Origin of the sequence: Nocardiopsis salina YIM 90010, assembly GCF_000341025.1 — a bacterium.
Lineage (GTDB): Bacteria > Actinomycetota > Actinomycetes > Streptosporangiales > Streptosporangiaceae > Nocardiopsis > Nocardiopsis salina.
Genome location: NZ_ANBF01000169.1, coordinates 62,252 through 115,866 on the forward strand (window position 1 = coordinate 62,252; position 53,615 = coordinate 115,866).

Consider the following 53,615-nt stretch of genomic DNA (forward strand, 5'->3'; position numbering starts at 1 on the left):
GCGGGGTCGGACTCCACCGGCGGCATCTCGATGAAGGGGTCGGCGGCGTAGCGGTGGTCGGTTCCGAGCAGGTCGATCTGGCTGCGCGTGATCTGCTCGGCCAACCGTGCGTACAGCGGGTCGGCGGGGGAGAGCACCTCGGTGACGAAGCTGTGCCAGGTGCGCGGAGTGGTGCGTTCGGGCGCGAGCTTCGGGGGCACGTGCCCGGTGAAGGAGGGCAGAACCGGGCGCATGCCGAACGCGCGCTGGCGTTCGAGGATGCGACGGCCCAGTTCCAGGTGGGCGTCGATCCAGTCCGACGGCAGCGGCCCCGCGAACCCGTCCAGGTTGCCCATGTACTGCCAGGGCAGGTACGAAGGCCCGCCCAGGAAGGCGCGCACAGTCTCGTCGTCCAGCCCCAACCGGGTGTAGGCCTCCCACAGCACCGCCTCGTGGCCGACCAGTGACAGGGGAGCGGTGACTCCGTGCAGGGCCATCCAGTCGATCTCCCGTTCCCAGTCGGCCCAGCCCCAGAACGTGCTCGTGTAACCGTAGGTGCAGAAGTTCAGGTAGTAGGTCTGCTCGATCGACGCGTTCCCGCGGGTGAGGGACGCGTCGGGGAAATACGCGGTCCCCAGAGGCAGCGGGGTGTCCCAGCCGACCGAGCACGAGCAGACCCGGCCCAGGTAGGTGTGCAGCCCGACCGCGGCCGCCACTCCGTCGGTGGCCCGCACGGTCAGGGCGCCGTCCTGGCACCGGTACTCGAAGGAGCGCCGCGCAGCCTCCAGGGTCTCCCACTCGACCGGGGGCCGCCCCTCGCCGAGTACCCGGTCGGCCAGCTCGGACGCGGTCCGCGCCCAGTCCGGCCGTGCTGCGTCCGCCGCCATCGCTCCCCCTGGGGTGTTGCCCGTGTCACACCGAGTTCCGTACAGTACTCACCCGACTCGAACAGCGGCAAGAGCAGCGGGAACGGGGGCGGACACCGGGCCGCCCGGCGCCCCGGGCCCCGGACACACGCGCGGTGCCGCCGCGGTCGAGGGGCCCCGCCATCACCGGCAGGCCCCACTGCAGGGAGAGAGTATTGCCCACCACACCGGGGAGAGGCCGCGCCGCTGCGGGGGCGGCCGGCGTGCCCGTGCTCGGCTCGTGCGCGGTGCCGTCGACGAGTGCGCGCCAGGACGACACACTCGCGCCCGTCTCCACGGCCGTACCCGGCGGACTCGCCGCCCTCCGGCCCGCCTTCCCCGACGACCCGCCCGTCCAGGCCCTGGTGGACGGCTTCGGCTTCCCCGAAATCCAGGGGTTGGCGTCCGGAACCACGAGCGGGGAGGTATTCCTCCGCACGCTCCAGGAGGAATGGGACGAGCACCATGAATGAGGGAGTCACCACCGCACGCCGCTCCGGACGCCGGCGCAATGAACGTGGAGCGCTCAACCAGGGCGGGCGCGGTGCCTGGCTGTACCTGCTGCCGGCCGTCGTGGTCTACGTCGGTTTCCTCGTCTACCCGGCCGTCAGCACCCTGCAGTTCTCGTTCCTGGACTGGGACGGGATCGCACCACCCGAGTGGGCCGGGATCGGCAACTTCGTGCTGGCCCTCACCGACCCGCTCCTGGCGAGGGCGATCGGCAACGGGCTCCTGCTCATCGTCTTCTTCACGGTGGTCCCGATCGCCGTGGGCCTGCTCATGACCGCACTGCTCATCGGGCGGATCCGACACGGGACCACCTTCTTCAGGGTCGTGTTCTTCCTCCCGCAGGTGCTGCCCCTGGTGGCCGTGGGTACCACCTGGCGCTGGGTCTACAGCGAGGACGGCATGGTCAACCAGTTCCTGGACCTGGTCGGGCTGGGCCACCTCGGCCGCGCGTGGCTGGGCGACGAACAGTTCGCCCTCGTCGCCCTGGGCCTCATCGGGACCTGGGTCATGAGCGGGCTGTGCATGATGCTCTTCATGAGCGGCGCTCAGAAGGTCGACACCTCCCTGCACGAGGCCGCGGCCATCGACGGCGCCGGCCCGGTACGGCAGTTCCTGAGCGTCACCCTCCCCGGGCTGCGCAAGGAGATCAGCATCGCCGGCGTCATCACCACCATCGCCGCCCTGGCCAGCTTCGACCTGGTCTTCGTCACCACCAACGGCGGCCCGGCCGGGGCCACCAACGTGCCCGCCCTGCTCGTGTACCGGTTGGCCTTCAACGAGGGTGACATCGGGGCCGCCAGCGCACTCGCGGTGGTCCTGACCGTGCTCGTCGTCGTGCTCGTCGGAGCGATCCGCTACCTGGCCAGGGAGGACTCATGAGACACGGCACCCTGGGTACGGCCCTGAGCTACGGGCTCCTGAGCCTCATGGCCCTGCTCGTGCTCCTGCCCTTCGTCGGGATCGTCCTGGCCGCGCTGCACCCGTCCGGGAGTCAGGTCGCCGGGGTGGGCCTGCCCGAGCAATGGTCCTGGGAGAACTTCCGCCTGGCGTGGGAGGCCGGGGGGTTCGACGACCTCATGCGCTCCAGCCTGATCATCAGCGGGGCAGTGGTGCCGCTGACCGTGCTGTTCGCGACCATGGCGGGGTTCGCCCTGTCGATCCTGCGGGTGTGGGGCGGTCGCTACCTCTCCCTCGGGTTCGTGCTCGGCCTGACGGTGCCGGTGGAACTGCTGGTCATTGCGCTCTACTACAACCTGCGCGAGGTCGGCCTCACCGATGCCTACCTCGGGGTGGTCCTGGCCGAGGTCGCCCTCTTCCTGCCCTTCGGCGTCTACTGGATGCAGTCGCACTTCTCCGGGGTGCCGCGCGAACTCGTGGAGGCCGCCCGCATGGACGGCGCCCGCAATCGCACCGTCCTCTGGCGGGTGCTCATGCCCATCTCCTGGCCCGCCGTGACCACACTGACCGTGCTGGTGTTCATGTGGTCGTGGAACCAGTTCCTGCTCGTGCTCGTGATGATGCAGGACCCGTCGATGCGCACCGCACCCACCGGACTGGGTTTGTTCGTGGGTCAGTACGGAACCGACATCCCGCTGTTGGCCGCCGCGAGCCTCATCGTCATCGCGCCGATCGTCGTGGTGTACCTGGTCTTCCAACGCAGCTTCGTCAACGGCATCACCCGGGGCGCGGTCAAGGGGTGAAAGAGCGCCCGGGGCCGCGGGCACGGCCCCGGGGCGGGACTTCAGTGCGCCCATTCCTCACGGCGCCAGGCGGCGTCCCAGAACATCCATTCGTAGGTCGTGGCCCGTGAGAACGCCTCGCGCATGCGCGCCACGGTCGCTGCGTCCGCTGCGGTGGCCTGCCGGTCGGCGATGGCCTTCGCCTGCTCGGTGGCCTCGGCGAAGTCCTCGTCGGCGTAGGTCGCGATCCATTCGCCGTAGGGGTGCTCGGACAGCGGACCGGCCTTGGCCATGAGGCGCTCGCCCACGTCGGCGTAGACCCAGAAACACGGCAGCACCGCGGCCACCAGTTCCGCGTACCCCTGTGTGTGCGCAACCGACAGCACGTACGAGGTGTAGGCGTTGCAGGTCGGTGACGGCTCGGCCTCGTCGGCCACCCGGCCCACTTGGCCCTCGTGCAGGGAACCCTCGACCACGATCGCGTCATGGGCGGCCTTGGCGAAGAACGCGATCTCCTCGCCGTTGGGTGCCTTGGCCGCCGCGGAGGCCAGGGCGCGCGCGAACCCGCGCAGATAGAGTGCGTCCTGGGTCATGTAATGGGCGAACCGGTCGCGGTCCAGGGAACCGTCCGCGAGTCCCCGTACGAACGGGAGCGAGTCGATCGCGTCGCGCGTCCCCGAGGTCGCCGCCCACACATCAGTACAGAATCCAGCCATCAGGCGATCCCTTCGCTAGTCCTAGCCAGAGCAGGTTCGACGGGTCTCATCTCAGCGCCTTGCGGAGGGCGCACCCCGTGCCTGTGCGGGACCCTACAGGCGGCCCCCGCGGCGTGACAGCCCGGGTCCGCGGCCGTGGAAGGCCTCGGGGCGTGTCAGGAACAGGGTCCCTGACGGCCGTGGTCAGGGCCGGGACCGGGTCGTCACGGCCCCCATCGGCACCGGATGAAACGCGCCCGCACGCCGCGTGTGACCTGTTTCATGCAGAAGTTGCATCAAAACGTTGTGTTCGGGTCGTTACGAACGTCAGAATGTGGGCAGGAACTCCACCCGATCTCTCGTCGGGGCCGAGCGCCGATACATCAAACAAGCGGTACACCCCGGCCGGCGCCCGCCCCGGGACGATGCCGCTTCAAAGCAGTCCACGTCAGGACATCGCATCCTGACCTCAGGTGCACGAGCCCAACGATGGTCCCCGACCCCGGGCCGTGCCTTCGTGGCAAGAGGGAGTCACGTATGGACACCACGAGAGAGTTTCAGCGCCCCACGATCGGCAACCCGCTGCGCGCGGTGTGGGGCTTCGTCAAGGAGATGAATCGGATCGCCGACGCGACCGGATCCACCGGTATGGACTGCGTCCGCTCCGCCGCACAGCCCCGCCGCCCCGAGACCGAGATCTTCGAACGGGGAACGGACATGGTCGTCCGGTGCGACCTCGCCGGTGTGCGCGCCGCAGAGGTCAACGTGCGGTGCTCCGAGGGCGGTCTCACGGTCTCCGGACGGTGCAGCACCGAAGGTGAGTTCCGCCGACAGTTCTCCCTGCCTGCGGGTATCGGCCCCGAGCAGATCAGCGCCGACCTCGACGGGGGCACCCTGGAGGTCACGCTCGAGGGCGCTGCGCTGCCCGCTGTCGACGTGGGCATCCCCGTGAACGGCCTCGCGCACGTTCCCGCCCCGAGGGAACCCGCGACCACGGCCGTGGCCCCGGGCGTTCCCCAGGAGGCCTGAGCCTCCTACCCACGCCTCCGAGCGCCCTCCGGCAGAGCCGGAGGGCGCTCGACGTGTCCGGGGCCCTTCCGGGGACGCCGGCGCAGTTGTCCACAGCTTCGAGCCGGACCCTTGCGAAGGCCAGGACGGGACCACAGGATGGATCCACTGCAGCGGGTCCGACCCCACGGGCCGTGCCGACGGGAAGGGCAGGTGCCATGTCCGCAGCGATGGACTCGACGGCCTCCATGACGTCGATGACCTCGAGTCGGGTCGACGACCTCCTGCGCCGCAGTGCCGCGCGCACACCGCAGCGCACCGCCCTGGAATTCGCCGACCGCACCTGGACCTACGCCGAGCTCGACTCCGCCGTCACGCGTGCCGCGGCCCGGCTGCTCGGCGAGGAGGCGGTGCACGGCGACCGCGTCGCCGCCTACGGCCGCAACTCCGACGCCTATCTGATCGCCTTCCTCGCGTGCGCACGCGCAGGGCTGGTGCACGTCCCGGTCAACTACGCGCTCGGCGGTGAGGAACTCACCTACCTCCTCGAACAGTCCGGCAGCACCCTCGTGCTCACCGATCCCGCACTCCGCCCCGCCGTCGAGGAGGTCGTCGACGGCACCGGAGTGCGCCGGATCCTGGATCTGCGCGACAGCCCGGGATCACTGTTGGAAGGGGCCGCCGAGGGGCCGCTCCCCGAGGTCGATGTGCAGGTGACAGAGACCGACCTCGTCCAGCTGCTCTACACGTCCGGGACCACCTCCCGGCCCAAGGGCGCCATGATGACCCACCGTGCGCTCGTGCACGAGTACGTGTCCTGCCTCGTGGGCCTGGACCTCGAGGCAGGCGACCGGCCCCTGCACGCCATGCCCCTCTACCACAGCGCCCAGATGCACGTCTTTCTCATGCCCTGGCTGGCGGTGGGCGCCACCAACACCCTCGTGGAGGCGCCCGACCCCGCCGACCTGCTCCGCCGTATCGAGACCGATCGCCACGGCGCCTTCTTCGCGGCCCCCACGCTGTGGGTCGCGCTGGCCAACCACCCGGAGTTCGGTGACCGCGACCTCACCAGCCTGCGCAAGGCGTACTACGGCGCATCCGTCATGCCCGGTCCCGTCCTCGCCACTCTCCAGGAGACCTTGCCCGAACTGGGCTTCTACAACTGTTTCGGCCAGAGCGAGATCGGTCCCCTGGCGACGGTCCTGCGGCCGGAGGAACACACCGACCGGCCGGCCTCCGCAGGCCGGGCCGCCCTCTTCGTCGAACTCCGTGTCGTCGACGGCGACGGCCACGACGTCGCCCCCGGTGAGCTCGGCGAGGTCGTCTACAGGTCGCCACAACTGTGCCAGGGATACTGGGACAAACCCGAGGAGACCGATGAGGCCTTCCGCGGCGGCTGGTTCCACTCCGGTGACCTCGTACGTGCCGACGCCCAGGGCTACATCGAGGTCGTCGACCGCATCAAGGACGTCATCAACACCGGAGGTGTGCTCGTGGCCTCCCGCGAGATCGAGGACGTGCTCTTCGCTCACCCCGGCGTAGCCGAGGCCGCGGTCGTCGGTGTTCCCGACACCCGGTGGATCGAGGCGGTCACCGCCTATGTCGTGCCCGCCCCCGGCGCTGGGCACGGCGCCCTGCCCGGTCTGCTCACCGACCACGTCAAGGAACACCTCGCGCCCTTCAAGGTGCCCAAGGCCGTGCACCTCGTCGAGGAGCTCCCGCGCAACGCCTCCGGCAAGATCCTGAAACGCACCCTGAGAGACGGCCGGGACTGAGACCTCAGGAACCACGGTTCCCGGCCGTGCAGAGCACGCACTTCGGTCCACCCGATTCTCCTGGCTCTCGCACGGCAAATGGGGCCAACAACGCATAACGCCTCCGACCTGCGCCGATCACCGGAGAGAGGGTTTCTCTGCGCACGCCCTCCGGGTACTCGCCGTCACGGACCGCGCACCCGGCAAGGAAGGCGGCGCACAGTGCACCGCACCAGAAGAGACCACGTCCGGCACGCATCCCCCGCACGCGCTCGGGGGGACGGAACATGAGTGACGTTCCCCCGGGGCCGGGCAGCGGCTGTCCCACCGAGACCGCCGTACGCGGATCCCTGGTCTGGTTCTCCGACGACCCCTTCCTCACCTCCAGCGAGCACGCGCTGGAGTACATCGAGGACGGGCTGGTCGTCGTCCGGGACGGCCGGATCCACGCGATCGGCCCCTACACCGAGCTCGCCGACTCCTTGGCCACGGGCACCACTGTCGTGCACCACCGGGACAAGCTCGTGCTCCCCGGGTTCGTGGACCCGCACGTGCACTACGTGCAGACCCGCATCATCGGCGCCTACGGAGACCAGCTCCTCGACTGGCTGCAGAACCACGTCTACCCCGAGGAGGTGCGCTTCGCCGACCCCTCCTACGCACGCCGCCACGCGCATGTCTTCTGCGACCAGCTCCTGCGCAACGGCACCACCACGGCCCTCGTCAACTGCGCGACCTTCCCCGACTCCGTCGACGCGCTCCTCGAGGAGACCACGCGCCGTGGCATGCGTGTGGCCGCAGGCAAGGTCCTCATGGACCGCAACGCCCGCCCCGACCTTCTCGACCCCGACCCGCAGCAGGCCTACGAGGAGTCGGCCGCCCTCATACGGCGCTGGCACGGTGTGGGACGCAGTCTCTACGCCATCACCCCCAGGTTCGCCGTGGCCTGTACCGACGAGATGCTGCACCTGGCCGGCAAGCTCTGGGCGGAGAACCCCGGGACCCTGGTCCAGACCCACCTGGCGGAGAACACCGACGAGATCGAGGAGGTCCGGCGGCTCTTCCCGGACCGCGAGGACTACGTCGACGTCTACGAACACCACGGGCTTCTCGGACGCGGAGCGGTCTTCGCTCACGCGGTCCACATGGACGAACGCCAGTGGGGACGCCTTGCGGCAACCGGAAGCGGGGTCGCCCACTGCCCCACCTCGAACCTGTTCCTCGGCAGCGGCCTGTTCGCGGTGCATGAGGCCAAACGGCACCGGCGGCCCGTCCGCACCGGGCTCGGTACCGACGTCGGTGCGGGTACGAGCCTGTCCCTCCCGCAGACCATGAACGAGGCCTACAAGGTCGGACAGCTCGGCCACCATCCGATGGACGGAACCAAGCTCTTCCACCTGGCGACGCTGGGCGGGGCGGAGGCCATGGCCCTGGAGGGCCGGGTCGGCTCACTCGCGCCCGGGCACGAGGCCGACCTCGTGGTGCTGGACCCGACCGCCACCCAGTTGCTCTCAGCCCGCACGGCCGAGAGCGAGAGCATCGACGACGTGCTCTTCGCCCTGGCCCAACTGGGCGACGACCGGGCGGTGGCCGCCACCTACGTCGAGGGACGCCTCGCCCACGAGCGCAGCCCCTGTCCGGACCCCAAACCCGGGCGCGCCGAACACGATCGGTGACCCACCGCGCAAGCAGTACCCACCCGGGTCTCCCACCCGGAACGACGAAGGACACCTCCATGGCCGACCGTGTGGTCTTCCACCTCAACGGCGACAAGATCGAACTCGACCGACCCTCTCCGGGCCTGCTGCTCATCGACTACCTCCGCTCGGCGGAGGTCGGGCTCACCGGGACCAAGAAGAGCTGCGCTCAGGGCGGCTGCGGTGCCTGCACCGTGGTCCTTTCCCAGTGGAACCCCGAGAGCTCAGAACCCGAACACAGGGCCGCCAACTCCTGCCTGCGCCCCCTCTGTTCCCTCGACGGCATGGCCGTCACCACCATCGAAGGCACCGGTGAGGTTCGCCGTCCGGTCCCCGAGAGCCTCAGCCACCAGACGTTGAACTCCCGGGCCGCCGCCCCGCCCGACTACACCCTCCCGGCCGTCGCCGAAGCGGCGGAGGCAGCCGCCCGGATCGCGGAGGACCAGGGCCCCGAGGGCGGGGCCGGAGAGGGGGACGAGGACACGACCGACGACGGCACCGGTCCCGGATGCCGCACCATGAACCCCGTGGCCCACCGGTTGGCCGCCAACAACGGAACCCAGTGCGGCTTCTGCACCCCGGGCTTCGTCATGAACATGACCGAGTACCTGGTCAACCACCCCAGGGCGACCAAGGCCGACATCGAGCACGCCCTCGACGGCAACCTCTGCCGCTGCACGGGGTACCGGTCGATCCTCACCGGGTTGAAGACCTTCGCTCGGGACTGGTCGTCCGCGGACGAGTCCAACCGCATGCCGTGCATCCCGGAACCGGTGGGCAACCCTCCGGCGCCCGGTGCACGACCCAGCCTGGGCTTCCCCGAAGGGGCCCGCACGGAGCCGCGCCCGCTCACCGTCGAGTCGGACGGGCGAGTGTGGCACACGGTCACCAGCCTGGCGGGCCTCAAGGCCGCAATGGAAACCACCGCCCCCTCGGGGCGCCGACTGATCTGCGCCAACACTTCCTACGGCGTCTACCCCCAGGAGGTCGCTGACGCGCTCGACCTGGTCGACATCCGCAGGATCCCGGAGCTCCACGGTGTCTCGGTCTCGGGCGGGGAGCTGCACGTCGGGGCCGCCACCACCTACACCGACCTCATCGCCGCACTGGACCCGGCCGTCGACCCGCGGGGCAGCGACGGCACCGCCGTCCTCGAGACGCTGCGTTACATGGCTCGCCGTACGGCCGGCACCGTGCTGCGCAACACCGCCACCGTGGGCGGCAACACCATGATGGTGCTCCGGCACATCCTCACCGGCGCGGTCTTCCCCTCCGACCTGTTCACGGCACTGGTCGCGCTCGGTGCCCGGATCACCTACTGGAGGGCCTCGACACAGCAGCGCACGACGGTGGACGCCGGCGAGCTGGTGACTCTCGTGGGGGAGGGGACCACCGACCTGGACGACCTGGTCCTCCTGCACTACACCGTGCCCCTAGGCACGTCGGACACGGAGGCGGTCGCGCACAAGACCGCGTTGCGCGAGGTCAACGCGCACGCCCTCGTCAACGCCGCGGTCAGGCTGGAGGTCGACCCCGCCCGGAGCTCGCCAGGGGAGAACGGGTCGCTGTGGATCACCGGCGCCGACGTCGTCCTCGGCGGGGTGGACACCGGACCTTGGAGGGCCGAAGGCGTCGTGGTCGACCTCACCGAGTCGGCCCTGACCGTCAACAGCATCGACCCCCTGGTCACCAAGCTGCGTGTGGAGGTCGAGGCCGTCCTCGCGATGTCGGCCGAACGCCGCCGCGCAGCACCTGCTGAAGGCATCACGGACGCCTACCTCGCCGACCTGGCCGCCGGGTTCCTGCGCAAGTCGCTCATCGGGGCGCTCCACAACCGGGGCGTGGAGGTGCCCCCGCGCGAGCGCTCGGCGGGGGAGACCACCTGGGGCAACCGACCGGTCAGCGACGGGGTACAGAAGTGGACGTCGCAGAGTTGGCGCCAACCCGTCTCCTCGCCCCAGGTCAAGCGCCTGTCGATGTACCAGGCCTCGGGGCAGCTGCACTACACCCAGGACGTGCCGGTCGACCCCACCACCGCGCACGCTGCGCTCGCGGTCAGCCGCCGGGCCCTGGCCTCGTTCGCCTTCGCAGACCCCGAGACCGCCGGGGCGACCGGCCCCGATGCCCTGCGCAGGCACTTGGCCGAGGAGTTCCCGTCCTCGTTCCTCGGGCTGGTCGCCCACGACGACGTACCCGCCACCGGCATCAACACCCACGGCATGGGTTCGGACCAACCGCTCTTCGCCGTGGACCGGGTCGGCTACGTCGGCCAGTGCCTGGCCCTCGTGGCCGCGCGGACCGAGCACGAGGCCCGGAAGATAGCCGAGTACGTCTCCGAGCACTGCGTGATCTACGGAGAGGTCGACTGGTCCGAGGCCTGGAAGAAACCGATCCTGTCCCTGGACGAGGCGATCGACCGCAACAGTGTCTTCCCCGACTGCCCCCGCAGCGCGTCCTTCGTCTCCCACATCTGGAAGGTCACCCGCCCGGGGAGCCGCTTCGACTGGGCCGAACGCGAGGAAGGCCGGCACCGCGAACCCGCTGTGCGCACGGCCGATGTCGACGGGCGCCCCTGCACGGTGGTGGAGAACGCGCAGAGTGCCGGCGGGCAGGCCCACTTCTACATGGAGACGCACACCTGCCTGGTCGAGCCCCTCGACGGTGACCGCTGGCTGGTCCGCCCGGCCAGCCAGAGCCCCATGGAGATGCACCAGACCGTCGCCATGGCCCTGGGCGTCGAGCACCACCGTGTCCAGGTCGAGGTCAACCAGCTCGGCGGGGGATACGGGGGCAAGACCGAGGCGGCCCGGTTCGTCACCGGCCCCACCGCCGTGGCCGCCCACGCCCTGCGGCGTCCCGTGCGCCTGGCCCTGGAACGCGAACAGGACAGCCGCCTCATCGGCAAGAGGCACCCGTACCACGGCCAGTACCAGATCGCCCTCGACACCGGAGAGAAGGACCCCGCCGACAAGGGCATCATGCGCGGGGTGCGCACGCAGATGTGGGGCGACGGGGGAGCGTTCTACGACTGCTCCTTCATCGTCTCCAACTGCATCCAGCTGCGCGCCGACAACGCCTACCGCGTCGCCAACTTCGAGAACAGCATCGATGTCTGCCGGACCAACACCGCGCCCAACACGGCCTTCCGCGCGTTCGGCGACGTCCAGGGCAAGCTCATCACCGAGAACGCCGTCGACGACGCCGCCCACGCCATCGGGATGAACCCCGAGGACGTGCGGGAGAAGAACCTGTACGAGCGGGGCGATGTCACTCCGTACGGGCAGGCGTTGACCTACTGCTACATACGCGAGGTGTGGGAGCACCTCAAGCAGGTCTGCGGCCACGAGGTGATGCGGGCCAGGGTCGCCGAGTTCAACGCCGAGAACCGGTGGCGCAAGCGTGGCATGGCGATGATCCCCGTCAAGTACGGATCGGGGTACAACCTCGCGATGCTCGAACAGGCCGCAGCGCACGTGGTGGTGCACGCCGGCGACGGCAGCGTCGTCATCCACCAGGGCGGCGTGGAGATGGGACAGGGGGTGGTGACCAAGGTCGAACAGGTCGCCTCGCACATCCTCGACGTTCCCATGAGCCTGCTGCGGGTGACCGGGCCGCGCACCGACGTCATCCCCAACCCCACCAGCACCGGGGCCTCCACCGGCACCGCCTACAACGGCGAGGCGGTCAAGCAGGTGTGCGAAAAGCTGCGGGCGCGTCTCACCGACTTCGCGACGGATCTGCGCCGCGAGAAGGGGGACACCTGGTGCGAGCAGCAGGGCATCGACCACTGGAACCACCCCGAACAGGGCTGGGCGGCGCGGACCCGCACCGGGAAGTTGGTCTGGCAGAACCTCGTCCAGCTCGCCTACGCCCACAGGGTCGACCTGGTCGCCGCCTTCACCGCGCCCATCACCGGCGGTGAGGATCCCCTTCCCGCGCTGACCTACAAGCCCAGGGAGCAGCAGCCCTCGATCCCGGGCATCGAGGTCGACCCGGACGCCGTCGCGGGCGGCGGGGTCGACTCCTTCACCGGTTTCACCTACTCCGCCGCCTGCTCCGAGGTGGAGGTCGACGTCCTGACCGGTGAGGTCACCGTGGTGGGGGCGGACATCGTCTACGACATGGGCCGGAGCATCAACCCGGCCGTGGACGTCGGACAGGTCGAGGGCGCCTTCGTCCAGGGCATCGGGTACCTGCTGACCGAACATCTGGCGTACGAGACCGAGGGGGAGGAGAAGGGCCGGCTCAACAGCACCAACACGTGGACGTACAAGCCGCCGGCGGTCTCCACGGTTCCGCAGCGGATGGACGTCCACCTGTTCCCGCGGGACAAGGCCGGCGCCGTGCCCGAGAATCCCCACGACCTCATGTCGTCCAAGGAGGTGGGGGAGCCGCCCCTGGTCCTGGCCTCCACGGTCTTCTTCGCGGTCAAGGAGGCCGTGCGGGAAGCGCGGAAGGAGAACGGGCTCCACGGCCTGTTCCGCCTCGACGCGCCGGCCACGGTGCAGGAGGTCCGCAGGGCCTGCCGGGAGTGAGGCCCGCAGCGGTGGGAGCCGGGAGGGGCGGCGCACGCGGGGCTCTGTACAGTGCCCGGTATGTGTCGCCCCCCCCCCTTCTCCTGGCCCTGCCTGTGCTGCTGTCCGGCTGCGCCGTGGCGCCCGAGCCGCCCGCCTCGGACTCCGACACCTCCGAGCTGTTGAAAACGTCCCAGCAAAGGAACTCCTCGTGACCTCTCTCGAGAGGATCGCCGGCGCCCCGGACGGAGTGGACGGCCCGGACCGTCCACTCGGGGCGCGGCCCANATGTGGCGTCTGTCGGCGTACGTGGCGTCTGCGCAATCCACCAGGACGACCTCGCCCGGCACCGTGTCGTGGCCGAGCAGGAGCGGGCGTCCGTCCGCGCCGAGTGCCATCGCGGGGGTGGGCCTGTTCCGATCGGGACCGAGGGCCTTCGGTCGAGGCGCGCCGGCGGATCGGGCGGTAGCGCGTCCTGGGGGGGGAGCGGGGGACGGTCGGGGGAGTCATCGGCAGTCATGCCGCGACCTTGGCGACAGCCGTCCTTCTGCCCTGACCGGGGCGAGCGCCTGTCCGGTCGGAACGGGGCGATGCCGTTCGTTCCCGGGGAGAGCCGTTGTGCGATCATGTGTGCGACCAACGACGGCGGAACGAGGAATCCGGTGCGAATCCGGTGCGGTCCCGCCACTGTGAGCCGGGTAGCCGGTCCCGCACGGCCACTGTCCCCACCGGGGCGGGAAGGCCGGGACCAGGAGGCAGTGACCCGCGAGCCAGGAGACTCACCGCCGTCGTCCTCACCACCGGGGCGGATCTCCCCGCGAGAGGAACGAGACGCACATGAGGCACCCCTGTGCGCACTCGCCGTGCGTGCCCTTCCCCTGCCCTACTCCGGTCCGCAGCACCCCCTCGCCCGCCCGCGGCCCTCATCTCCGCACGACGGAACCGCCCCGTGCTACCGCTCCCCGGCGCCCGCGCCGTGCTGCTGCTCGGAGCGGACGTGACCGCCGTCCTCACCTGCGAGTTCATCCCGGGATCGAGACCGCCCCCCGAGTGATGTCGCCGCGGTCCTGTGCGGGGCCGTCCCCCTACCGAATTGCCTCAACGGCGCGACACAGCGCGAGCCGGGGCCGTCGGCCCGCGGGTCGCACCACGGGCCTCGCCCGCCGCACTTGACCTCTTCGCCACACGGAACGGTTTCCGGGGTACGACCCCAAGACGACGAGAGGACAGGACACCGACGATGCCGCGTTCCGACGTTCCCGGTGGCCCCGGCGCCACCGAGCCCATTGGACCCACCGCCCCGTCGGGCCGGGAGGCCGTCGCCGACATCGCCCGTATCGGCGGCTTCTTCGACGTGACGGCCCACCCCGACGACGCGGACTCGGCGCCGGGCGAAGGGCCTTGGCGGCCGCTGCCCGAGATGTGGGGACCGGGAGTGCTGCCCTCGCGCATCGAGCGCACCCGCAGCCTGTTCGCCGAGCGCGTGGACATCACCCCGGAGGAGGTCGAACCCAGGGTGGCCGCCTCGGTCCTCTACCAGGGCATGGCCGCACGCCTGGTCTCACCCGCCATGGCCGCAGCGGTCGTGCACGGGGTCGTTCCCGAACCCGGGGCCCTGCGCTGGCGCACCGTCTCGAGCGGGCCTGTGCCCCTGCTGCTGGCCGAGGACAGCGCGGTCTCCGCGCCGCGCCCCCGCGAGCACGGCCCGGATGCGGCCGCCGCGACCGTCGAGCGGGTGGTCGTGCAGGGGTTGCTGGAACCGGCTGCGGGGGGNCAACCTCGCGTCGTCGGTCGCCGGGGCGGCCCGCCGTATCGCCGAGGTCCGCCCGGAGCACGGAGCCGACGCACACGCGCTGGCCGGCGCGCTGCTCGCCGCGCCCTCCTTGGAGGGTTCGGGCACGTTCGGTGTTCCCCGGACCGTCACCGGTGCCCGGGGAGGCGGCCAACGGGAGGTCCGGTTCGTGCGCAACAGCTGCTGCCTGTACTACCGGCTGCCGGGCGGCGGGATGTGCGCCGACTGTGTTCTGCTGCCCGCATCCGACGGAGCGAACGCCTAGCCAGGGCCTGTTCGGTGGACGCCTTCCCTCGCGAGCGGCGTATCCAGTGGTGCTGTCGCAAGGCCGAAGAAGGAGTCAGGGTGGGGTCCTGTCGACTGATGAGAACACAGTGTGCCGCCGGGGCGTCGTGCAGCAGGTAACCGGGTGTTCGCCAAACAGGCCCTGGACCGTGCGGGCGCCGGCCGGTCCCGAGCGGGGCGGGACGGCGCCGGTGCTCAGTCCTCCGAAGTCCCGGGTACCGGGGTCTCGGTGACGGAGGCGTTGGCGTGCACCACCACGTAACCGCCGGCCTGTGGGAGGGGCCCGCGGTCCTCCACGTGTACGGCGTCGTCGGAGCGCAGTGTCGCCAGCAGGTGTTCCACTGCGTCCTCCTGACCCTGCAGTCGGAGCTTGACGGTGGCCATCGTCGTCCTCCCCACGTGTGTATCGCCCACGGTGCGACCCGTGCAACGTTCCGTTCCGGCCGAAGCTCTCCGCCCGGCCCACCAGTGTACAAATATCCCTACTTCATTGGTGGGGAATTGGGTGCTGCGTGGTGCATCCCTCAGGGCAGACGCACCCGTCGCATTCTCAACCAATGTAGTAGGTTTTTCTCACTGCTCCGGTCGGCCCCTTCGCCCCCTCACGGCTCGTTCGGTCGGAGGTGGGGTTGTGCCCCCGCCTGTACCGCGGAGAGCAGCCCGGGGAAGCGCTCTTCGATGTCCTCGGAGCGCAGGCGGGCGGTCGCGCGGTTGCCGTGCTGTTCCACCGCGATGAGGCCGGCCTCCCTCAGAACGCGGAAGTGGTGGGTCCGGCCGGCCTTGCGCACCGGAAGGTCGAACCACGGGTAGGGCCTGCCGCTCCCCGGTGGGAGTGCCAGGAGCAGGGCCACGACGCGGAGTCGGTTGGGTTCGGCGATGGCGCAGAGCACCTCGGTGAGGTCGAGGTCCGCGCGTGCGGGGTGGAGCAGGGCCGGTGCGGCCTCCTGTTCGGAGGGTGGTGAGGGCATCGTCGTTCCGTTCTTCTCAAGGTATGAAGCTCATCATACCTTCGGGTTCGGCGCCTGGGGTATGGTGGCGACCATACCTTCAAAAGCCGATCTGATTAGTAGGTATTTCGATGGCTCTGCAACTGGTCGAGTTCACCGTCGACGGGCGCGACCGCGCCTCCGCCGACACGGTCATCGACAGCGCGGCGGAGGTGCTCCGTGTGAGCGGCGCCGAACTGATCGAGGCCCAGGTCCCGGTCGGGCACGAACGGGTCTTCCTCATCGCACACGAGGAGAACCCCGGGACCGTTGCCGATGCCCTGGCAGCCTCCGACCTCGAGCACGACGATCTGGCCGAGGTCCGCCTCGTGGGCGCCGACCTCGACGCCGTGCGCGGGCAGGTCGCCGAGACCGGCTACCTCGTCGAGTGGGATCTGCCCGAGGGGCTGAGCATGGACAGCTACCTCGCCCGCAAGGCCGAGAAGGCCCCGCTCTACGCCCAGGTCCCCGAGTCCCGCTTCCTGCGCACCTACGTGCGCGAGGACATGGGCAAGTGCCTGTGCTTCTACGACGCCCCCGACGCCGCCGCCGTGGAGCGGGCGCGCGAGGCAGTCGACACCCCCGTCGACCGCCTCCACGAACTGGACCGGGGCGCCTGAGCACTGCTGGGCGCGAGGCGAGGAGGACCGACCGTGGACACACTGAACGACAGCGCCACCCGGACGGTGGCCCATCTGCCCGAGCGTCCCGAGGTCACCGAGGACTTCCTGGCGTCGGCCCCGGACGTCGACACGGGTGAACAGGACGTGCGCCCGGGGCTCCGCAGGCTCGGTGAACTCGGCCTGCTCGACACCGGGCTGCCCGACGACGGCCGCGGGGGACTCCTGCCATTCCTGGGAACCGTCGAGAGCGTGGCCCGCGGCTGCCTGAGCTCGGCCTTCTCCCTGTGGGCCCAGCGCATGAGCCTGGAGTACCTGGCCCGCGCACCCCGGAGCCCCTGGGCCGAGGAGCAGCTCGCCCTGCTGGCCACGGGGGAGCGCACCGGGGCCGGCGCCCTGGCCCCGGCCATGAAGGAGCTCTCCGGCCTCGGCAGCGTACCCGTCCTGGCGCACCCCGAACGGGGAGGCCACAGGCTCACCGGAACCCTGCCGTGGGTGTCCAACCTCTTCCCGGGTGCGGTGGTCGCCTTCCCCGCCCGGGTGGAGGAGGAGGCGGGCGATGGCCGCCGCATCCTCGTCGCGGTCCGTGTCGGCGACGAGGGGGTCCGGGTGCGCGACCTGCCCCGCCTGATGGCCCTCAACGGCACCGCCTCCTCCTCCCTCGAGCTCGACGGGGCCCGGGCGGGCGAGGACGCCCTGATCAGCGACGACCTGCCGGCCTTCTGCGCAGGGATCCGCACCACGTTCCTGCTCGTGCAGAGCGCCTTCTGCTCCGGCCTGGCCGTGGAGTCGACCGAGCAGGCCGCCTCGAGGATCCACGGGACCACCGCGGTCTTCGGCGACGACCTCGAAGTACTGCGGGACGACGTCGCCTCGGTCCGTGCGCGGCTCGCGGAGTTCGCGCAACGACCTCCCGAACCCGCGCAGGTCACGCAGCTACGGCTCGACGCGGCCGTCACCGCGGGCACTGCGGCCCGACTCGAGTCCGCTGTCCGGGGCGGCGCGAGTTTCGCCGAGGCCGGCCACAGCTCCCGTCGCCTGCGGGAGTCCCTGTTCCTGCCGATCCAGTCACCCACGGAAGGACACCTGCGATGGGACCTACGACGCTGAGCGTGCGCTCGGGGTGCAAGTCCTACGGGGGCCGGACCGTCATCGACGGCGTCGACCTGGATCTGCGCCCCGGCCGCGTCCTGGTGGTACTGGGATCCAGCGGGAGTGGGAAGTCCACTCTTCTGCGCCTGCTGGCCGGGCTGGAGGAGTTCGACACCGGCGGACCCGACCCGCGACCCCGGCAGTGGCCCACCACGGGTGTGGTCTTCCAGGACCCCCTGCTCATGCCGTGGTTCACGGTGCGCGCCAACGCCGAGCTCGGGCTCCGGTACCGGGCCAACCGGGGGCGGGTCCGGGACACGCACGCGCAGGTGGACGGACTGCTGCGCTGGCTGGGTCTGGCAGAGCTGGCCGACGGCCCCGCCGACCGCCTCTCGGGCGGTCAGGCCCAACGGGTCTCCATCGCCCGCGCGCTGGCCCCGGCGCCCGACGTGCTGCTGCTCGACGAACCCTTCAGCGCCCTGGACCCGGTGACCAGGGAGTCTCTGCAGGAACGCACACGTGCGCTGGTCCGTGACACCGGGGTGAGCGCGGTCCTGGTCACGCACGACGTGTCCGAGGCCGTCTATCTCGGCGACGAGATCACCCTGTTGGACAACCGCGGCCGCCTGGACGAACGCTGGGAAGGCCGTCCCGGAGACCGTACGGTGGCCGGGTCCGGACCGCTGCGCACCCAGCTGCTCGAGCGGTACTCGGGCATCCTGCCCACAGGGGCCGGAGGATGAGGGTCGACCGCAGAACGCTCATCGGCGCCGGGCTGGGCACCGCTCTGACCGCCGGGCTCGGCGGTGCCGCCACCGCCGGGGTGCGCGGCCTCGCCGACCAGGGGTCGGGCCGGGCCCTGCGCGTGGGCTACCTGCCCATCACCGACGCCTCACCGCTCCTGGTCGCCCACCACAAGGGCCTGTACGAACGCTTCGGCGTCGATGTCGAGTCCCCCGTCCGCTTCCGTGGCTGGGCCGAGTTGGCGCAGGCCTTCGTGACCGGGCGGGTCGACGTGGTGCACCTGCTGGCCCCGTTCGCCGTGCAGCTGCGCTACGGGCAGGGGACCCCGGTGCGGTCCATCGCCTGGAACCACACCAACGGTTCGGCCCTGACACTCGCCGACCGTCTGGACGACCTCGGCGGGCTGGCCGGTCGTACCTTCGCCGTCCCGTACTGGTGGTCGATCCACAACATCCTCGCCCAGCGCCTGATGAGGCAGTCCGGGCTCACCCCGGTGCTGCGCCGTTCACCTTCGGCGGCCGACGGCGAGGTGCGCCTGGTCGTGATGAGCCCCAGCGACATGCTGCCCGCGATGGCCAACGGCGTGATCGGCGGCTACGTCGTGGCCGACCCGTTCAACGCCATGGCCGAGATCCAGGGCGTCGGGAGGATCCACCGTTTCCTCGGCGACCTGTGGCGCGATCACGCCTGCTGCGTGGTGAGCGTCCTGCAGCCGACCATCGACGAGGACCCGGACCGCATCCAGCGCCTGACCGAGGCCCTGACCACCGCTCAGTTGGAGATCGAGGCCGACCGCGCATCGGCGGCCCAGGACCTGACCTCCGGTTACCTGCCCCAACCCCTGCCCGCAGTGGAGCGAGCGCTGGGTTACGAGCAGGACCCCTACCAGGACCGCGGCGCCGTGCTGCGCCCGCAGTGGGAGGGACAGAGCATCGGGTTCGCGCCCTACCCCTTCGCCGACCACACCCGCACGCTCGTCGAGTTCATGGACACCACGCTCGTGGACGTCGACACCCGGTTCCTGGAGGGGATCGACCCCGCCGACGTGCACGGCGAGCTGTTCGACGAGAGTTTCGCCCGCCGCGCGATCGAGAACGCGGGAGGGCCCTCCGCGTTCGGGCTCGACGACGGGCTCACCCGCCGAGAGGAGGTGGACACCGCATGAGCCGTACGACGACCTGGACCGTCGGGGCGGGCCGGGCCGCCGGCACCGCGGTGGTGCTCGTCCCGATCCTCGTGCTCGTTGCCCTGTGGTGGTTCCTCACGAGTGTGCTGGCCTCCGACCACGTGGTTCTGTCCGGCTTCGCACCCCAGAACGCGGTGCCCGCGCTCGTGGACATGGCGTGGCAGGGGCCGCTGGCGGCCGACACCGCGGCCACACTCTGGCGCCTGACCGCGGGGCTCGCGCTCGCAGCCGCGGTCGGGGTCCCCATCGGACTGGTGGTCGGACTGGTGCCAGTGGTCGAACGCGCCACCCGGCCCCTGTTCCACTTCTTGCGGATGATCTCCCCGCTGTCGTGGGCGCCGGTGGCCATCGCCCTGTTCGGGATCGGCCACCAGCCGGTGTACTTCCTCGTGGCCATCGCCGCCGTGTGGCCGATCGTCCTGAGCACGTCCTCCGGGGTGCTGGCGATCGAACCCGGATACCTGAAGGTCGCACGTTCGCTCGGCGCGACCCGGTGGGAACGGCTGCGCACAGTGGTGCTGCCCGGTGTGCGGCTGCCCACGCTGACCGGGCTCCGGCTCGCGCTCGGCACCGCGTGGATCGTGATCGTGCCCGCCGAGATGCTGGGTGTGGACTCCGGCCTGGGCTACGCGATCCTCAACGCCCGCGACCAGCTGGCCTTCGACCAGCTCATGGCGGTCATCCTGTGGATCGGCATCCTCGGCTACCTCATGGACGCCGCTCTGCGCAGGCTCCTCACCGGCACCTCGGCCGGCACCGGGACAGGGGGACCAGCAGATGCCGGGGCGGAGCCCGCTCAGGCCCGGTCCTGACGCCGGGCCCGTTCCCGCGCGGCGGCTTCCCCGGCCCGCTCGGACAGATCGACCTTGCGGACCTTGCCGGTCGCCGTCAACGGAAACCCGTCCACGACCTCCACGACCGGCACCTTGTACCGCGCCATGTTCTCCCGCGCCCACGCCGTCAGCTCGTCGGCGGTGGGAGCGGCCCCGGGGGGCCCAGGTCACGAAGGCGACCGGCCGCTGTCCGGCCTCGGGGTCCTGCGCCGCGACCACCGCGACCGAGTCGACCCCGGGATGGCGACCCAGCAGGACCTCCACCTCGGCGGGGAACACACTCATGCCCTTGACCTTGATGAGGTCCTTGTCGCGGCCGAGGTAGTGCAGGCATCCGTCCTCGTCGATGCGGCCGTTGTCGCCGGTGTGCAGCCACCCGTCGCGCAGCTGCCGCGCGGTCGCATCGGGCCGGTTCCAGTAGCCCGTCATCACCGAGGGGCTGCGCAACACGATCTCCCCCTCCGTCCCGATGGGGAGGGGCTCACCGGTCTCGAAGGAGACCACGGCGACGTCGGTCCCGGGCACGGGCAGGCCGCAGAAGACCGGCTCCGAGCGCAGGTCACGGTCTTCGTCGGCCAGGCCGTAGGGGGTGGCGTCGAAGGTGTGCGACTCGGTGAGCCCGTAGGCCGCCTCCCGCAGCACCGACCCGGGGCCCACCGCGTCGCTCCAGCGGGCCCGGATCTGCGGGTCGAGCTTGCGCACGAACGACATCGCGGAGGGGTCGGTGAGCGACGACAGGTCGTGGGACCCCAGGTCGGGGTGGTCGAGCAACTCGAGGTAGTTCTCGACGGTGCCGGCCATGACGCTGACCCGGTACCGGTCGATCGCCGCCAGCGCCCGTGCCGCGTCCCACCGGGGGAGCAGAACGACGGTTCCGCCGGTCACCAGGGGCAGTAGGATCCCCAGGTCCTCGCCGGCGATCCAGAAGACGGGCACGTAACAGAGCACGACCGCACCGCCGGTCCGCCCGGTGGCCCCCGCGCAGGCGGCCGCGGTGTAGAGCATGTGCCGCTGGGTGTGCATGCAGCCCTTGGGCAGGCCGGTCGTGCCCCCGGTGTAGTTCAGTGCCGCCAGGGCGTCCAGGTCGCGGCCCACGGCCGGGTCGTCGGGGCCGATCGGGGTGTGCTCGACCGCTGCCGACCAGGAGTGTTCGCCCTGGACCACCGGGGCGGTGGCCCCGGTGTCCGGGCGGTCGACGGGTTCGCCCTCCCCGACCACCAGGACGCTCCGGCCCTGCGCCGCGGGACGGGCCTCGCGCAGAAGGGGGAGCAGCGGTTCCAGGGCGACCACCACACGAGGGTCGGCATCCTCGAGCTCGTGGGTGAGTTCGGCCTTCCGGAACATCGGGTTGACCGGAACGTGTACCGCGCCCAGGGTGAGCGCCGCCAGCATGACCACCGTGAAGTGCGGACGGTTGGGCATGAGCACGGCCACCCGGTCGCCCGCTCCCACCCCGGCCTCGTCGCGCAGCCACCCGGCCGTGCGGCGGACCAGCAGGTCGAGCTCACGGTAGCTCACCTGCGTGTCCTCGAAGACGATCGCGGGACGGTCGGGCACCTGTTCCGCCCACGTGGACAGGTGCGCGGGCAGGGTGGTCTCACCGAGCGGGTAGCGGATCTCGGAGGGGGTTCCGGACGGGCGCAGGCGGGCCTGGCGGGCGCGCAGATCCTCGAGGTGGGTCGACATCTCCACAGCGGTTCCTCTCTGGCGGGGGCGGGCCTTCGGCCGGTGTGTGCGGGAACGGGTGCGGCCGGGCGCGGCCGTCCGAAGGTCTGGGTCGGCAGGTCACAGGACCGGCGAGCGGAACGCGTGCGGTGGTGTCCGGGTACTCAGGGGCCGGGTCGGGCTGTTGCACCGCTCACCAGGGGTCCACGTAGCGCGGCGCCGGCCCCGGCTCCCGTTCCCCGCCGCGCCCGGCCAGCGCCGCGATGATCCAGCGCCGGGTCTCGGCCGGGTCGATGACGTCGTCGAGCTCGAACACCCCGGCCGCGCTGGTACCCCGCGCCCGGCGGTGCGCCTCGGCGAGCAGCGAGTCGAACAGGGCCTGTTGCTCGTCCGGTCCCCCGGCGGCCTCCAACTCCCGCCGGAACCCCAGGCGCACCGCACCCTCAAGCCCCATCGGCCCGAGCTCGCCGGTCGGCCAGGCCACCGTCGCCGCGGGCGCGTGCAGGTGTCCGCCGGCCATCGCCTGGGCGCCGAGCCCGTAGGCCTTGCGCAGCACCACGGCGACCATCGGCACACGCAGGTGCGCACCGGTCACGAACAATCGGGAGAACCGCCGCACGGTCGCCGTCTCCTCGGCATCGGGGCCGACCATGAACCCGGGGGTGTCGCAGAGCGAGAGCACCGGCAACCCGTGGGCGTCGCACAGCTTCAGGAATCGTGCGGCCTTGTCGGCTGCCTCCGCATCGATCGCGCCGCCCAGATGGACGGGATCGTTGGCGAGCAGCCCCATGGGCCGGCCCTCCACCCGCACCAGGGCGGTGACCATGCCCGGGCCGAACCCGCGGCGCAGTTCCAGCACCGACCCGGTGTCGGCCAGGCCCTCCACGGCGCGGCGCACGTCGTAGACCCGCATCCGGTTCTCCGGGACCACGTGCCGCAGCCGCCGTTGGTCGGGGACCTCCCAGTCGTCCACGGGCCCCTGGAAGTAGGACAGGTACCGGCGCACGGTCTCCACGGCCGCGGCGTCGTCGTCCACGAGCAGGTCGATGACCCCGTTGGGTTCCTGCACCCCGACCGGGCCGATCTCCTCCGGCCGGAACCTGCCGAGTCCGCCGCCCTCGATCATCGCCGGCCCGCCCATACCGATGTTCGCGTCGCGGGTGGCGACCACGGTGTCGCAGCAGCCCAGCAGCGCGGCGTTCCCGGCGAAGCAGCGCCCCGAGGCCACCCCGACCGTGGGCACGTGCCCGCTGAGCCGGCCCATCGCCGCGAACGTGGTCACCCCCAGTGCGGACGCCGAGTTCGGGTCGGTGTCGCCGGGCCGCCCGCCCCCGCCCTCGGCGAACAGGACCACCGGAAGGCGCTTGCGGTGGGCGAGGTCGAGCATGCGGTCGGTCTTGCGGTGGTTGATCACGCCCTGGGTCCCGGCCATGACCGAGTAGTCGTAGGACATCACCACGCAGTCCGCGCCGTCGGGATACCGGTCGCCGTTGACCCGGCCGAGCCCGGTGACCATCCCGTCGGCAGGGGAGCGGTCGATGAGCTCCTCCTCGGTGCGGCGGCCGGACTGTGCGGCCACGGCCAGGGCTCCGTACTCGGTGAAGGAACCCTCTCCGCACAGGTCGGCGATGTTCTCCCGCGCGGTTCGGCGTCCGAGCCGGTAGCGCTCGGCCACAGCCTCGGGGCGCTGTTCGTCCAGGCCGAGGGCGCGGCGTTCGAGCAGGGCTGCCAGGTCGGGTCGGATCAGCGCGGGGTCGGTCTCCTCCTCGGCCGGCCCCGCCTCTGAGCCCTGGCCGTCGGGTGCCAGGCCGACGAGGAGGTCGCCCTCGGCCACGACGGAGCCGATCCCGACGGCCGCCGACCCGACGGTTCCCGAGGCCGGGGCCGGAACCACGTGCTCCATCTTCATCGCCTGCAACACCAGCAACGGTGCCCCGGCCCGCACCGTGTCGCCCTCGGCGGCCTCCACCGAGACCACAGTGGCGGAGAACGGGGCCCGCACGCCGTCGGCCGGGGAGCGCTCCGCGTGCCCGGGGCCGTCCCCCGCCGCCTCGAGCAGCTCCACCCGGTGTTCCTCGACGAAGTTGGTGGTGGCCTTGCCCGAACGGAACACGGGGTGGCGCAGAATCGTGCGCAGCAGCCCCAGGTTGGTGGCGGCGCCCTCGACCGTGAACTCCTCCAACGCGCGTCCGGCCAGGTCGGCGGCGGTGCTCAGGTCCCCGCGCGGGGTGTGCGCGACCACCTTGGCCAGCAGCGGGTCGAACCCGTCCCCGGCTGTGTGGCCGACGGCGCCGTGGGTGTCGACGCGCACGCCCGGGCCCGTCGGCGGGGCGAAAGCGCTCAACGTTCCGGAGGAGGGCACCGCCGACCCGTCGGGTGCGGTGGACTCCAGGTTCACCCGCGCCTGCACCGCGCAGCCCCGGGGGTCGGGAACCGCGTCCTGGTCGAGCCCTTGTTCGGCCAGCGTGCGGCCCAGGGCCACCTCGATCTGGGCGGCGACCAGGTCCACGCCGGTGACCTGCTCGGTGACGGTGTGCTCGACCTGCAGGCGGGGGTTGGCCTCGATGAAGTGCACGGCGTCCCGGTCGGCCCCCCGGTCCGATCCGACGAGGAACTCGAACGTGCCCAACCCGCGGTAGGAGACTTCGCGGGCCATCACCAGGGCGGACTCCAGCAGCTCCTCGCGCACGGATCCGGGTAGCCCCGGGGCGGGTGCGACCTCGACCAGTTTCTGGTGCCGGCGCTGCACGCTGCACTCGCGTTCCCACAGGTGGGTGACGCTTCCGGTACCGTCACCCAGGACCTGGACCTCCACGTGGCGCGCCTGTTCCAGGTACCTCTCGACGTAGACCTCACCGCGGCCGAACGCGGCCTCGGCCTCCGAACGGCAGCGCTCGTGGGCGAACTCCAGGTCGGCCGGGTCGGTGACCACACGCATCCCGCGCCCGCCCCCGCCGGCGAGGGCCTTGACCACCACCGCCGCCCCGGGGCCGAGCCCTTCCAGGAACGAGCGCGCCTCCTCCACACCGGTGGGGCCCGACGTCCCCGGGGCGACGGGGACACCCAGCGACACCGCCAACTCACGTGAGCGGGTCTTGTCGCCGAACAGGGCCAGCGTCTTGGGGCCCGGGCCCACGAAGGTGAGCCCTGCCTCTGCACACAGTTCCGCGAACCCGGCGTCCTCGCTCAGGAACCCGTACCCCGGGTGCACCAGGGTGCTGCCGCTCTCCCGGGCCAGGGCGACCACCCTCGCGGCGTCCAGGTAGGCGGCCGGTCCCGAGGCACCCAGCGCCCGGGCCTCGTCGGCGAGCCGGACGTGTGTGCCGCAGGCGTCGTCATCGGAGTACACGGCCACGGTGGACAGTCCCAGGGAGGCGGCGGCGCGCAGCACACGGACGGCGACCTCTCCCCGGTTGGCGACGAGCAGACGCGGGGGGTGGGACACGATGGTTCCTCTCCTCGGGGTGGTCCGAGTCTGCGCCTGTGTTGACACTCGTGTCAATGGTCGGGCGGCGAGCACCCGCGGGCCCTGGGATACTCGGGCACATGGAGGAGCCGAGCGACCGCACCGCCGCGAAGAAGGGGTGGGCCACCCGTGTCGACCACGACCGGGCCGACAGCGCCACCCGCGCGGCGCTGCTCACTGCCGCCCGACGGGTCTTCGAGGAGGAGGGGTACGCACGCACCACCGTCGCCGGCATCACCGGCCGCGCCGGGGTCGGACGAGCCACGTTCTACGTCTACTTCTCCGACAAGGAGGAGGTCTTCGCAGTCCTCGCCCAGCAGGTGCGCGACCGCCTCGTGGCCGGCCAGGAACTCGACGGGGTCGACGCCGACGACGCCCACGCCGTCGCCGAGGCGACCACCACCGCCTACCTCGACGCCTACCTCGAGAACCTCGCCCTCATCACCGTGATCCAGCACCAGTCGCTGGCCGACCCGGCGATGAGCGAGCTGTGGCAGGAGATCCACGCCCGCCCGCTGGAACGCTCGGCCCGCTACATCCGCCGCCTCGTCCGGCGCGGCGAGGCCGACCCGGCGGCCTCCCCCGAGGCGGTCGCCCGGGCCGCCGGCGGCATGGTCTCCTCCGTCGCCGGCCACCTGTCCGTCGCCCCGGACCAGCGCGAACACGCCACGGCCGAGCTCGTCGCGATGTACGTGCGCCTGCTCGGCCTGCCCCCGAGGGAAGGGTGACCACGTCCGAACCCCTGCGGGAACGGTGACCACGTCCGAACCCCTGCGGGAACGGTGACCCTGCCCGAACCCCCGGCCACGCCGCACGACCACGGAGCCCTCAGATGACCCCGGTCGAGATCCCGCCGACCCCCGAGAACCTGCGCCTGCTGGACGAGGCGACCGAACGCCTGCTCGCGAGCTGCCGCCGGCTGTCCGACTCCGACACCGCACGGCCCAGCACCCTGCCCGGCTGGACCAGGGGACACGTGCTCAACCACCTCGCCCGCCAGGGACCGGCGCTGGAACGCCTCCTCACCTGGGCGGCCACCGGCGTGGAGACCCCTCAGTACAGCAGTCGGCGGGCGCGTGACACCGAGATCGAGGAGGGGGCGCACCGGTCCGCGGCCGACCTGGTCGCCGATCTCACCGAGACCGCGGACAGCCTGCGCAAGGCCCTCACCGACCTGCCGGGGTCCGCGTGGGACACCCGCATACGCCCGGTCACCGGCGAACTCTGCACACCCCGCCGCGTCCTGGTCATCCGGCTCCGTGAGATCGAGGTGCACCACACGGACCTGGCGGCGGGGTACACGTTCGGCGACATACCCGATGCGGGCGTGCAGGTCGTGCTGGCCGATGTGTCCGCACACCTGAGCGGATCCGGCGACGCCCCCTCCGTCGAGGTCCGTTCCCCCGACGGCGCCCAGCTGGCCGCGTTCGGCACGGCCGGGCCTGATCGGCCTGTCATCACGGGCAGTGCCGCCGACACCCTCGGCTGGCTCACCGGACGTACACGGGGAGAGGGACTCCGCGCACCGCAGGGGCTGCCCGCACTGCCCGGCTGGATCTGATCCGCCGGGGCGCGGCCGGGCCACCCCGCACTGTGAACCACGGGGCCGCCGGGCACCCCCGCCAGGCGGGGAGGTCCGGCGGGGGGAGACGCCGGGAACCCCCGTAACGCGGCCCGGGCCCGGTGGTGGCAGTGACGGCCATCGCCCCGGCGTGCGGAGCCGGCGCGCCGTGCAGCCTCCCCGCCTGTTCCCCCTGGTGTGCGCTCCCGTCGGCCGCCTTCGCCGCGCCGGTTGACGGCCCGTCGCCCGGCGTCCGACCGTGGCCACGGGCCGCACCAAGGTTCGGCGGCCCCGCCGTACCGCTGCCGACACGGTCCCCGGCAGAGGGACCGGAGAGGGGAACAGCATGCCGCGTCTGGGCGTCATCGTCGCCAGCAACCGACCGGGCCGTGTCGCGCTGCCCGTGGCGGATTGGTTCACGCCCGTGGCCGAGCAACACGGTGCGTTCGAGGTTGACCTGATCGACCTGGCCGAGGTCGACCTGCCGTTCCTGGACGAACCGAAGCACCCCAGCCTGCAACAGTACGAGCACGCCCACACCCTGGAGTGGAGTGAGCGCATCGCCGCCGTCGACGCGTTCGTGATCGTGACGCCCGAGTACAACTACGGGATGCCTGCGGTGCTCAAGAACGCGATCGACTTCCTGCACGCCGAGTGGGCGCACAAGCCGGTCGGGTTCGTCTCCTACGGCGGTGTGGCCGCGGGCACCCGGTCGGTGGAGATGACCAAGCAGGTGGTCGGCCCCTTGCGCATGGTGCCGGTCGCCGCGACGGTGTCGGTCCCGTTCGTCCAGGGGTTCCTCGACGACGAGGGCCGCATCGTGCCCAACGAGACCATGAGCGGGGCGGCCAAGGGCCTCCTGGACGAGCTCGCTTCCACGGAGAAGGCGCTCCGCCCCCTGCGCGAGGCCGCCTGATCGGCCGCGTCCCGGTCATCGCGCCGGGGCGCAGGTCCTTGCGCATCAGCACACGCGGGTGGCAGGCGAGCCGTGACGGGGNGCGTGGTTCGCGCGTCCCCGCGCAAGGCGGCGTCGTGTCCCCCCTGGCGCCGCTGTTGTCCACGGGCCGACGGCGACCTACCGGTGCGCCGTACGACCCGGCGAACTCGACCGCCACGTGAGTCGGGGACCGGCTGTACTCATGTGGGCCCAGGGACGTTCTCCTGCAAGGCAGTCACCGCCGCGGCAACGCGCGGATTGGCGCTCGAACCGCGGCGGAGGGCGAGCAGAACCCTCCGTCGGGGAACCTGGTCGCCGGTCAGGGGGACCTGGACGACCTCGGGGTGGGGGACCGTCATTGCGATCCGGGGAACCGCCGCGATGCCGAGGCCGGCGGCCACCAGGGCCGTGGTGGCCGTGAGCTCCTGCGCGTAGTGGGCAACTCGAGGGGCGTATCCGATCGCACGCGTGGCCGCCGCCAGCTCGATGTAGGCGTCCTGGTGTGCGTGGCCGGTGATCCACTCCTCCTCGGCCGCGTCCTCCAAGCGGACGCGGTCGTCATCGGCGAACCGGTGGTCCTGGGGCACGAGCAGGTCGATGGGGTCGTCGAGCAGGCCCGTGACTTCCACATGGCTGTCCTCGATACGGCTGGTGGACTCGTCGGCGACGAAGAGCCCGAGGTCGATGGTCCCCGATTCCAGAGCTGTCAGGACCTCGCCGGAGTAGATCTCCTTGACCACCGGTTCGAGCAGTCGGTGCTCGGATCGGAGCCGGAGCACGGCGGGGGTGAGGACCGAGGGGATCGACGTGGGGAAACCACCGAGAGCGACCGGCCCGCAGAGCTCCCGGGCGGCGGCGGTGGTGTCGCTCAACGCGGTCTCCCACTGCGCGTGGAGCGCCCGGGCATGGGAGACCAGGCGCCGGCCCGCGGGGGTCAGGTGGACCCGCCGCCCGTGCCTTTCGAGGAGGTCCACGTCCAGCTCGGCAGCCAGTTCCTTGAGTTGCTTGGAGACACCGGAAGGACTGCGGTACAGCGCTTCCGCGGCAGCCGTCACAGTGCCGTACTCGCACACGGCGATCAACAGGCGCAACCGGGGATCAATCATGCACTCATGGTGCACGAACTCGGTGAAAAATTGAACCTGGACGGCAGGGTTTCTGGCCCCTAGGACTGGGAGGTGTCCCTTTCCCTGTCCTGGACGGTTCTCATGACGACCGATGCGCCAACCCGACCACTGAACCGGAACCTGTACGGGATCCTGGTGCTCTTCGGCACGGTGATGCTCGTGGGCGGCACGGACATGACCAAGGTGACCGTCGCGGTCCCTGCATTGGCCGAAGCCCTGGGCTCCGGCACGGTGCAGACCCTGTGGATCGCCGACGTGCACGCCTTGGCCGCCGGTGTCGCGCTCGTCCCCAGCGCCGTGGCGGCAGACCGTCTCGGACGCAAACGCATCTACCTCCTCGGCCTGATCGTGGCCGCGGCGAGCGCGGCGCTCGCAGGCATGGCCTGGGCCGGCCCGGTGATGATCGCCGCTCGGATCGGCCAAGGCATCGGCTCGGCCCTGTTGATCGCCGCGACGGTGGCCATCATCCGGGTGTCGTTCCCCGGGATGCGGTCGCGCGCCTTGGCTTACGGGGTCTGGACCGCCGGGTTCAGTACCGGCTCCGCCCTGGGGCCGTTGGTCGGCGGTGTGCTGGTGGACCTGGCCGAGTGGCCCTGGGTGTTCTGGGTCAACGTGCCGATCCTGTTGCTCTGCCTCGTCGGCGCCCAGGTCGTGCTGAGGGAGTCGACCAACCCCGACCCGCCCGTCCTGGACGTGCTGAGCGCAGGGCTGTCGGTCGCGGCGGTCGGGCTCGTCATCGCCGGGTTGAAGGGTGTGGCTCAGCCGGGCACGGATCCGTGGTTCGGGCCTGTGGCGATCACCGCAGGTGTCGTTGCTGCGGGGCTGTTCGTGGTCAGGCAGTTGCGCCTGCCCCGCCCATTCCTGGATGTGCGCTTGTTCGGCGACGGGTTGCTGGCGAGCGCGGCGGTGGTGATCGCGGTGACCTTGGGAGTGTTCAACGGGACCCTCTATCTGCTGACTCTGCGGTACCAGATCGTCGACGGCCTCTCCCCGCTCGAAACGGGGATCCTGTTGCTACCGCTGGCCGTTGCCATGGCGGTAGGCGGGCTCATCGGCCCCGCACTGCAGGGTTGGTTCTCTCAGCAACACGCCATCGCCACCGGCCTGTTCATGGTCGCGGTCGGCTCCTTGCTGGTCGCTACGACACCAGGAACGGGCCGAGTGGCCGGAATGGTTGCTCTCGGGCTCGGCTCGGGGATCGTGATGGCGATCGGTGCGAACGCCGTCATGAGTAGCGCGTCGGAGCATCGAACCGCGGATGCAGGGGCCATCCAGGAGAGTGCGTTCGCCTTGGGCGGCGGTTCCGGGATCGCGGTGATCGGGGCCATGGCCGTGCACTACGCGCCGTCGAACGGGGGCGCATCCGTTGGCGAGATCTACGGGGCCGGAGCGGACACGGCCCTGGGGGTCTCCGCGTTCATGTACACGCTCTTCGCGATCGCTGTGGGGATCGTGGTCCTCGGGACCGTGGGGACGGGCCTCAGCCGGTGCCGGCCTTCTCCGGGCCGGCGTCGATGACCTCCTGGAGGTCGTCCGTACAGGAGGGCCGCGACCGTCCATCCACACCCACCGGACCGTCGAGCGGGGCTCCGTGTTCTCGCTGCCCGCCATGATGCTCCCTCCGCCGGTGCCGTCCCCGGACGGGTGTGACGGGTCCGGCACCGTACGGGTTCATCGCCGGGCGGGCCCGGGGAGGCAAGCCCGGTGAGGTGGTGGGAGACGCGGGTCTCCCACCACCCCGTCACGGTCGGACGAGGTGGCCGTCCTCGTCGCCGCGCGTGCCCTCCTCGGGGTCGGCGTGCACGCTCTGCTTGCAGGCAGCGCAGTGGGGTGCGGCGTCGGCCGCCCCCTCCGAAGCGCGCAGGTCGCGCAGGAAGCACACCACCACACCCACGATGATCAGCAGGAACGGCGCCGAACTGACGATTGCGGTCTGTTGCAGCGCCTCGAGCCCTCCCGAGAGCAGCAGGATGATCGCGAGCGCACCGGTCATGGTTCCCCACAGCAGCAGGATCGGCGTCCGCGGCTTGATGGAGCCGTGTGTGGTCAGCATGCCGAGCACATAGGTGTTGGCGTCGGCACCCGAGATGAAGAAGAGCACCGCCAGGACCACCACGAGCGTCGCCGTGACCGTGGAGAACGGGAATTCGGCCAGAGTCGAGAAGAACGCGCTGTTGATCTCCGCCGCCGTGTCGCCGGCGATGTCGGTCCCGTGGTTCGTGTCCAGCTCGATCGCGGCACCGCCGAAGACCGAGAACCAGGCGAAGAAGGCCAGACTGGGGACACAGAGGACCACCAGGACGAACTGGCGGATGGTGCGCCCGCGCGAGATGCGTGCCAGGAACACACCGACGAAGGCGCCCCAGGACACCCACCAGGCCAGCATGAAGAAGGTCCAGCTCTGCATCCATTCCAGGTCGCCGAAGGCGGGACCGCGCAGGCTCATCAGTGCGAACTCGCTCGCGTACTGGCCGAGCGACTCCAGGAACAGCGAGACCAGGAACGCCGTCGGTCCGAGGAAGAGTACGAACAGGAACAGAACCGAAGCGACCGAGAGGTTGGTCTCGCTCGTGTAGCGGATCCCGCGCTTGACGCCCGACGCGGCAGAGAGGCTGAACAGCACGGTGATGACGACCACGATGATCACCTGCGCGGTCGTCCCGGTCGGCGTGCCCATGAGCACGTTCAGGCCGTGGTCGATCTGCAGGGCGCCCAGTCCGAGCGAGGTGGTGGTCCCGAAGAGGGTCGCGAAGACCGTGAAGATGTCGATGGCCTTGCCCGCGGGTCCGTCGGCGTGGCGCCCCAGGAGCGGCCGGAAGAGGGCGCTGACCAGCCCGGGGCGCTTCTTGCGGTGGATCGAGTAACCCAGTGCCAGGCCGAAGATCGCGAAGATGACCCAGGCGTGCAGGCCCCAGTCGTGGAAGGAGTACTGCAGGGCCAGCACCGCAGCCTCGGACGTTCCCGGCTCGGCCAGGTCGTGGGGCGGGGCTGCGAAGTGTGAGATGGGCTGGGCCACGCCGTAGGAGACCAGGCCGATACCCATGACCGCGCACATGATCATCGCGATCCAGGTGTGAGTGCGGAACTCGGGCCGGTCGTCGTCGGAGCCCAGCCGGATGCGCCCGTACCGGCTCAGGGACAGCCAGATCAGGAGCCCCAGCAGCAACAGGGGGAGCAGGAGGTAGGTCCAACCGAAGTGGGTGGTGACCCAGTTCAGAGCGGAGTTCATCGTCGCCATCTGGTGGTCCGGTGCGGCCACACCCCAGACGACGAAGAGGGACGAGATGGCGAGGGAGGCCCAGAAGACCACCCCGACGGGTCTGTGACGGGTGGTGTCATTCATGGGTCGACTCTTCTCTGGCGACGGCGATGGCTCTGGGCGGTGTCGTGCCGCACGGGTTCCGGTACGGCAGTGGGCCGTGGTCTGCAGCTGTACGTGCGTCGAAGTTCGGCTTCACGGTCAGGCCTTCCTTTCGGAGGTCGAGGCGTGCGTTTCGGTCTCGTTCTCGGTCCGTGGTGTCCGGTTGCTCGCCTTTCGTGCGGTCCGGGAGGCCGGCCGTACATGACAAAGCGCCGGTCGCATCGGTGACGACCGGCGCCGGGTTCGTGAAGCGATGGGCAGCGCCGAGGGAACTCTGCTGGACGGACCGGGTGGTTCCGGACGGCGCCGTCGGGTGGGGAGAGGTGTCCGCCGCGCTTCGAGGGGCCCGGTGACGAGGGCCTGACATGAAGGGCGCGAACACAGAGAAGGGCAAGTTCCGAATCACTCTGGAACATGCCCTGAACTGGTCAAATATGGTGGGCGTTACAGGGTTCGAACCTGCGCCCTCTACCGCGGCCAGGTTATCACCGATCTCCCGTGGCCAGGAGGGAGCCCGCTCGGCGGCTGGTGCCCGGCGTGCAGGGCGTGGTCGCGGGCGCGACGGACGGCGAGGAGCCCTTGCGGGGTTCCCGGACGAGTGGGGTGGCCTCCAGGAGTGACTCGTGTCCGCGAGCGGCCCCGCTGTGCGGGTGTCCTTCCTCGTGGCCGAGAGGTGCGCGCCACCGCCGGCCTCATCGCGGACCACATCCTCGCTCTGATGTGGCCCAGATCACTCGTTCTTCGTGTGAGGGAGCGACGGGTCATGACGTCTTCATGGTGTCCGCAGAAGACGGCGCCGGCGTGATCGGCGCACCGGAGAAGGGGTTGTGCATGTCCAACACTTCGAATCCCCAGACCGCTCCCCAACAGGAGCGCCAGGCCGCGAAGACGCAGGGCCGCGAGGAGAATCCGCAGAACGAGCAGAAGGAGCGTGTGTTGCGCGGCCCCCTGCAGACCGAGCAGGGGATCACCACCCTCGAGGACACCGTGGTGGCGAAAATCGCGGGTGTGGCCGCCCGCGATGTCCCCGGGGTCCATGACATGGGCAACGCCGCGCGCCGGGCCTTCTCCGCTGTCACCGACCGGATCCCGAATTCGCAGACCAATGTCGCCGGGGGTATCAGCGTCGAGAAGGGCGAGGTCCAGACCGCGATCGACGTGACCGTGGTCGTGGAGTACGGCGCTTCGATCGTGGACGTCGGCAACGCGATCCGCCGCAACATCATCGACCAGGTCGAGGGCACCACCGGACTCGAGGTCATCGAGGTCAATGTCAACGTGGTGGACGTTCACCTCCCCCATGAGGGCGAGAACCCCTCGGAATCCAGGCGCGACATCGACCTGCAGTGACCACACGGTCCGGGGCGGGACATGCGTCTGCGGCCGGCCCCGACCGCCGACAGAGGGGTTCTCATGAAGACATCGCACGTCGCGCTGCTGGTCGGACTGCTCCTGGGAACGGTCGCCGCCTTCGGCAGCTTCAGCCAGTTCTTCCTGGTCCTCGTTTTCGGTGCCCTCGGTTGGGCCGTTGGCCTGACCCTCGAGGGCCGCATCGAGGTCCGTGGCCTGACCGACCGCTGGAGGAACTGAGCATGTCAGCCGTACCCGCGGCTCAGAACTCGGTGACCCCACCCCACGACGCCTCCACCGATCGTGCCGAGGCACGCGGAACCACGTCGTTCCCCGCGAGGGTGGTCGTCCGAATCGCCGAACAGGCCGCGTCCGAGGTGCACGCTGTCGGCTCCGACGCGGGCGGGCTGCTCGGTTTCGGGGCAAGGCGTGACTTCGGGGCCCGCCCTTCGGTGGAGGCAGACCTCTACGGTGCCACCGCAGTTCTGCGTCTGAACGTGGGGGTCGCCTTCCCCGTTGCCATAGCCCCGGTCCTCGGACAACTCCGCGAACACGTCACGCACCGTGTCCAGCAACTGACGGGTCTGTCGGTGGGCCGGATGGAGATCGAGGTGTCGTGGCTGCACGCCGGCGGCGCTGGAGGGAGGGTGCTGCTATGAGCGCAACCCCCGGCCGACTGACACGCCGCCCTTCCCGGGTTCTCCCCGCCGTGCTGCTGGCGATCACGGCGATCGCTGCTGGCGGGTTCGCCTCATGGCTGCTCGCGGCCTACGCCGTCGACGGTGCGTGGCCCGACCCTGCTGTCGGCCTCGTCTCCGAGGCGGCCCGGATGCGTCTGGACGCGGTCCCGATCCTGATCGGTGCCGCCGTCCTGGGTCTGCTCGGTATCGGCCTTGTGATCAGCGCGATCGTGCCCGGGGAACCTGCCCTACGGGAGATCCTGGCCGATGGGACGCCGGGGCAGACCGCGGTGTCCCGCCGCGATGTGGCCCTCCGGCTCCAACGCAGTGTCGAACATGTCGACGGGGTTCAGGGTGCTCGTGTGTCGGTCCGGCGCAAGCGAGTGGACGTGGTGGTGCGGACCCCCGTGGAGGACACCGGCACCGTGCTGCGGCGCAGCCGCTCGTCCGTGGAGGAGGGCCTCGAGCAGCTGCGTCCCGTATCGCCACTGCGGCCCCGGGTGCGCGTCTCGCGCACCCGTTGATCTGACGCGTTGAGCTGAGAGGACCACGCCATGCGTACCATCTCCGGGCGTCGCAACCGCGCCGCCTTGCTTCTGGGCGGGGGACTGATGACGATCGCGGCCCTCTGGGTCGCCTCTGCGTCCACACCCCTGCTGGACATGTGGCCCGAAGGTGCTCCCTTCCTGCCGCACGGAGACTCCGTTCTGGGGGAAACGGTCGCCGCCAACGGAGGTCTGCTCCTGCCGGCGGCTTCGGCAGTATCGGTGACGGTCGCCGTGGCCGGCATCCTCCTTCTTGTCGCGCAGTTCCCCACCGCGCCGAAACGGAGCGCCCTCAGAATCACCGACGGCGATGACCGGCTCCTGGGCTCGGTGGATCCGGGGGTGCTCGAGCGGGCTCTGACCGACGCGATGAAAGACGTTTCCGGTGTCACCGACGCGTCCGTCCGCCTGGGGGGCGGTGCCGGCGCGCCCTGGCTCCGGGCCACGGTCACCGTGGCGCAGGACGCCGAGGCCGGATGGGTCGGCGAACTGGTGCGCAGGCGCCTGACCGACGATGTCTCCACGGTCCTGGGCACGGCACCGGTCCGTGTGGACCTCCTCATCAGGCTTCGGTCGGTGCGGGCTCCGCACACTGCGCAGCTGCGTGCATCCGACGCGCGGAACACCGAAGCGGCGACCGCCTGATGGCCGCCCGGACCTTGGTGGACGAACGCGCGCTCGTGCTTCGCGCACAGGACGGTGACGTCGCCGCCTTCGAAGTACTCGTCGACCGACATCAAGGGCGATTGTTCCGTATCGCATACATGGTGCTGCACAATCGCATGGATGCCGAGGACGTGGTCCAGGAGGCTCTCGTGTCGTCCTGGAAGCGTCTGCACCTGCTCGAGGAGCCCAGTGCCTTCCGAAACTGGGTGACCCAGATCGCCAGCCGCGCCGCGACCAACGTGGTTCGCAAGGCCGCGCGACGCAGCACGGAGGGCGTCGATCAGCAAGCCCTCGAAGACGCCGGACCCGAATCCGCTCTGGGAGGTGCCACCAGCCGCAATGTCGGGCAGCCCGAACGCGCTGCCCTCGCGGGGGCCCAGATGGAGGCACTCGCCTCGATCCTCCAGTCCACCGAGGAAAATCAGCGTACGTGCTGGGTGCTGTGCGAGATCGACGGCATGAGCTACCGCGAGATCGCGCAGATGGTGGGCGTCAGCGAATCCACCGTGCGAGGCCGGATCGCACGCGCCCGCAGTCAGATCCTCGACCGAATGAAGGATTGGAGGTGATCGACGTGGAGCACCCTGACGCCCACGATCGCAACGGCACCCACGCGGCAGACCGTGTTTCGGGGCCCTCGGACCGTGAGTCGGACGACGAAGCCACCCAGCGTTACCTCGACCTGATCCGATCCGTCCATGACGAGTGGACAACGCTCGAGGCCGAGGGGGACAGCTCGGTGCAGCTGTCCGCCACTGCACTGTCCACCATCAAGGAGGCCGTCCGAGCTGATTTCCGCCATGGCGCCCATGTCGAGATGCCCCCCACCGCGGCAGGCCCGTACACGCTCTCCGAACAGGCCCTGCGCACTGTCGTGCGGAACGCCGTGGACTCGGTGCCCGGGGTGATCGCCCTGCGCACCACCTTCGATCACGAACCGCCGAAGGGCGGACACCGCACCCGTGGCGTGCCCTCACGGATCCGTTGCCGGATCTCCGCAGCTGCGGGAGACCGTGACCTCTTGGAGGTCGCGGATGAGGTGCGTACCGCCGTGATCGCTGCGTGCCGAGAGCACATGGACCTGACCGACCTACGTGTCGACATCCACATCGAGGACCTTCATGACAACTGAGACCTCCGCAGCCGACCTGGTCGAGGTGGTGTGCGCGGTGCCGGGTGTACGCGGTATCGAGGCGGGCATCGCCTCGTCCCTGCGCACGCTCGATGCGCGGCTCCGACGCGACCGGGCCTCGCGGGTCCGCTACGGCATCGTGATCGACCCGCGGTCAGGGACCGTCACGGCCGAGGTGGGGCTGGCGCCCGGCGCTCCCGTGCGGACGATCGTCGAGGAGATCCAGCGCGCCGTGCAGCGCGCGCTCGACCGGAGCACTGTCGGTCCCGTCGGCCCGCAGCCCGCCGACACCGCGAGTGAGCGCCGGGAAGAGCGACCTTGGCAGGTGCTGGTGCGCGTCCAGTCATTGTCCGGTGCGTGATTGGTGGAACGATGGCGAACGCTCGCTGATGGTGGCCCCGGCGGACCGTTGGACACTGCACGACGGCACGCCCCCGGGGCAGCGGCCCCAGGAGGCCGCGGCTCCGCACCGGAGCATCAGATCCGAACGACCTTCTCGGCCGTTCGGGCCGGGACAGTACGCGCCTTCACGGGGCATGCGGTGTCCGAGGGGCATGACGAACCTCTGGCACATGTCTTCGATAGGAACTGAGTGAACCTTCGGTCGCCTCACCCCGGTCGAGCGAGAGCGCCTGTACTCCATGACCCCGTGTCCCGAAGGGCACGACTGTGAGCACACGAAAAGCGGGCCCCCGCAGGAGCCCGCTTCGAAGATGATCTCCCAGATATCTCCCATTGCTGGGTGACCATCCAGGACCTGCACACCAGAGGAACCCTCTGACCTGCAGTGATGCTGGTGGGCGATACAGGATTCGAACCTGTGACCTCTACCGTGTCAAGGTAGCGCTCTAACCAACTGAGCTAACCGCCCTCATCGGGGGGTGATGAGGAAACATGGAGCCGGAGACGGGAATCGAACCCGTGTGCAGGGATTTGCAGTCCCTTACCTAAGCCACTCGGACACTCCGGCCAGCGAAGCTCGCCGGGGAACCGGTGGCCGACCCCCATGCGGGCCTCTTCGAGCGGACGACGGGATTCGAACCCGCGACCCTCACCTTGGCAAGGTGATGCTCTACCAGCTGAGCCACGTCCGCGTGCTGGAAACCCTGTGGTTTCCTGATTCCCGACCAGATTACACCCTCACGGAGAGCGCTTCGACCGGTCGGTCTCGAGCGGACGACGGGATTCGAACCCGCGACCCTCACCTTGGCAAGGTGATGCTCTACCAGCTGAGCCACGTCCGCGTGCTGGAAACCCTGTGGTTTCCTGATTCCCGACCAGATTACACCCTCACGGAGAGCGCTTCGACCGGTCGGTCTCGAGCGGACGACGGGATTCGAACCCGCGACCCTCACCTTGGCAAGGTGATGCTCTACCAGCTGAGCCACGTCCGCGTGCTGGAAACCCTGTGGTTTCCTGATTCCCGACCAGATTACACCCTCACGGAGAGCGCTTCGACCGGTCGGTCTCGAGCGGACGACGGGATTCGAACCCGCGACCCTCACCTTGGCAAGGTGATGCTCTACCAGCTGAGCCACGTCCGCGTGCTGGAAACCCTGTGGTTTCCTGATTCCCGACCAGATTACACCCTCACGGAGAGCGCTTCGACCGGTCGGTCTCGAGCGGACGACGGGATTCGAACCCGCGACCCTCACCTTGGCAAGGTGATGCTCTACCAGCTGAGCTACGTCCGCGCGGCGAGTGTTCGGGGCCTTGCGCCTGGCGGCTGTCCGCCCCGTTCGCTGCGCTTAGAACTCTAGCGGATACGTGGCCCCAGTGCGAAATCGGAGCTGTGGACACCCTTGTGCGGTGCTTTGCCCCCGCTTTTCGGGAGCGCGAGTCCTGTGGGGCGCGTGAGGCGCCCGAGTCCCGGACGTCGGCCGCTCCCGGAGGCCGGGGCGGCCCCACCGCGGCCCACCCCGGATGCGCACCGCCCGCGTCAGTTCTCCGCGTGCGCGGAGGAGGGCATGTCCGGTCGAGGGGGAGCGGACAGGTACTGACCGACCCGCTCGATCACCTTGTTCATCTCGTAGGCGATCAGTCCCACATCGCTGTCGGAGTCCGACATCAACGCCATGCAGGCACCGTCCCCCGCGGCGGCGACGAACAGGAAGGCCTCGTCCATCTCGATGATGCTCTGGCGGATGTTGCCGGCGGAGAACTGTTTGCTGGCCCCGCCCGCGAGGCTGTGCAGCCCCGAGGCGATCGCTGAGAGGTGTTCTGCGGCCGGGCGGTCCAGCCCGCTCGAGGTCGCCATGAGGAGGCCGTCGGTGGACAGGACGACGGCGTGCTGGGTCCCGGGTGCGCGGGTGAGCAGGTCGTCCAGGAGCCAGCTCAGTTCTCCGCGGGTGGTGCTCGGTGGGGTCATGTCTCTCTTCGCTCTGTCCGTGGGCGGGCGTGGTCGGTCGCGCAGGGGAGCGTGCCCGGTGTGGAGGGGCGTCACCGGTCGGTTTCCACTGTCCCCGCGTAAGCGTTGCCCGGATGATAGTCATTCGTAACTTATCCCCGCACGGCCCACAACACCGCAGGAGCGGGCGATCCGGGCCGGCTGCGCCTCTGACCAGTAGGGACGGTCGGGGAAAGTGGAACCGGGGCCCGCGGCCGCGGCCGGTGCCGGACACGGCCCTTGCCAGGGCCGCGGTGCTGCGGGTACCGGGTCCCTGCCGCGTCGGGTGCCCCGGTCCCAGGGGGAGGATCGTGCCCCGACCGCTACGACCAGTGCGGACGACCGATGGAGGGCTGTGCAATGAAGGTGTGGATCGCAGGCGCGGGTTTCGGCCGTGGCGTGGTCGTGGACCAGGCCGAGGCCCGGGTGCCGGTCCTGGACCACGGCATCACGGTGGGCGACGGCGTCTTCGAGACGGTCCGGGCCACGGACGGTCGGCCCTTCGCGCTCACCCGCCACCTGAAGAGGCTCGCGCGTTCGGCCGAGGGCCTGGGCATGGCCGAGCCCGACCTGGGCCTGATCGCCGAGGGGGTGGAGCGCGCGGTCGCCGCCAACCCGGAGCTCGACGACGCGCGCGTTCGCATCACGGTCACCGACGGCACCGGGCCGCTCGGTTCGGACCGTACCCCGGGCGAGCAGACCGCGATCGTGGCGCTGGCGCCGTTCCCGACCATCCCCGACCACTCCGACGTGGTGCTCTCCCCATGGCCGCGCAACGAGTTCGGAGCGCTGACCGGTCTGAAGACCACCTCCTACGCCGACAACGTGAGGGCCCTCGCGTACGCGCGCGCACGGGGAGGGAGCGAGGCGGTCTTCCCGAACGTGAGCGGGAACCTGTGCGAGGGCACGGGCAGCAACATCTTCGTGGTCCTGGACGGCCGCCTGGTCACCCCGCCGCTCTCGGCCGGGCCCCTGGCCGGCATCACGCGTGAGCTGGTGCTGGAGTGGCACGGCGCCGAGGAGGTGGACGTGCCCATAGAGCGTCTCCCGGAGATCACCGAGGCGTTCCTGACGTCCACCGGGCGCGACGTCCAGCCGATCCTGCACATCGACGGTCGGCAGATCTCCGCCGAGCCCGGTCCGGTCTCGCGCAAGGCCCGGGCGGCCTTCGCCGAGCGCGCCGCCGCCGAGATCGACCCCTGATCGACCAGACCTCGACCCCAGGGGCTCCGTGGAGCGCCTTCTCGCGCTCGCCTCGACCCCACGGGGCGCCCGGACCGGGCCGAAGCGGAGCGGAGGCCCAAAAAGAGCAGGGGACGGTGCACGCGCGTGCACCGTCCCCTGTGCAGTGTGTGCGGGGCGCCGGGGTCAGGCCAGATGGCGCTCGATCTCCTCGTCCAGGTCCACGTACGTGGTCTCCTGGCCGGCGGGGACGATCTCGTAGGTGCGGTGCAGGAACTCGGCCAGCGGTGACACCTGGGTGTCGAACTCGGCCTGTCCGAAAGGGGAGGACAGCGCGATGCTGACGCTGCGCTCGCCGCTGTCGTCCTTGGAGGGCCACACGCGGACGTCGCCCTCGCCGACGGGGCGCACGATCCCGACCGTGAGGAGCTCACGGGCGAAGATCCACTCGACGGGCTCGTCCTCGCCGGTGTGGAAAGCCACGCGGATCGCGTAGGGGTCGCCGGCGCTGTAGTCGAGCCGCGCGACCAGCGGGACCGAGGTGCGCTCGGGGACGACGAGCCGCAGGCCCAGCTCGGCGGGGGCGGGGGGGNGTTCATGTTCGCCAAACCTCTTCTTGTCCGGCCCTGCTGTGCGGTGCGGGTCGGTGGTGCCGTCTCACTCGCTCCAACGCGGTCGTCCGCGGATCATGACGTGAGTACGGAGACTTTTTCGATCGGTGGGACCGGTTCCTCGGGCCCTTTGCCCGGGCCCTTGCGCCGCAGGGCGGCTCCAGATCCTTCGTCACTGTAATGACCAGGGGAAACCAAAGATTTCCCCATATTGGGTGTCCCACGTCACGGATCGGTCATGGCGCGGGGGTCCCCGAGGTGCACCGTCGGGGCGTGAACCGCCTCGCAAGCGGGGGTTCGGGGGTCTCCTGGTGAAGTCTTGACCCGCTGCAGAACGATCAAAGTGACCTCCATCACACATCGAGGTTCGCCCGTGCGGCCTTGAGTGGAACGAGCACCCCGAAACATGCGCTAGAGTTTTACATGTCCGACCGAGAGGGCGGGCGGAGCAACAGCTCGGGGCGATTAGCTCAGTTGGCTAGAGCGCATCGTTCACACCGATGAGGTCACTGGTTCGAGTCCAGTATCGCCCACAAGTACGGAGCCGGGTCACCGTTCGAGACGGTGGTCCGGCTTTTTTCATGCGGGGAGGGACCGGGACCCGCCCTGTGTGTGCCCCAGCGTCCCGGTCCGGGTGGCCGTGACCGGAACACGGTGTTCGATGTGCTTCGTGTCCGTCACACGGGGTCGGGGTCCGGATCGGTGTCGTTGTCCGGTTGCCTTCCTTCCCTGGTGGCCCTGCGCGCGCGGCGCCGGCGCACGTACTCGTGCTTGCGGCGTTCGGCGTACTTCTCCGCCCGGCGGGCCCATTTCCGGGCAGGCCTCAGGATCCGGTGGGCCCACCGGAACTCCGTGCTCAGGATGAGCAGCCCCAGCAGCAGTGCCGCGATCCCGGGACCGGGGGTCACGAAGAAGACGACACCGGTCAGCAGGACGACCGTCCCCACCGTGCCGACGAGGATGCGCCAGGGAAGACGCAGGGCCGGATGCGAGTGCATCCGGCGTCGGAAGAGCCGGAGCCGGGCCCGCGCCCGCCGCCAGCGCCGTCTGCGGGCGTGCAGCGCCGGTGCCTTCTCCGGCGGCGGGGGATCATGCGGTGGGCTCGGTGACATGCGCTCACATTCGGTCGAAGCCGGTGGATGCGGTCGCGACGGCTGAGGAGAGGATCGGATGTCTGCCGATTGTCACCGATCTTCCGGCCGGGATCAATGCTCCGAGGTGGCGACCGAATCCCGATATGACCCCATTTCACCTGCCACGGGCGTCCGTCGTAGCCGGGGCGGCTGTGGATGGGCGATCGGCACTCCACGGCGGAGCCGATAGCATCGAAGGGGCGCGTTCTCCCCTGCAACGCCGGGGAGGGCGTGTGCCTTCCAGAGTTTCCACGTATCCCTAGGAGTTATCGTGTCCGCCGCGCCTGAGCTGCACATCACCCTCGCCGGAACCCCGCGTGCGGTGGCGGCCACGACCACCGCGGGGCAGGCGCTGGAAGCCGACGGCAAGACCGTGATCGCGGCCCTGGTCAACGGCGAACCGCGCGACCTCGCCCACGAGCTCGCCGACGGCGACACCGTCGAGCCCGTCGCGATCGGCTCGGAGGAGGGCCGGGCGATCCTGCGCCACTCCACCGCGCACGTGCTCGCCCAGGCCGTCCAGGAGCTGTTCCCCGAGGCCAAGCTGGGCATCGGCCCGCCCGTCGAGAACGGCTTCTACTACGACTTCGACGTCGCCGAACCGTTCACCCCCGCCGATCTCAAGGCCATCGAGAAGAAGATGCAGCAGATCATCAAGCAGGGGCAGCGCTTCGATCGTCGCGAGGTCTCCGACGACGACGCCCGCGCCGAACTGGCCACCGAGCCCTACAAGCTCGAGCTCATCGGCCTCAAGGGCGGGGCCGCGGAGGCGGCCGAGGGCGCCTCCGCGGAGGTCGGCGGAGGCGAGCTGACCGTCTACGACAACATCCACCCCCGCACCGGCGAACAGTGCTGGAAGGACCTCTGCCGCGGGCCGCACGTGCCCACCACCAAGTCCATCCCGGCCTTCAAGCTCATGCGCACCGCCGCCGCCTACTGGCGCGGCAAGGAGACCAACCCGCAGCTGCAGCGCGTCTACGGCACCGCGTGGGAGGACAAGGACGCCCTCAAGGCCTACCTCGCCTTCCTGGAGGAGGCCGAGAAGCGCGACCACCGCAAGCTCGGCTCCGAGCTCGACCTGTTCTCCATCCCCGACGAGATCGGGTCGGGCCTGGCGGTCTTCCACCCCAAGGGCGGCGTCGTGCGCCGGGTCATGGAGGACTACTCCCGCAAGCGGCACGAGGAGGGGGGATACGAGTTCGTCTACACCCCCCACGCCACGAAGAGCGCGCTCTTCGAGAAGTCCGGGCACCTGGACTGGTACGCCGACGGCATGTACCCGCCCATGGAGCTCGACGGCGGGCAGGACTACTACCTCAAGCCGATGAACTGCCCGATGCACCACCTGATCTTCGACGCGCGTGGTCGCTCCTACCGTGAGCTGCCGCTGCGCCTGTTCGAGTTCGGCACCGTGTACCGGTACGAGAAGTCGGGCGTGGTGCACGGCCTGACCCGCGCCCGCGGCTTCACACAGGACGACTCCCACATCTACTGCACTCGCGAGCAGATGGCCGATGAGCTCGACTCCCTGCTCACCTTCGTGCTCGACCTGCTGCGCGACTACGGGCTCGACGACTTCTACCTCGAGCTGTCCACCAAGGACCCGGAGAAGTCCGTCGGCAGCGACGAGATCTGGGAGGAGTCCACGCGGGTCCTGCGCCAGGCCGCTGACAAGCAGGGTCTGGAGCTGGTCATGGACCCGGGCGGCGCGGCCTTCTACGGCCCGAAGGTCTCGGTGCAGGCCAAGGACGCCATCGGCCGCACCTGGCAGATGTCCACGATCCAGGTCGACTTCAACATGCCCGAGCGCTTCGACCTGGAGTACACCGCCGCCGACGGAAGCCGTCAGCGTCCTGTGGTGATCCACCGCGCCCTGTTCGGCTCCATCGAGCGCTTCTTCGCGGTGCTGCTCGAGCACTATGCGGGTGCGTTCCCCGCGTGGCTGGCCCCGGTGCAGGCGGTCGGTATCCCGATCGCCGACGAGCACGTGCCGTACCTGCAGGAGGTGCAGGCCAAGCTGCGTGCCGAGGGTATCCGGGTGGAGGTCGACGCCGGCGACGACCGGATGCAGAAGAAGATCCGCAACGCCCAGAAGCAGAAGGTGCCGTTCATGGTGCTGGCCGGTGACGACGATGTCGCCAAGGGTGCGGTGTCGTTCCGTTACCGCGACGGATCGCAGAACAACGGGGTCCCGGTCGACGAGGCCGTGGCCGAGATCGTGGCGGCGGTGCGCGAACACCGCTGATCCGCGTCGCAGAACCCCGGAGTGAGCGAGAGCGGGGCGTCCACCACGGTCGGGTGGGCGCCCCGTACGTGTTCGCGGAGGGGGAGCTGGGGGTTACTTCTTCGCCCTGGAGCCGTCCTCGTCGTCGCCGAACAGGTCATCACGGGAGATGCGCGCGGTGGCGTTGGGGTCGGGGGCCTGCTCCTGCTCCTCGTCGTCGCGGAACAGGTCATCACGGGAGATGCGATGCGTCGCGTTGGGGTCACTCATGAGCTCGTACTCCTTGTGGATCGGGGCATGCCGGATCCTATCGCTCCCTTCGGACACCGGTGGCGTGCCGGTTCGCCGCCCGGTACCGGGGCCCGGTCAGTGTCCGGTACACCGTTCCCAGGTCTGGCGGGGGATGTGTTCGAGCAGGTCGATGAGGTAGTCGGCGGCGAGGAGGGCACGTTCGGGGTCCAACTGCATCGGTGCCCAGGTGAGCACGTAACCGCCGGTGAACCGCACGGGCAGCGATCGCGAACGGGGATCGGCCAGCAGCCAGGAGATCAGATCCCCGTCCAGCACCGAGCGCGCGAACTCCGAGTCGCCGCCGCTGGTGTCGAAGGCCGCTCCGAAAGGGGCGCCTTCCGCGGGGCCGGGGTGCGGGGCGCGGCGCCGGATCTCCAGATCGGTGCCCACACCGGGGGTACGCACCGCCACCACACGGTGGACGCGCTCGACGTGGCCGGTGCGCTGCTCCGTGGCGACCGGAACGGTCTGCACGTGTTCGAAGGCGGTCACCCGGTACAGCCCCAAGGAACCGGTCAGCACGTGCTGGTGGCGGGATCTCCGCACCCCGGGCTCGGCCGGGAGCGCGGCCTCGCCGAGAGGAGCGGGGTGCCGGTCGGTGTAGGTCCATCCGTTGTCGCGGGCCCAGGCGCGTAACTCGCCGACCCGCTCCTTGCCGAAGTGCGCGGCGACCGTGATCGCACCCACGGTGACCACGACGACGACCAGCGCGGTAGTCGGCAGGACGCCTTCCATGCGTACTCCTGCTGCTGGGGAGTGGCGGGGCGCGGGCCCCCTCGGGGGTTGCGGGCCCGTGGGGACAGGGGACCCGGATCGGCCTTCACAACCATTCTGTGCGGGGCGGGGGCGGTTGTCACCCCTCGCACGTGGCCGGATGGGGACGCTCCGTTGCTGATGGTGCCCCTGGGGTCGCCTGGGGCCAGGCCCTCGGGCGCGAGCACGATGTCGGCGGGGTTCGAGGTCGCTGTTCACGATGCCGGGCCGTGCACGTCACGAGGGCCTCGGAGATGATCTCCGGCTGACAGGGCACAACCCCAGGGGCGAGGACCGGGAGATCGATGAAGGCGGCAGATGTCGAACATCCCTGAAACGTGGTGCTCAGACATTGTCGCCCTCGTCGACCCGGTCCTCGGTCCCGAAGCACTGGTCCGTCCCTGCTCTCATCCGGGTCGCGTCGACCCGCGGGAGGTTCCGGCGGCGTTCGACGAGTCCCCGAGCGGTGAGCCTGCGCCGACGCGGAAGGGGCCGGACCTCGGCCACCTCCACCTCGATGCGGGTGAGGGGAACGTCTCGCCGGTTTCCACCGCGTCCACGACGGTGGCGGCGTGATTGCGGGATTCTCGCTGGGTGATGGTCCTCATGCGCGGAGTATGGCCCGATGTGTCTCACCGGGCTGCACTCGCCGAGCGATTGGGTGTTCCGGTCAGGTGGGCAGGTTCAGCTCCCGGGCGATGAGCATCTTTTGCACCTCGCTCGTGCCCTCGCCGATCTCCAGGATCTTCGCGTCCCGGTAGAAGCGGCCGACCGGGTAATCGGTCATGAACCCGTACCCGCCGAAGACCTGCGTTGCGTCCCGGGAGTTGTCCATGGCGGCGTTGGATGCCACCAGCTTGGCAATGGCCGCTTCCTTCTTGAACGGCTCGCCGGCCAGCATCCGCGACGCCGCGTCGTAGTAGGCCAGACGTGCGGTGTGCGTGCGCGACTCCATCTCGGCGATCTTGAACTGGATCGCCTGGTACTCGCCGATGTGGTGGCCGAACGCCTCGCGCTCGTGTGCGTAGCGCACGCTCTCGTCGACACACCCCTGCGCGAGCCCCACCGAGAGCGCGGCGATCGCGATCCGGCCCTCGTCCAGGATGCGCAGGAACTGGGCGTAGCCGCGCCCGCGCTCGCCGACCAGGTTGGCCTCTGGTACACGACAGTCCTCGAAGACCAACTCGTTGGTGTCGGAGGCGTTCCACCCGACCTTGGAGTACTTCTGCCCGAGCGTGAACCCGGGCGTGCGCGCCGGCACCAGGATCGCGGAGATCTCCGGCCGCCCGTCCGAGCGCCGCCCCGTCACCGCGGTCACCGTCACCAGCGAGGTGACGTCGGTCCCGGAGTTGGTGATGAACGACTTCGTGCCGTTGATGACCCACTCGCCGTTCTCCAGGCGCGCGGTGGTTCGCGTGGCCCCCGCGTCGGAACCGCCGTCGGGTTCGGTCAGCCCGAACGCGCCCAGTGCCCGCCCCGAGCACAGGTCCGGAAGGTAGGTCTTCTTCTGCTCGGGGGTCCCGAACCGGTGGATCGGCATCGCCCCGAGCGAGACCCCCGCCTCCAGTGTGATTGCCACGGAGGAATCGACCCGGGCCAGCTCCTCCAGGGCCAGGCACAGGGCGAAGTAGTCCCCGCCCATCCCTTCGTGCTCCTCGGGGAAGGGCAGACCGAACAGGCCCATCCGACCCATCTTGGCGACGATGTCGTAGGGGAAGGCCGAACGCTCGTAGAAGTCGCCGATCACCGGGGCGACCTCGGTGCGGGCGAACTCCTCGACGGCGGCCCGCAGGTCGGCGTGCTCGGTGGACAGTTCGTGGCGGTTCATCGCTGCTCCTCGCTGTTGGCGGGGGTGGTGGCTTCCGACGCCTCGTGGCCGTCGGCGCCGGGTGTGACGGTGACCAGGACCGCGTCCATGGGCACCGGGGTCCCGGGGGAGACAGCCACGGCGGTGACGGTCCCGTCGAGGGGAGAGGGCACCGAGTGCTCCATCTTCATCGCCTCGACCACGGCCAGCGCGGTTCCGGCGGAGACCTCCTGGCCGACCTCCACCGGCACGTCGAGCACGGTGCCGGGCATGGGGCTGCGCACGGTGCCGTCGGTGGCGGTGTCGTCCTCGCGCAGGGCTGCGGCGACCGGCTCCTCGTGCAGGGTCCAGGCCAGGCCGTCGGCCCCCACCCAGCGATGCGTGCTCGCTGGGTCGGCCGCGCGGGTGAAGGTTCGGGTACGTCCGGCGTGGGTCACGGTGAGGAGGGTGCCGTCGGCGCTGCGGCGGGCGCGGGCCTGGACCGGTTCGCCCTCGTCGACGCAGACCTGGAACCCGTCGCCGCTGCGCCGCACGCGCACCACCGACGAGTCACGCCGCGGTGCCCGGAGCCGCCACGGGGTCCAGGAGTTCTCGCCCATGCGCCACCCGTCGGGGACCGAGAAGCGGTCGGGGGACGGAGCACCGCCGGGCTCCAGATCCAGCTGCAGGTCCAGCGCGACCGCGGCCTGCACGTACTCGGGCGCCTGCTCGGGCGCGGCCTCGGGCGGGTCGGCCTCGATGAGGTCGGTGCTCAGGTCGCCCGCGACCACACGGGGGTGGAGCAGCAGTCGCCGCAGGTAGGCGGTGTTGGTGACGCATCCCAGCAGCAGATACGAACCCAGGGCGCTGTCCATACGGCGCAGCGCCTCGGCGCGGTCCGCGCCCCACGTGACGACCTTGGCGAGCATCGGGTCGAAGTCGGAGGTGACGACCGTTCCCTCCGTGATCCCTGAGTCCACGCGCACCCCGTCGCCCCGGGGTTCGGTCAGCGACAGCACCGGGCCGCCGCTGGGCAGGAACCCGTGGTCGGCGTCCTCGGCGTAGACCCGGCACTCGACCGCGTGCCCACGCATCGACACCTGCTCCTGGCCGAAGTCCAACGGCTCACCCCGCGCCACCCGCACCTGGAGTTCGACCAGGTCGATGCCGCGCACGCCGTCGACGGCCACGACCTCCTCGGTCACGGGGTGCTCGACCTGCAGCCGGGTGTTCATCTCCAGGAACGAGAAGGACACCCCGCCGCCCGGATCGGTGTCGGCGATGAACTCGACGGTGCCGGCTCCCACGTAGCCGCAGGCCTTGGCGGCGGCGACGGCGGCCTGACCCATCTGGGCTCGCTGGTCCGCGGTCAGCAGCGGGGACGGCGCCTCCTCCACGACCTTCTGGTGGCGCCGCTGCAGGCTGCACTCGCGTTCGCCGAGGTGCAGCACGTTTCCGTGGGTGTCGGCGAGCACCTGTACCTCGATGTGGCGCGGGCGCTGCACGAGGCGTTCGACGAGCAGAGTCTCGTCGCCGAAGGACGCACGGGCCTCCCGGCGTGCCGCAGCGGCGTCGGCGAGCAGGGTGTCGGGCCCGTGCACCGCTCGCATACCCTTGCCGCCCCCTCCGGCCGAGGGCTTGAGCAGCAGCGGGAACCCGGTTTCCTCGGCGCGGCGCCGCAGGTCGGCGTCGGGAAGCGGAGTGCCGGGCTCCTCGGTGAACCCGCCCAGGACCGGAACCCCGGCGGCGGCCACCGTCTCCTTTGCGCGGATCTTGTCGCCCATCGCCTCGATCGCCTCCGCGGGCGGGCCGATCCACACCAGCCCCGCCCCGGAGACCGCCCGTGCGAAGGCGGCGTTCTCCGACAGGAAGCCGTACCCGGGGTGGACCATGCCGGCCCCGGTCTCCTGCGCGGCGATGATCACGGCCTCCGCATCGAGGTAGCTGGGCACCCTTACGGCCGTTTCGGCGGCGAGGGTGTGCGGGGCGTCTGCGTCCGCGTCGGTGTGCACCGCCACCGTGCCGATCCCCATGTGGCGCAGGGTGCGCATCACGCGCAGGGCGATCTCTCCCCGGTTGGCGACCAGAACGGTCGCCGGGGGTGTCGTGCTCATACTGTCTCCAGTGCGGTGCTGCGGGCCAGGGTCTGTTCGTTCACGGGGCTCACATCCGGAACACGCCGTAGCCCACGGGCTCCAGCGGTGTGTTGCGGGCGGCCGACAGGGCCATGGCGAGCACGTCGCGGGTGTCGGCCGGGTCGATGACGCCGTCGTCCCACAGGCGGGCGGTCGAGTAGTAGGGGCTGCCCTGTTCCTCGTACTGGTCGCGGATGGGTGCCTTGAACCCCTCCTCGTCCTCGGCCGACCACTCCTGCCCGCGGGCCTCCAGCTGGTCGCGGCGCACGGTCGAGAGCACCGACGCCGCCTGCTCCCCGCCCATGACGGAGATCCGGGCGTTGGGCCACATCCACAGGAACCGGGGCGAGTAGGCGCGCCCGCACATGCTGTAGTTCCCGGCGCCGAACGATCCGCCGATGACCACGGTGAACTTGGGGACCCGGGCGCACGCCACGGCGGTGACCATCTTCGCGCCGTGCTTGGCGATGCCCCCGGCCTCGTAGTCGCGCCCGACCATGAACCCGGAGATGTTCTGGAGGAACACCAGCGGGATCCCGCGCCGGTCGCACAGTTCGATGAAGTGGGCTCCCTTGAGCGCGGACTCCGCGAACAGGATCCCGTTGTTGGCGACGATCCCGACCGGATGTCCGTGCAGGTACGCGAAGCCGGTCACCAACGTGGTTCCGTACTCGGCCTTGAACTCGGTGAACTCGCTGCCGTCGACGACACGGCCGATCACCTCGCGCACGTCGTACGGGGTCCGGGTGTCGGAGGGCACCACCCCGTACAGCTCCTCCGGGTCGAGCTTCGGCGGGATCGGGGGGCGCGTCTCCCAGGCCGGGGCGTCGGGCGGGCCGAGGGTGTCGGCGATGCGCCTGACCTGGTGCAGGGCGTCGGCGTCGTCGTCGGCCAGGTGGTCGGTCACGCCGGACACGCGGGAGTGCAGGTCCCCGCCGCCCAGGTCCTCGGCGCTGACGACCTCACCGGTGGCGGCCTTCACCAGCGGGGGACCGCCCAGGAAGATCGTGCCCTGTTCCCGAACGATCACAGCTTCGTCGCTCATGGCGGGTACGTAGGCGCCGCCGGCGGTGCACGAGCCCAGGACCGCGGCTGTCTGAGGGATGCCCAGCTCGGACATGGTCGCTTGGTTGTAGAAGATGCGGCCGAAGTGCTCTCGGTCGGGGAAGACATCGTCCTGCATCGGGAGGAACGCGCCGCCCGAGTCGGCGAGGTAGATGCAGGGCAGCCGGTTGTGCAGCGCCACCTCCTGCGCGCGCAGGTGCTTCTTGACCGTCATCGGGTAGTAGCTGCCGCCCTTGACGGTGGCGTCGTTGGCCACGATCACGGTCGGTCGCCCGGCCACTCGGCCCACCCCGGCGATGATTCCGGCGCCGGGTGCGTCCTGGCCGTCGGCGCCGTACATGCCGTGTGCGGCCAGCGGTGCGATCTCGAGGAACGGCGAACCGGGGTCGAGGAGGAGGTCGACACGTTCACGCGGCAGGAGCTTTCCCCGTTCGACGTGGCGGGGGGGGGCCTTCTCGGGTCCGCCCAGGGCCGCGGTGGCGATGCGTTCGCGCAGCTGCGTGGCCAGAGCGCGGTTCGCGGCGTCGTTGGCGGCGAATGCGGGCCCGGCGGGGTCGACCGCCGAGCCGAGCACAGGTGCCCTGCTCATGGTGTCCTCTCGTGGAGGGGTGTTAACCGTCACTAACATCGGTGATGTTAATGACTACTAACATCGGTGTCCAGGGCCCTGTTCGGTGGACGCCTTCCGTCGCTCGACCGGCCACTGCATCGACGGCGTCGTCCGAGGGGTGGCCGGTGACGGGTGGGCATGCCGGGCCGCGCTGTCGCAAGGCCGTGGAAGGCCTCGGCCGACCACGTCACCGACCTGACCGAACAGCCGCCCTGGTGCGGTACGGAACCCGGACGAGAGTGGGGACGACATGGCGGCGAGACCGGCAGGCGAGCGCCGGGCGCACATCNGCCGAGCACGGATACCGGGGGGTGACCATCGACGACCTCGGGCGTGCCGTCGGCACCACCGGGCCGGCCCTGTACCGGCACTTCGCCGGCAAGGAAGCGCTCCTGGGCCAGGTCCTGGTCGACATCAGCGCGCGCCTCTCCGAACAGGGGGAGGAACTGCTCGCCCGCGCAGAGCATCCCGATCATGCTCTCGACCTGCTCCTGCACGGGCACATCGCCTTCTCCCTCGACGAACCCGCGCTCATCACCGTGCACGACCGCGAGCTCGGAAACCTCACCCCGCAGGACCGCGACCGCGTGCGCCGCCTGCAGCGGGGATACGTCGAACAGTGGGTGGGGGTCCTGGCCGACCTGCGCCCGGAGGAACCCCGCAACGCCCTGCGCGCCTCGGTGCACGCCGTCTTCGGGCTGCTCAACTCGACTCCCCACAGCCGCGGCACCGTCGGGCGCGAAGCCATGGCCCGTCTGCTGTTCGCCATGGGCCGATCGGCTCTGACCGCCGGGCGGGAAGCACCAGGGCAAACCAGCACGTGACCTCTGATGCCCCCTGATGTGCGGTGATGGGAGGCGCAACCGCTCCGGTCGCTTGGGTCTGTGTTGACCGGGCTCCGGGTAGGGCCGCCCAGGAGGCGTCCCGGAGCACGAGGCCGGCGCCGGGGCGCGAGTACGCGTACAAGGGGGAGGCCATTGATGGTCGACGGACCGCGCACCAACTCGAACCCGCACACGACCACCACGGCGGGCTCACCCGCGCCCAGTGACGAGCAGTCGCTGAGTGTGGGGCGCGACGGGCCACTGGTCATGCACGACGTTTACCTGATCGAGAAGATGGCGCAGTTCAACCGCGAACGTGTGCCCGAACGAGTCGTGCACGCCAAGGGCAGCGGCGCCTACGGAACCTTCAGGGTTACCAACGACGTCAGCGCCTACACCTGCGCCGACCTGTTCCAACCCGGCCGTGAGACACCGATGCTGGCCCGCTTCTCCACGGTCGCAGGCGAGATGGGGAGCCCGGACACCTGGCGCGACCCGCGCGGCTTCGCGCTGAAGTTCTACACCCAGGACGGCAACTACGACATGGTCGGCAACAACACGCCGGTCTTCTTCATGCGGGATCCGCAGAAGTTCCAGGACTTCATCCGCTCCCAGAAGCGCGACCCTCAGGCCGGCCTGCGCGACAACACCATGCAGTGGGACTACTGGTCGCTCTCGCCGGAGTCCGCGCACCAGGTCACCTGGCTCATGGGTGACCGTGGTCTGCCGAAGTCGTGGCGGCACATGGACGGGTTCTCCTCGCACACCTACATGTGGGTCAACGCCGAGGGCCGACAGTACTGGGTGAAATACCACTTCCTGACCGACCAGGGAAACGATTTCCTCACCCAGGAGGAGGCCGAGCGCATCTCCGGTTCGGACCCGGACCACCACCGGGCCGACCTGTTCGACGCCATCGAGCGTGGCGAGTACCCGAGCTGGACGCTCAAGGTACAGCTCATGCCGGTCGAGGAGGCCGAGCAGTACCGCTTCAACCCGTTCGACCTCACCAAGGTGTGGCCGCATGCCGACTACCCGCTCGTCGAGGTCGGGCGCATGACACTCGACCGGAACCCGGACAACCACTTCATCCACATCGAACAGGCCGCCTTCGAGCCGTCCAACCTCGTGCCGGGTATCGGGCCGTCGCCGGACAAGATGCTCGTGGCGCGCCTGTTCTCCTACGCCGACACGCACCGCTACCGCATCGGGGTCAACTACAACGAGCTGCCTCCGAACCAGCCCCGTGTTGCGGTGCGCTCCTACTCCAAGGACGGCAGTATGCGTTCGGTTCCACCGAACGTCGGAGCCGTCTACCACCCCAATTCCTACGGTGGGCCGGACGTGCCGCAGCAGGAGAAGGTGGACCCGGCCTCGTGGGACGTGCAGTCCGGGGAGCTCGTGCGCCAGGCCTACACGCCGCACCGTGACGACGACGACTTCGTCCAGCCTCGCGCGCTGATCCGCGACGTCATGGACGACGCGGCCCGGTCACGTCTGGTGAGCAATGTCGTCGGGCACTTGTCCTCGGTGGATGACGAGGGGGTGCTCCAACGAGCGCTGCAGTACTGGCGCAACATCGACGGCGAGACGGGGGACCGGATCGCCGCCGGTCTCGGCCGGGGCTGAAACGCCGCAGGCTCCGCGCTCGGCCGGCGGCCCCGGGGTCCGAGAAGGGGTGCCGGGGCCGTCGGCGTGGGGCCTGTGACAAGAGAAGGGACGGCCGACCACGTGGGTCGACCGCCCCTTCCCGAGCGGGGATTCTCCTTACAGCTCGGCCTGAGCCGCGTCGGCTTCCTCGACCGGGGCCTCCTCGGCGGGGGCTTCCTCGACCGGGGTCTCCTCG

Annotated in this window: 44 protein-coding genes, 8 tRNA genes, 1 pseudogene and 2 riboswitches (1 of these 55 cut by a window edge); of the genes and pseudogenes, 30 read left to right on the top strand and 23 right to left on the bottom strand. The window is 70.3% G+C overall.

The window, feature by feature from the left end; all coding sequences use genetic code 11:
- Positions 1-866 carry the start of an alpha-N-acetylglucosaminidase gene (locus D474_RS0118955; protein ID WP_017615091.1) on the bottom strand. The gene continues 1,240 nt to the left of window position 1, outside the view, so the window shows 866 of its 2,106 coding nt (coding positions 1-866); it begins with the start codon at positions 864-866; the stop codon falls past the left edge of the window.
- 194 nt (positions 867-1,060) lie between these two features.
- Here D474_RS0118955 and D474_RS0118960 point away from each other — a divergent pair, with 194 nt between their 5' ends.
- The 3 genes from D474_RS0118960 to D474_RS0118970 are packed head-to-tail and all read left to right on the top strand — an operon-like array spanning position 1,061 to position 3,094.
- Positions 1,061-1,357 carry a hypothetical protein gene (locus D474_RS0118960; RefSeq protein ID WP_152476926.1) on the top strand — a complete coding sequence of 99 codons (297 nt, stop codon included), beginning with the start codon at positions 1,061-1,063 and terminating at the stop codon, positions 1,355-1,357.
- Positions 1,350-2,273, top strand: a complete 924-nt coding sequence (locus tag D474_RS0118965) for a carbohydrate ABC transporter permease (RefSeq protein WP_017615093.1) — start codon at positions 1,350-1,352, stop codon at positions 2,271-2,273. The genes D474_RS0118960 and D474_RS0118965 overlap by 8 nt, the downstream gene beginning before the upstream one ends.
- Positions 2,270-3,094 (top strand): carbohydrate ABC transporter permease, encoded by an 825-nt coding sequence (locus D474_RS0118970; protein WP_017615094.1) that lies wholly within the window; start codon positions 2,270-2,272, stop codon positions 3,092-3,094. Before D474_RS0118965 ends, D474_RS0118970 begins: the two co-directional genes overlap by 4 nt.
- Positions 3,095-3,135: 41 nt before the next feature.
- Here the strand turns inward: D474_RS0118970 and tenA are convergent, their stop codons facing one another.
- A complete protein-coding gene (gene tenA / locus D474_RS0118975) occupies positions 3,136-3,789 on the bottom strand; it encodes a thiaminase II (RefSeq protein WP_239647118.1) in 654 nt (217 codons plus the stop codon).
- A riboswitch (TPP riboswitch) is annotated at positions 3,779-3,877 on the bottom strand. (Overlaps the previous gene by 11 nt.)
- 428 nt (positions 3,878-4,305) lie before the next feature.
- Here tenA and D474_RS32360 point away from each other — a divergent pair.
- The 5 genes from D474_RS32360 (at position 4,306) to D474_RS30540 (ending at position 14,798) form a co-directional block, all read left to right on the top strand.
- Entirely contained in the window at positions 4,306-4,797 is a 492-nt protein-coding gene (locus D474_RS32360) for an Hsp20/alpha crystallin family protein (protein ID WP_017615096.1), read from the top strand.
- A gap of 197 nt (positions 4,798-4,994) precedes the next feature.
- Complete coding sequence (locus tag D474_RS0118985; RefSeq protein ID WP_017615097.1) at positions 4,995-6,551, top strand: fatty acyl-CoA synthetase; 1,557 nt, start codon at positions 4,995-4,997, stop codon at positions 6,549-6,551.
- 266 nt (positions 6,552-6,817) lie between these two features.
- A complete protein-coding gene (gene guaD / locus D474_RS29320) occupies positions 6,818-8,206 on the top strand; it encodes a guanine deaminase (RefSeq protein WP_017615098.1) in 1,389 nt (462 codons plus the stop codon).
- A gap of 59 nt (positions 8,207-8,265) precedes the next feature.
- On the top strand, positions 8,266-12,762 hold the full coding sequence (locus D474_RS0118995) for a molybdopterin cofactor-binding domain-containing protein (protein WP_017615099.1): 4,497 nt from the start codon (positions 8,266-8,268) through the stop codon (positions 12,760-12,762).
- Between the two features lie 605 nt (positions 12,763-13,367).
- Positions 13,368-13,542: riboswitch (cobalamin riboswitch) on the top strand.
- 908 nt (positions 13,543-14,450) lie between these two features.
- Entirely contained in the window at positions 14,451-14,798 is a 348-nt protein-coding gene (locus D474_RS30540; RefSeq protein ID WP_017615101.1) for a (2Fe-2S)-binding protein, read from the top strand.
- 215 nt (positions 14,799-15,013) lie between these two features.
- Here D474_RS30540 and D474_RS0119010 read toward each other — a convergent pair whose 3' ends face one another.
- On the bottom strand, positions 15,014-15,202 hold the full coding sequence (locus tag D474_RS0119010) for a hypothetical protein (protein WP_017615102.1): 189 nt from the start codon (positions 15,200-15,202) through the stop codon (positions 15,014-15,016).
- 218 nt (positions 15,203-15,420) lie between these two features.
- Positions 15,421-15,786, bottom strand: coding sequence for an ArsR/SmtB family transcription factor (locus D474_RS0119015; protein WP_017615103.1), 366 nt, complete (start codon positions 15,784-15,786; stop codon positions 15,421-15,423).
- A gap of 110 nt (positions 15,787-15,896) precedes the next feature.
- On the opposite strand from D474_RS0119015, the gene D474_RS0119020 reads away from it, so the two are divergent.
- The 5 genes from D474_RS0119020 to D474_RS0119040 all read left to right on the top strand — a co-directional run bounded on the left by D474_RS0119020 (position 15,897) and on the right by D474_RS0119040 (position 20,258).
- The gene (locus D474_RS0119020) at positions 15,897-16,424 is read left to right on the top strand and encodes a DUF4242 domain-containing protein (RefSeq protein ID WP_017615104.1); all 528 of its coding nucleotides are present in this window, start codon (positions 15,897-15,899) and stop codon (positions 16,422-16,424) included.
- A 33-nt stretch (positions 16,425-16,457) separates the two neighbouring features.
- Complete coding sequence (locus tag D474_RS0119025) at positions 16,458-17,534, top strand: acyl-CoA dehydrogenase family protein (RefSeq protein WP_017615105.1); 1,077 nt, start codon at positions 16,458-16,460, stop codon at positions 17,532-17,534.
- The gene (locus D474_RS0119030) at positions 17,516-18,259 is read left to right on the top strand and encodes an ABC transporter ATP-binding protein (protein WP_026118624.1); all 744 of its coding nucleotides are present in this window, start codon (positions 17,516-17,518) and stop codon (positions 18,257-18,259) included. Before D474_RS0119025 ends, D474_RS0119030 begins: the two co-directional genes overlap by 19 nt.
- The gene (locus D474_RS0119035) at positions 18,256-19,425 is read left to right on the top strand and encodes an ABC transporter substrate-binding protein (protein WP_017615107.1); all 1,170 of its coding nucleotides are present in this window, start codon (positions 18,256-18,258) and stop codon (positions 19,423-19,425) included. The genes D474_RS0119030 and D474_RS0119035 overlap by 4 nt, the downstream gene beginning before the upstream one ends.
- Positions 19,426-19,598: 173 nt before the next feature.
- Positions 19,599-20,258 carry an ABC transporter permease gene (locus D474_RS0119040; protein WP_239647120.1) on the top strand — a complete coding sequence of 220 codons (660 nt, stop codon included), beginning with the start codon at positions 19,599-19,601 and terminating at the stop codon, positions 20,256-20,258.
- A gap of 195 nt (positions 20,259-20,453) precedes the next feature.
- On the opposite strand, the pseudogene D474_RS33535 reads toward D474_RS0119040, so the two are convergent.
- Both D474_RS33535 and D474_RS0119055 read right to left on the bottom strand, forming a co-directional pair.
- Positions 20,454-21,965, bottom strand: a pseudogene (locus tag D474_RS33535) (AMP-binding protein); the annotation flags it as partial.
- A gap of 172 nt (positions 21,966-22,137) precedes the next feature.
- Positions 22,138-25,389: a carboxyl transferase domain-containing protein gene (locus D474_RS0119055; RefSeq protein ID WP_017615110.1), complete on the bottom strand. Its 3,252-nt coding sequence runs from the start codon at positions 25,387-25,389 to the stop codon at positions 22,138-22,140.
- Between the two features lie 101 nt (positions 25,390-25,490).
- Here D474_RS0119055 and D474_RS0119060 point away from each other — a divergent pair, with 101 nt between their 5' ends.
- The 3 genes from D474_RS0119060 (at position 25,491) to D474_RS0119070 (ending at position 27,887) form a co-directional block, all read left to right on the top strand.
- Positions 25,491-26,138, top strand: a complete 648-nt coding sequence (locus D474_RS0119060) for a TetR/AcrR family transcriptional regulator (RefSeq protein ID WP_017615111.1) — start codon at positions 25,491-25,493, stop codon at positions 26,136-26,138.
- A 104-nt stretch (positions 26,139-26,242) separates the two neighbouring features.
- On the top strand, positions 26,243-26,971 hold the full coding sequence (locus tag D474_RS0119065; protein ID WP_017615112.1) for a maleylpyruvate isomerase family mycothiol-dependent enzyme: 729 nt from the start codon (positions 26,243-26,245) through the stop codon (positions 26,969-26,971).
- Positions 26,972-27,317: 346 nt separating this feature from the next.
- Positions 27,318-27,887 (top strand): NADPH-dependent FMN reductase, encoded by a 570-nt coding sequence (locus tag D474_RS0119070; RefSeq protein ID WP_017615113.1) that lies wholly within the window; start codon positions 27,318-27,320, stop codon positions 27,885-27,887.
- Between the two features lie 221 nt (positions 27,888-28,108).
- Here D474_RS0119070 and D474_RS0119075 read toward each other — a convergent pair whose 3' ends face one another.
- On the bottom strand, positions 28,109-29,014 hold the full coding sequence (locus tag D474_RS0119075; protein ID WP_040703948.1) for a LysR family transcriptional regulator: 906 nt from the start codon (positions 29,012-29,014) through the stop codon (positions 28,109-28,111).
- Between the two features lie 72 nt (positions 29,015-29,086).
- On the opposite strand from D474_RS0119075, the gene D474_RS0119080 reads away from it, so the two are divergent.
- Entirely contained in the window at positions 29,087-30,553 is a 1,467-nt protein-coding gene (locus D474_RS0119080; protein ID WP_017615115.1) for an MFS transporter, read from the top strand.
- Between the two features lie 223 nt (positions 30,554-30,776).
- Here the strand turns inward: D474_RS0119080 and D474_RS0119085 are convergent, their stop codons facing one another.
- Entirely contained in the window at positions 30,777-32,378 is a 1,602-nt protein-coding gene (locus D474_RS0119085) for a BCCT family transporter (RefSeq protein ID WP_083931879.1), read from the bottom strand.
- Between the two features lie 849 nt (positions 32,379-33,227).
- Between D474_RS0119085 and D474_RS0119090 the strand changes: the two genes are divergently transcribed.
- The 8 genes from D474_RS0119090 (at position 33,228) to D474_RS0119125 (ending at position 37,130) form a co-directional block, all read left to right on the top strand.
- A complete protein-coding gene (locus D474_RS0119090) occupies positions 33,228-33,746 on the top strand; it encodes an Asp23/Gls24 family envelope stress response protein (RefSeq protein ID WP_026118626.1) in 519 nt (172 codons plus the stop codon).
- 63 nt (positions 33,747-33,809) lie between these two features.
- The gene (locus D474_RS32800; RefSeq protein WP_026118627.1) at positions 33,810-33,986 is read left to right on the top strand and encodes a hypothetical protein; all 177 of its coding nucleotides are present in this window, start codon (positions 33,810-33,812) and stop codon (positions 33,984-33,986) included.
- A gap of 2 nt (positions 33,987-33,988) precedes the next feature.
- Positions 33,989-34,405 carry an Asp23/Gls24 family envelope stress response protein gene (locus tag D474_RS0119100; RefSeq protein WP_017615119.1) on the top strand — a complete coding sequence of 139 codons (417 nt, stop codon included), beginning with the start codon at positions 33,989-33,991 and terminating at the stop codon, positions 34,403-34,405.
- On the top strand, positions 34,402-34,950 hold the full coding sequence (locus tag D474_RS0119105; RefSeq protein WP_017615120.1) for a DUF6286 domain-containing protein: 549 nt from the start codon (positions 34,402-34,404) through the stop codon (positions 34,948-34,950). Before D474_RS0119100 ends, D474_RS0119105 begins: the two co-directional genes overlap by 4 nt.
- Before the next feature lie 30 nt (positions 34,951-34,980).
- Positions 34,981-35,616 carry a hypothetical protein gene (locus D474_RS0119110; RefSeq protein WP_017615121.1) on the top strand — a complete coding sequence of 212 codons (636 nt, stop codon included), beginning with the start codon at positions 34,981-34,983 and terminating at the stop codon, positions 35,614-35,616.
- Positions 35,616-36,206: an RNA polymerase sigma factor gene (locus tag D474_RS0119115; protein WP_017615122.1), complete on the top strand. Its 591-nt coding sequence runs from the start codon at positions 35,616-35,618 to the stop codon at positions 36,204-36,206. Before D474_RS0119110 ends, D474_RS0119115 begins: the two co-directional genes overlap by 1 nt.
- Entirely contained in the window at positions 36,203-36,769 is a 567-nt protein-coding gene (locus D474_RS0119120; RefSeq protein WP_017615123.1) for an Asp23/Gls24 family envelope stress response protein, read from the top strand. The genes D474_RS0119115 and D474_RS0119120 overlap by 4 nt, the downstream gene beginning before the upstream one ends.
- Positions 36,759-37,130: a hypothetical protein gene (locus tag D474_RS0119125; protein ID WP_017615124.1), complete on the top strand. Its 372-nt coding sequence runs from the start codon at positions 36,759-36,761 to the stop codon at positions 37,128-37,130. The genes D474_RS0119120 and D474_RS0119125 overlap by 11 nt, the downstream gene beginning before the upstream one ends.
- Positions 37,131-37,563: 433 nt before the next feature.
- Here D474_RS0119125 and D474_RS0119130 read toward each other — a convergent pair.
- The 8 genes from D474_RS0119130 to D474_RS0119165 form a co-directional block, all read right to left on the bottom strand.
- A tRNA-Val gene (locus tag D474_RS0119130) sits at positions 37,564-37,640 on the bottom strand.
- Positions 37,641-37,664: 24 nt separating this feature from the next.
- Positions 37,665-37,739, bottom strand: a tRNA-Cys gene (locus D474_RS0119135).
- Between the two features lie 51 nt (positions 37,740-37,790).
- Positions 37,791-37,863: transfer RNA gene (locus tag D474_RS0119140), tRNA-Gly, on the bottom strand.
- A gap of 77 nt (positions 37,864-37,940) precedes the next feature.
- Positions 37,941-38,013, bottom strand: a tRNA-Gly gene (locus tag D474_RS0119145).
- A 77-nt stretch (positions 38,014-38,090) separates the two neighbouring features.
- Positions 38,091-38,163 (bottom strand) — tRNA-Gly (locus D474_RS0119150).
- Positions 38,164-38,240: 77 nt separating this feature from the next.
- Positions 38,241-38,313 (bottom strand) — tRNA-Gly (locus tag D474_RS0119155).
- Between the two features lie 77 nt (positions 38,314-38,390).
- Positions 38,391-38,463: transfer RNA gene (locus tag D474_RS0119160), tRNA-Gly, on the bottom strand.
- Positions 38,464-38,708: 245 nt separating this feature from the next.
- Positions 38,709-39,137, bottom strand: coding sequence for a roadblock/LC7 domain-containing protein (locus tag D474_RS0119165; protein WP_017615125.1), 429 nt, complete (start codon positions 39,135-39,137; stop codon positions 38,709-38,711).
- Positions 39,138-39,515: 378 nt separating this feature from the next.
- Between D474_RS0119165 and D474_RS0119170 the strand changes: the two genes are divergently transcribed.
- Positions 39,516-40,358, top strand: a complete 843-nt coding sequence (locus D474_RS0119170) for an aminotransferase class IV (RefSeq protein ID WP_017615126.1) — start codon at positions 39,516-39,518, stop codon at positions 40,356-40,358.
- A 165-nt stretch (positions 40,359-40,523) separates the two neighbouring features.
- On the opposite strand, the gene D474_RS0119175 is transcribed toward D474_RS0119170, so the two are convergent.
- On the bottom strand, positions 40,524-40,910 hold the full coding sequence (locus D474_RS0119175; RefSeq protein WP_026118628.1) for an SsgA family sporulation/cell division regulator: 387 nt from the start codon (positions 40,908-40,910) through the stop codon (positions 40,524-40,526).
- 497 nt (positions 40,911-41,407) lie between these two features.
- On the opposite strand from D474_RS0119175, the gene D474_RS0119180 reads away from it, so the two are divergent.
- Positions 41,408-41,481, top strand: a tRNA-Val gene (locus tag D474_RS0119180).
- 144 nt (positions 41,482-41,625) lie between these two features.
- Here the strand turns inward: D474_RS0119180 and D474_RS0119185 are convergent.
- Positions 41,626-41,946 carry a PGPGW domain-containing protein gene (locus tag D474_RS0119185; protein WP_017615128.1) on the bottom strand — a complete coding sequence of 107 codons (321 nt, stop codon included), beginning with the start codon at positions 41,944-41,946 and terminating at the stop codon, positions 41,626-41,628.
- 406 nt (positions 41,947-42,352) lie between these two features.
- On the opposite strand from D474_RS0119185, the gene thrS reads away from it, so the two are divergent.
- Positions 42,353-44,326, top strand: a complete 1,974-nt coding sequence (thrS, locus tag D474_RS0119190; RefSeq protein WP_017615129.1) for a threonine--tRNA ligase — start codon at positions 42,353-42,355, stop codon at positions 44,324-44,326.
- A 93-nt stretch (positions 44,327-44,419) separates the two neighbouring features.
- On the opposite strand, the gene D474_RS32805 is transcribed toward thrS, so the two are convergent.
- The 5 genes from D474_RS32805 to D474_RS0119220 all read right to left on the bottom strand — a co-directional run bounded on the left by D474_RS32805 (position 44,420) and on the right by D474_RS0119220 (position 50,909).
- Entirely contained in the window at positions 44,420-44,575 is a 156-nt protein-coding gene (locus D474_RS32805; RefSeq protein WP_017615130.1) for a hypothetical protein, read from the bottom strand.
- A 96-nt stretch (positions 44,576-44,671) separates the two neighbouring features.
- A complete protein-coding gene (locus D474_RS0119200; protein ID WP_017615131.1) occupies positions 44,672-45,331 on the bottom strand; it encodes a hypothetical protein in 660 nt (219 codons plus the stop codon).
- A 688-nt stretch (positions 45,332-46,019) separates the two neighbouring features.
- Positions 46,020-47,177, bottom strand: a complete 1,158-nt coding sequence (locus D474_RS0119210) for an acyl-CoA dehydrogenase family protein (RefSeq protein WP_017615133.1) — start codon at positions 47,175-47,177, stop codon at positions 46,020-46,022.
- Positions 47,174-49,249 (bottom strand): acetyl/propionyl/methylcrotonyl-CoA carboxylase subunit alpha, encoded by a 2,076-nt coding sequence (locus D474_RS0119215; protein ID WP_017615134.1) that lies wholly within the window; start codon positions 49,247-49,249, stop codon positions 47,174-47,176. Before D474_RS0119215 ends, D474_RS0119210 begins: the two co-directional genes overlap by 4 nt.
- Before the next feature lie 49 nt (positions 49,250-49,298).
- Positions 49,299-50,909 carry a carboxyl transferase domain-containing protein gene (locus D474_RS0119220; protein ID WP_017615135.1) on the bottom strand — a complete coding sequence of 537 codons (1,611 nt, stop codon included), beginning with the start codon at positions 50,907-50,909 and terminating at the stop codon, positions 49,299-49,301.
- 347 nt (positions 50,910-51,256) lie between these two features.
- On the opposite strand from D474_RS0119220, the gene D474_RS0119225 reads away from it, so the two are divergent.
- On the top strand, positions 51,257-51,769 hold the full coding sequence (locus tag D474_RS0119225) for a TetR family transcriptional regulator (protein ID WP_017615136.1): 513 nt from the start codon (positions 51,257-51,259) through the stop codon (positions 51,767-51,769).
- 156 nt (positions 51,770-51,925) lie between these two features.
- Complete coding sequence (locus D474_RS0119230) at positions 51,926-53,398, top strand: catalase (RefSeq protein WP_017615137.1); 1,473 nt, start codon at positions 51,926-51,928, stop codon at positions 53,396-53,398.
- Positions 53,399-53,615 lie beyond the last annotated feature (217 nt).

Bases quoted from the DNA above. Each gene is read 5' to 3' on its own strand.
- D474_RS0119030 (WP_026118624.1), top strand. From the start codon at position 17,516: ATGGGACCTACGACGCTGAGCGTGCGCTCGGGGTGCAAGTCCTACGGG.
- D474_RS32360 (WP_017615096.1), top strand. From the start codon at position 4,306: ATGGACACCACGAGAGAGTTTCAGCGCCCCACGATCGGCAACCCGCTG.
- D474_RS0119200 (WP_017615131.1), bottom strand. From the start codon at position 45,331: ATGGAAGGCGTCCTGCCGACTACCGCGCTGGTCGTCGTCGTGGTCACC.
- D474_RS0119170 (WP_017615126.1), top strand. From the start codon at position 39,516: ATGAAGGTGTGGATCGCAGGCGCGGGTTTCGGCCGTGGCGTGGTCGTG.
- D474_RS0119100 (WP_017615119.1), top strand. From the start codon at position 33,989: ATGTCAGCCGTACCCGCGGCTCAGAACTCGGTGACCCCACCCCACGAC.
- D474_RS0119020 (WP_017615104.1), top strand. From the start codon at position 15,897: ATGGCTCTGCAACTGGTCGAGTTCACCGTCGACGGGCGCGACCGCGCC.
- D474_RS0119165 (WP_017615125.1), bottom strand. From the start codon at position 39,137: ATGACCCCACCGAGCACCACCCGCGGAGAACTGAGCTGGCTCCTGGAC.
- D474_RS0119090 (WP_026118626.1), top strand. From the start codon at position 33,228: ATGTCCAACACTTCGAATCCCCAGACCGCTCCCCAACAGGAGCGCCAG.
- D474_RS0118985 (WP_017615097.1), top strand. From the start codon at position 4,995: ATGTCCGCAGCGATGGACTCGACGGCCTCCATGACGTCGATGACCTCG.
- D474_RS0119230 (WP_017615137.1), top strand. From the start codon at position 51,926: ATGGTCGACGGACCGCGCACCAACTCGAACCCGCACACGACCACCACG.
- D474_RS0119105 (WP_017615120.1), top strand. From the start codon at position 34,402: ATGAGCGCAACCCCCGGCCGACTGACACGCCGCCCTTCCCGGGTTCTC.
- D474_RS0119085 (WP_083931879.1), bottom strand. From the start codon at position 32,378: ATGAATGACACCACCCGTCACAGACCCGTCGGGGTGGTCTTCTGGGCC.
- D474_RS0118965 (WP_017615093.1), top strand. From the start codon at position 1,350: ATGAATGAGGGAGTCACCACCGCACGCCGCTCCGGACGCCGGCGCAAT.
- D474_RS32805 (WP_017615130.1), bottom strand. From the start codon at position 44,575: ATGAGTGACCCCAACGCGACGCATCGCATCTCCCGTGATGACCTGTTC.
- D474_RS32800 (WP_026118627.1), top strand. From the start codon at position 33,810: ATGAAGACATCGCACGTCGCGCTGCTGGTCGGACTGCTCCTGGGAACG.
- D474_RS0119010 (WP_017615102.1), bottom strand. From the start codon at position 15,202: ATGGCCACCGTCAAGCTCCGACTGCAGGGTCAGGAGGACGCAGTGGAA.
- D474_RS0119075 (WP_040703948.1), bottom strand. From the start codon at position 29,014: ATGATTGATCCCCGGTTGCGCCTGTTGATCGCCGTGTGCGAGTACGGC.
- D474_RS0119215 (WP_017615134.1), bottom strand. From the start codon at position 49,249: ATGAGCACGACACCCCCGGCGACCGTTCTGGTCGCCAACCGGGGAGAG.
- D474_RS0119015 (WP_017615103.1), bottom strand. From the start codon at position 15,786: ATGCCCTCACCACCCTCCGAACAGGAGGCCGCACCGGCCCTGCTCCAC.
- D474_RS0119125 (WP_017615124.1), top strand. From the start codon at position 36,759: ATGACAACTGAGACCTCCGCAGCCGACCTGGTCGAGGTGGTGTGCGCG.
- D474_RS0119065 (WP_017615112.1), top strand. From the start codon at position 26,243: ATGACCCCGGTCGAGATCCCGCCGACCCCCGAGAACCTGCGCCTGCTG.
- D474_RS0119115 (WP_017615122.1), top strand. From the start codon at position 35,616: ATGGCCGCCCGGACCTTGGTGGACGAACGCGCGCTCGTGCTTCGCGCA.
- guaD (WP_017615098.1), top strand. From the start codon at position 6,818: ATGAGTGACGTTCCCCCGGGGCCGGGCAGCGGCTGTCCCACCGAGACC.
- D474_RS0118995 (WP_017615099.1), top strand. From the start codon at position 8,266: ATGGCCGACCGTGTGGTCTTCCACCTCAACGGCGACAAGATCGAACTC.
- D474_RS0119040 (WP_239647120.1), top strand. From the start codon at position 19,599: ATGGCGTGGCAGGGGCCGCTGGCGGCCGACACCGCGGCCACACTCTGG.
- D474_RS0119035 (WP_017615107.1), top strand. From the start codon at position 18,256: ATGAGGGTCGACCGCAGAACGCTCATCGGCGCCGGGCTGGGCACCGCT.
- D474_RS0119110 (WP_017615121.1), top strand. From the start codon at position 34,981: ATGCGTACCATCTCCGGGCGTCGCAACCGCGCCGCCTTGCTTCTGGGC.
- tenA (WP_239647118.1), bottom strand. From the start codon at position 3,789: ATGGCTGGATTCTGTACTGATGTGTGGGCGGCGACCTCGGGGACGCGC.
- D474_RS0119060 (WP_017615111.1), top strand. From the start codon at position 25,491: ATGGAGGAGCCGAGCGACCGCACCGCCGCGAAGAAGGGGTGGGCCACC.
- D474_RS0119185 (WP_017615128.1), bottom strand. From the start codon at position 41,946: ATGCACTCGCATCCGGCCCTGCGTCTTCCCTGGCGCATCCTCGTCGGC.
- D474_RS0118970 (WP_017615094.1), top strand. From the start codon at position 2,270: ATGAGACACGGCACCCTGGGTACGGCCCTGAGCTACGGGCTCCTGAGC.
- D474_RS0119210 (WP_017615133.1), bottom strand. From the start codon at position 47,177: ATGAACCGCCACGAACTGTCCACCGAGCACGCCGACCTGCGGGCCGCC.
- D474_RS0119070 (WP_017615113.1), top strand. From the start codon at position 27,318: ATGCCGCGTCTGGGCGTCATCGTCGCCAGCAACCGACCGGGCCGTGTC.